The 56,503-nt window shown below is 72.1% G+C and carries 52 protein-coding genes and 1 tRNA gene (1 of these 53 running past the window's edge); 15 read left to right on the top strand and 38 right to left on the bottom strand.

Going from position 1 to position 56,503, the window contains the following annotated elements; all coding sequences use genetic code 11:
* On the top strand, positions 1–1,123 hold the 3' portion of the coding sequence (locus D7231_RS05405) for an ABC transporter ATP-binding protein (RefSeq protein ID WP_120753759.1). 62 nt of this gene lie to the left of the window's left edge; only the last 1,123 of its 1,185 coding nucleotides appear in the window; the start codon falls outside the window, past its left edge; its stop codon occupies positions 1,121–1,123.
* Positions 1,120–2,049 (top strand): ABC transporter permease, encoded by a 930-nt coding sequence (locus D7231_RS05400; RefSeq protein ID WP_120753758.1) that lies wholly within the window; start codon positions 1,120–1,122, stop codon positions 2,047–2,049. Before D7231_RS05405 ends, D7231_RS05400 begins: the two co-directional genes overlap by 4 nt.
* A gap of 204 nt (positions 2,050–2,253) precedes the next feature.
* Here D7231_RS05400 and D7231_RS05395 read toward each other — a convergent pair whose 3' ends face one another.
* Complete coding sequence (locus tag D7231_RS05395; protein WP_120753757.1) at positions 2,254–2,586, bottom strand: ATP/GTP-binding protein; 333 nt, start codon at positions 2,584–2,586, stop codon at positions 2,254–2,256.
* A gap of 205 nt (positions 2,587–2,791) precedes the next feature.
* On the opposite strand from D7231_RS05395, the gene D7231_RS05390 reads away from it, so the two are divergent.
* A complete protein-coding gene (locus D7231_RS05390) occupies positions 2,792–3,817 on the top strand; it encodes an LLM class flavin-dependent oxidoreductase (protein ID WP_120753756.1) in 1,026 nt (341 codons plus the stop codon).
* A 110-nt stretch (positions 3,818–3,927) separates the two neighbouring features.
* Here the strand turns inward: D7231_RS05390 and D7231_RS05385 are convergent, their stop codons facing one another.
* Positions 3,928–4,320 carry an SCO5389 family protein gene (locus D7231_RS05385; RefSeq protein WP_120753755.1) on the bottom strand — a complete coding sequence of 131 codons (393 nt, stop codon included), beginning with the start codon at positions 4,318–4,320 and terminating at the stop codon, positions 3,928–3,930.
* Between the two features lie 209 nt (positions 4,321–4,529).
* Here D7231_RS05385 and nucS point away from each other — a divergent pair, with 209 nt between their 5' ends.
* The gene (nucS, locus tag D7231_RS05380; RefSeq protein ID WP_194960568.1) at positions 4,530–5,192 is read left to right on the top strand and encodes an endonuclease NucS; all 663 of its coding nucleotides are present in this window, start codon (positions 4,530–4,532) and stop codon (positions 5,190–5,192) included.
* Positions 5,193–5,316: 124 nt separating this feature from the next.
* Here the strand turns inward: nucS and D7231_RS05375 are convergent, their stop codons facing one another.
* From D7231_RS05375 to D7231_RS05365, 3 genes are all read right to left on the bottom strand, one after another.
* On the bottom strand, positions 5,317–8,043 hold the full coding sequence (locus D7231_RS05375) for a P-loop NTPase family protein (RefSeq protein ID WP_120753753.1): 2,727 nt from the start codon (positions 8,041–8,043) through the stop codon (positions 5,317–5,319).
* A gap of 213 nt (positions 8,044–8,256) precedes the next feature.
* A complete protein-coding gene (locus D7231_RS05370) occupies positions 8,257–8,568 on the bottom strand; it encodes an STAS domain-containing protein (RefSeq protein ID WP_030368012.1) in 312 nt (103 codons plus the stop codon).
* A 182-nt stretch (positions 8,569–8,750) separates the two neighbouring features.
* Positions 8,751–9,599, bottom strand: a complete 849-nt coding sequence (locus D7231_RS05365) for a 3-hydroxyacyl-CoA dehydrogenase family protein (protein ID WP_120753752.1) — start codon at positions 9,597–9,599, stop codon at positions 8,751–8,753.
* A 250-nt stretch (positions 9,600–9,849) separates the two neighbouring features.
* Here D7231_RS05365 and D7231_RS05360 point away from each other — a divergent pair, with 250 nt between their 5' ends.
* Entirely contained in the window at positions 9,850–10,422 is a 573-nt protein-coding gene (locus D7231_RS05360; protein ID WP_120753751.1) for a cob(I)yrinic acid a,c-diamide adenosyltransferase, read from the top strand.
* A gap of 120 nt (positions 10,423–10,542) precedes the next feature.
* On the opposite strand, the gene D7231_RS05355 is transcribed toward D7231_RS05360, so the two are convergent.
* On the bottom strand, positions 10,543–11,079 hold the full coding sequence (locus D7231_RS05355; protein ID WP_120753750.1) for a hypothetical protein: 537 nt from the start codon (positions 11,077–11,079) through the stop codon (positions 10,543–10,545).
* 159 nt (positions 11,080–11,238) lie between these two features.
* On the opposite strand from D7231_RS05355, the gene D7231_RS05350 reads away from it, so the two are divergent.
* From D7231_RS05350 to D7231_RS05340, 3 genes are all read left to right on the top strand, one after another.
* Positions 11,239–12,435 (top strand): sensor histidine kinase, encoded by a 1,197-nt coding sequence (locus tag D7231_RS05350; protein ID WP_120753749.1) that lies wholly within the window; start codon positions 11,239–11,241, stop codon positions 12,433–12,435.
* Positions 12,432–13,121 (top strand): response regulator, encoded by a 690-nt coding sequence (locus D7231_RS05345; RefSeq protein ID WP_120753748.1) that lies wholly within the window; start codon positions 12,432–12,434, stop codon positions 13,119–13,121. The genes D7231_RS05350 and D7231_RS05345 overlap by 4 nt, the downstream gene beginning before the upstream one ends.
* Before the next feature lie 129 nt (positions 13,122–13,250).
* On the top strand, positions 13,251–15,521 hold the full coding sequence (locus tag D7231_RS05340; RefSeq protein WP_324196842.1) for a glycoside hydrolase family 18 chitinase: 2,271 nt from the start codon (positions 13,251–13,253) through the stop codon (positions 15,519–15,521).
* Positions 15,522–15,595: 74 nt separating this feature from the next.
* On the opposite strand, the gene D7231_RS05335 is transcribed toward D7231_RS05340, so the two are convergent.
* From D7231_RS05335 to D7231_RS05215, 25 genes are all read right to left on the bottom strand, one after another.
* Positions 15,596–16,042, bottom strand: a complete 447-nt coding sequence (locus tag D7231_RS05335; protein ID WP_120753746.1) for a DUF2550 domain-containing protein — start codon at positions 16,040–16,042, stop codon at positions 15,596–15,598.
* A 117-nt stretch (positions 16,043–16,159) separates the two neighbouring features.
* Positions 16,160–16,531: a F0F1 ATP synthase subunit epsilon gene (locus tag D7231_RS05330; RefSeq protein WP_120753745.1), complete on the bottom strand. Its 372-nt coding sequence runs from the start codon at positions 16,529–16,531 to the stop codon at positions 16,160–16,162.
* Between the two features lie 114 nt (positions 16,532–16,645).
* On the bottom strand, positions 16,646–18,088 hold the full coding sequence (gene atpD / locus D7231_RS05325; protein ID WP_120753744.1) for a F0F1 ATP synthase subunit beta: 1,443 nt from the start codon (positions 18,086–18,088) through the stop codon (positions 16,646–16,648).
* Positions 18,088–19,020, bottom strand: a complete 933-nt coding sequence (locus D7231_RS05320; protein ID WP_120753743.1) for a F0F1 ATP synthase subunit gamma — start codon at positions 19,018–19,020, stop codon at positions 18,088–18,090. The genes atpD and D7231_RS05320 overlap by 1 nt, the downstream gene beginning before the upstream one ends.
* Positions 19,021–19,022: 2 nt before the next feature.
* Positions 19,023–20,597, bottom strand: a complete 1,575-nt coding sequence (atpA, locus tag D7231_RS05315; RefSeq protein ID WP_120753742.1) for a F0F1 ATP synthase subunit alpha — start codon at positions 20,595–20,597, stop codon at positions 19,023–19,025.
* Positions 20,598–20,734: 137 nt separating this feature from the next.
* Positions 20,735–21,550 (bottom strand): F0F1 ATP synthase subunit delta, encoded by an 816-nt coding sequence (locus D7231_RS05310; RefSeq protein WP_120753741.1) that lies wholly within the window; start codon positions 21,548–21,550, stop codon positions 20,735–20,737.
* A complete protein-coding gene (locus D7231_RS05305; RefSeq protein WP_106679179.1) occupies positions 21,547–22,116 on the bottom strand; it encodes a F0F1 ATP synthase subunit B in 570 nt (189 codons plus the stop codon). The genes D7231_RS05310 and D7231_RS05305 overlap by 4 nt, the downstream gene beginning before the upstream one ends.
* Positions 22,117–22,157: 41 nt before the next feature.
* Positions 22,158–22,409: an ATP synthase F0 subunit C gene (gene atpE, locus D7231_RS05300; RefSeq protein WP_030367998.1), complete on the bottom strand. Its 252-nt coding sequence runs from the start codon at positions 22,407–22,409 to the stop codon at positions 22,158–22,160.
* Between the two features lie 76 nt (positions 22,410–22,485).
* Positions 22,486–23,280: a F0F1 ATP synthase subunit A gene (gene atpB, locus D7231_RS05295; RefSeq protein ID WP_120753740.1), complete on the bottom strand. Its 795-nt coding sequence runs from the start codon at positions 23,278–23,280 to the stop codon at positions 22,486–22,488.
* 273 nt (positions 23,281–23,553) lie between these two features.
* Complete coding sequence (locus D7231_RS05290; RefSeq protein ID WP_120753739.1) at positions 23,554–23,991, bottom strand: Cg1360 family ATP-synthase-associated protein; 438 nt, start codon at positions 23,989–23,991, stop codon at positions 23,554–23,556.
* 254 nt (positions 23,992–24,245) lie between these two features.
* Positions 24,246–25,592, bottom strand: coding sequence for an MraY family glycosyltransferase (locus D7231_RS05285; protein WP_241999580.1), 1,347 nt, complete (start codon positions 25,590–25,592; stop codon positions 24,246–24,248).
* Positions 25,593–25,703: 111 nt separating this feature from the next.
* Complete coding sequence (locus D7231_RS05280; RefSeq protein WP_120753737.1) at positions 25,704–26,978, bottom strand: serine hydroxymethyltransferase; 1,275 nt, start codon at positions 26,976–26,978, stop codon at positions 25,704–25,706.
* 161 nt (positions 26,979–27,139) lie between these two features.
* Positions 27,140–27,799, bottom strand: coding sequence for an arsenate reductase/protein-tyrosine-phosphatase family protein (locus D7231_RS05275; protein ID WP_120753736.1), 660 nt, complete (start codon positions 27,797–27,799; stop codon positions 27,140–27,142).
* Entirely contained in the window at positions 27,796–28,443 is a 648-nt protein-coding gene (locus D7231_RS05270) for an L-threonylcarbamoyladenylate synthase (protein ID WP_120753735.1), read from the bottom strand. Before D7231_RS05270 ends, D7231_RS05275 begins: the two co-directional genes overlap by 4 nt.
* A gap of 61 nt (positions 28,444–28,504) precedes the next feature.
* The gene (prmC, locus tag D7231_RS05265) at positions 28,505–29,350 is read right to left on the bottom strand and encodes a peptide chain release factor N(5)-glutamine methyltransferase (protein WP_120753734.1); all 846 of its coding nucleotides are present in this window, start codon (positions 29,348–29,350) and stop codon (positions 28,505–28,507) included.
* A gap of 96 nt (positions 29,351–29,446) precedes the next feature.
* Positions 29,447–30,526, bottom strand: a complete 1,080-nt coding sequence (gene prfA / locus D7231_RS05260; RefSeq protein ID WP_120753733.1) for a peptide chain release factor 1 — start codon at positions 30,524–30,526, stop codon at positions 29,447–29,449.
* Positions 30,527–30,632: 106 nt separating this feature from the next.
* Entirely contained in the window at positions 30,633–30,854 is a 222-nt protein-coding gene (gene rpmE / locus D7231_RS05255; protein WP_106679164.1) for a 50S ribosomal protein L31, read from the bottom strand.
* 178 nt (positions 30,855–31,032) lie between these two features.
* On the bottom strand, positions 31,033–32,151 hold the full coding sequence (locus D7231_RS05250) for an LCP family protein (protein ID WP_120753732.1): 1,119 nt from the start codon (positions 32,149–32,151) through the stop codon (positions 31,033–31,035).
* 372 nt (positions 32,152–32,523) lie between these two features.
* Positions 32,524–34,566 (bottom strand): transcription termination factor Rho, encoded by a 2,043-nt coding sequence (gene rho, locus D7231_RS05245; protein ID WP_120753731.1) that lies wholly within the window; start codon positions 34,564–34,566, stop codon positions 32,524–32,526.
* Positions 34,567–34,991: 425 nt separating this feature from the next.
* Positions 34,992–35,906, bottom strand: coding sequence for a homoserine kinase (thrB, locus tag D7231_RS05240; RefSeq protein ID WP_058046281.1), 915 nt, complete (start codon positions 35,904–35,906; stop codon positions 34,992–34,994).
* Between the two features lie 306 nt (positions 35,907–36,212).
* The gene (gene thrC, locus D7231_RS05235; protein WP_120753730.1) at positions 36,213–37,280 is read right to left on the bottom strand and encodes a threonine synthase; all 1,068 of its coding nucleotides are present in this window, start codon (positions 37,278–37,280) and stop codon (positions 36,213–36,215) included.
* 8 nt (positions 37,281–37,288) lie between these two features.
* Positions 37,289–38,581 carry a homoserine dehydrogenase gene (locus D7231_RS05230; RefSeq protein WP_120753729.1) on the bottom strand — a complete coding sequence of 431 codons (1,293 nt, stop codon included), beginning with the start codon at positions 38,579–38,581 and terminating at the stop codon, positions 37,289–37,291.
* Positions 38,582–38,762: 181 nt separating this feature from the next.
* The gene (gene lysA / locus D7231_RS05225; protein ID WP_120753728.1) at positions 38,763–40,154 is read right to left on the bottom strand and encodes a diaminopimelate decarboxylase; all 1,392 of its coding nucleotides are present in this window, start codon (positions 40,152–40,154) and stop codon (positions 38,763–38,765) included.
* Positions 40,155–40,168: 14 nt separating this feature from the next.
* The gene (gene nrtL / locus D7231_RS05220) at positions 40,169–41,008 is read right to left on the bottom strand and encodes an ArgS-related anticodon-binding protein NrtL (protein WP_120753727.1); all 840 of its coding nucleotides are present in this window, start codon (positions 41,006–41,008) and stop codon (positions 40,169–40,171) included.
* Between the two features lie 63 nt (positions 41,009–41,071).
* Positions 41,072–41,605: a response regulator gene (locus D7231_RS05215; RefSeq protein ID WP_120753726.1), complete on the bottom strand. Its 534-nt coding sequence runs from the start codon at positions 41,603–41,605 to the stop codon at positions 41,072–41,074.
* 121 nt (positions 41,606–41,726) lie between these two features.
* On the opposite strand from D7231_RS05215, the gene D7231_RS05210 reads away from it, so the two are divergent.
* From D7231_RS05210 to D7231_RS05200, 3 genes are all read left to right on the top strand, one after another.
* Positions 41,727–41,798, top strand: a tRNA-Arg gene (locus D7231_RS05210).
* 724 nt (positions 41,799–42,522) lie between these two features.
* Positions 42,523–43,488, top strand: coding sequence for a hypothetical protein (locus D7231_RS05205; protein WP_241999579.1), 966 nt, complete (start codon positions 42,523–42,525; stop codon positions 43,486–43,488).
* 68 nt (positions 43,489–43,556) lie between these two features.
* The gene (locus tag D7231_RS05200; protein WP_120753725.1) at positions 43,557–45,122 is read left to right on the top strand and encodes an amino acid permease; all 1,566 of its coding nucleotides are present in this window, start codon (positions 43,557–43,559) and stop codon (positions 45,120–45,122) included.
* Positions 45,123–45,147: 25 nt separating this feature from the next.
* Here the strand turns inward: D7231_RS05200 and D7231_RS05195 are convergent, their stop codons facing one another.
* Entirely contained in the window at positions 45,148–45,993 is an 846-nt protein-coding gene (locus D7231_RS05195; RefSeq protein WP_241999578.1) for a polysaccharide deacetylase family protein, read from the bottom strand.
* A 113-nt stretch (positions 45,994–46,106) separates the two neighbouring features.
* Positions 46,107–47,309 (bottom strand): ferritin-like domain-containing protein, encoded by a 1,203-nt coding sequence (locus D7231_RS05190; RefSeq protein WP_120753724.1) that lies wholly within the window; start codon positions 47,307–47,309, stop codon positions 46,107–46,109.
* A gap of 197 nt (positions 47,310–47,506) precedes the next feature.
* On the opposite strand from D7231_RS05190, the gene D7231_RS05185 reads away from it, so the two are divergent.
* The 4 genes from D7231_RS05185 (at position 47,507) to D7231_RS05170 (ending at position 50,937) form a co-directional block, all read left to right on the top strand.
* On the top strand, positions 47,507–48,439 hold the full coding sequence (locus D7231_RS05185) for an AurF N-oxygenase family protein (RefSeq protein WP_120753723.1): 933 nt from the start codon (positions 47,507–47,509) through the stop codon (positions 48,437–48,439).
* Positions 48,440–48,471: 32 nt separating this feature from the next.
* Entirely contained in the window at positions 48,472–49,257 is a 786-nt protein-coding gene (locus D7231_RS05180; protein WP_120753722.1) for a TetR/AcrR family transcriptional regulator, read from the top strand.
* A 14-nt stretch (positions 49,258–49,271) separates the two neighbouring features.
* Positions 49,272–49,559, top strand: a complete 288-nt coding sequence (locus tag D7231_RS05175) for a hypothetical protein (RefSeq protein WP_241999577.1) — start codon at positions 49,272–49,274, stop codon at positions 49,557–49,559.
* 214 nt (positions 49,560–49,773) lie between these two features.
* Positions 49,774–50,937 carry a C40 family peptidase gene (locus tag D7231_RS05170; protein WP_241999576.1) on the top strand — a complete coding sequence of 388 codons (1,164 nt, stop codon included), beginning with the start codon at positions 49,774–49,776 and terminating at the stop codon, positions 50,935–50,937.
* A 10-nt stretch (positions 50,938–50,947) separates the two neighbouring features.
* On the opposite strand, the gene D7231_RS05165 is transcribed toward D7231_RS05170, so the two are convergent.
* From D7231_RS05165 to D7231_RS05145, 5 genes are read right to left on the bottom strand one after another with little or no spacing between them, the layout of a single operon-like run.
* A complete protein-coding gene (locus D7231_RS05165; RefSeq protein ID WP_120753720.1) occupies positions 50,948–52,213 on the bottom strand; it encodes a styrene monooxygenase/indole monooxygenase family protein in 1,266 nt (421 codons plus the stop codon).
* A gap of 10 nt (positions 52,214–52,223) precedes the next feature.
* On the bottom strand, positions 52,224–52,904 hold the full coding sequence (locus D7231_RS05160) for a GTP-binding protein (protein WP_120753719.1): 681 nt from the start codon (positions 52,902–52,904) through the stop codon (positions 52,224–52,226).
* On the bottom strand, positions 52,885–53,274 hold the full coding sequence (locus D7231_RS05155; protein ID WP_120753718.1) for a DUF742 domain-containing protein: 390 nt from the start codon (positions 53,272–53,274) through the stop codon (positions 52,885–52,887). Before D7231_RS05155 ends, D7231_RS05160 begins: the two co-directional genes overlap by 20 nt.
* Entirely contained in the window at positions 53,271–53,780 is a 510-nt protein-coding gene (locus D7231_RS05150; RefSeq protein WP_120753717.1) for a roadblock/LC7 domain-containing protein, read from the bottom strand. Before D7231_RS05150 ends, D7231_RS05155 begins: the two co-directional genes overlap by 4 nt.
* A complete protein-coding gene (locus tag D7231_RS05145) occupies positions 53,777–56,371 on the bottom strand; it encodes a sensor histidine kinase (RefSeq protein WP_120753716.1) in 2,595 nt (864 codons plus the stop codon). Before D7231_RS05145 ends, D7231_RS05150 begins: the two co-directional genes overlap by 4 nt.
* Between the last annotated feature and the right edge of the window lie 132 nt (positions 56,372–56,503).

The following is a 56,503-nucleotide window of genomic DNA, read 5'->3' as shown; positions in this document are numbered from 1 at the left end:
GTTCCAGGTGCGGCCGGGGGCCGTCACCGGCTTCCTGGGTCCGAACGGATCCGGCAAGTCGACGACGATGCGCATGATCCTGGGCCTCGACCAGCCCACGGCCGGGCACGTGACCATCGACGGCCACCCCTTCCGCAACCTGCCCAACGCCCCGCGCAAGGTCGGCGCCCTCCTGGACGCGAAGGCCGTGCACGGCGGCCGCAGCGCCCGGATGCACCTGCTCTCGCTCGCCCAGCTCGGCGGCATCCCCGCCCGCCGGGTGGACGAGGTCCTCGGCGTCGTCGGCCTCCAGGACGTCGCGAGGCGCCGCTCCAAGGGCTTCTCGCTGGGCATGGGCCAGCGCCTCGGCATCGCCGCCGCGCTGCTGGGCGACCCCCAGGTGCTGCTCTTCGACGAGCCGGTCAACGGCCTCGACCCCGAGGGCATCCTCTGGGTCCGCAATCTGATGAAGCAGCTCGCGGCCGAGGGCCGCACCGTCTTCGTCTCCTCGCACCTGATGAGCGAGATGGCCCTGACCGCCGACCACCTGATCGTGATCGGCCGCGGCCAGCTCATGGCCGACATGAGCGTCAAGGACTTCATCTCCGCGAACTCCGCGGACTTCGCGCGCGTGCGCACCCCGGAGACCGAGCCGGAGAGCCGCGAGAAGCTCACGGCCGCGCTCGTCGAGGCCGGCGGCCAGGTGCTGGCCGAGCCGGACGGCGGGCTGCGCGTCACCGGCCTGCCGCTCCCCCGGATCAGCGACCTCGCCCACGGCGCGGACGTCCGGCTGTGGGAGCTCTCGCCGCACCAGGCCTCCCTGGAGGAGGCGTACATGCGGATGACGCAGGGCGCGGTCGACTACCGCTCGACGGCCGACCAGGTCGCGGCCCTCGCCCCGCCGCCCCCGGGCCACGGCTACGGCCACCCCGGCGCCGGCGCCCCGCAGGGCTGGGCCCCGCCGCAAGGCAACCCCGGCAACCCGTACCCCGTCCTGCCGGGCGAGCAGCCCAACCCGTACGCGCAGCCGCAGGCCGCCGCCCCGCGGCCGCCCCAGGCGGCTCCGCAGCCCCCGGCGGCCGCGCCCGCCCCCGCCTCCGCCCCTGCCGACCTCACCAAGCGCGACAGCGAGGACGCCCGATGACCACCCCCCAGCCCCAGGCGGCCCACCCGGCGGCTCCGCAGACCGCCCCGCAGGCCCCGCCGCACGCCGCCCCCGGCTACTGGCCCGGCACCGCGCCCGCGGGCGGCCCCGCCGGCCCCGTCGGCTACGTGTCGCCGATCCCGGTGCGCAAGGCGACGCTCATGGACGCCGTCTCGGCCGAGTGGACCAAGATCCGCTCGGTGCGCTCGACGATCTGGACGCTGAGCGTCATGGTGGCGATCATCGTCGGCATCGGCCTGCTCATCGCGGCGGGCGTCGACGCCAGCGGCAGCAAGATGACCGGCTCGACGGCCCTGGCCGGCGGCTTCTTCAGCGTGATGCTCGGCATGATCTGCGTGCTCACCCTCGGCGTGCTGACGATCTCCTCCGAGTACGGCACGGGCATGATCCGTACGACGCTGACCGCCTGCCCCGACCGCGTCCGGGTGCTGACGGCCAAGGCGATCGTCTTCTTCGCCCTCACGTTCGCGATCACCCTGGTGTCCACGGCGCTGGTGGCGATGTTCGACGTCGCGATGCTGGAGGACCAGGCCGAGTTCGCCGCCTCCGGCGGCGAGTGGCTCAAGGTCACGGTCGGCACGAGCCTGTTCGTCGGCCTGCTCGGCATCATCTCGCTCGCGGTCGGCACCCTGCTGCGGCACTCCGCCGGTGCGATCACGGTCATGCTGGGCCTGGTGCTGGCGCCGCTCGTGGTGGCGATGTTCATGTACACGGAGAGCCTGTCGAGCGTCCGCAAGGCGCTGTTCGAGTACTCGATCCCCATGCTGCTGTCGGTCTTCTACGGCGCCTCCGGCGAGAGTTCGGCGACCAGCCTCAGCGGCTGGGACCCGCTGTGGGTCATCGCGATCGCCGCGGCGGTCGCCCTCGGCGGCGCGTACGCGTCGCTGCTCAAGCGCGACGCGTAATGCCCTTCCGGCGGATCACGACGACGTGCCGGTCCTGGTGACCTCGCGTTCCGCCGGACTCCCGCCGCTGTGGCAACTCGCCGTTGCGGCGGGCAGGGTCTCCCGCCGCCCCGGGGGCACCTCCCAGCGGTAGCCGGGGGAGATCAACCACGGCGTGGCGGACCGGCGGTGCCGGACCCTGAGCGGCCGGGAGTCCGCAACTCCTCAATACCGCGGTGCGTTACGGGACCGCTGGAGCCTCGCGCTCCGGCGGTCCCGTGCGTTCCAGCAGGACTTGTGCCAGTGCCGCCGGTCGTCGACGCCGGCCCCGTACTGCGGCCAGGCCACCAAGTGCGGTACGCCCGGCGGGATCTCCTGATCGCAGCCGGGGCAGCGGTAGTGCTTCGTGGCCGCTCCGCCGCCGATCGTGCGGACCGCCCACTCCTCCCCCTGCCAGTCCTCCGTGCGCTCCAGGCCGTAGCGGTCGCCGCCCTCTCCGCGGGGAGCGTCGGACTGCTTGTCTGCGCCGCCTCGCGGGCGGTTTCGGCGCGGAGACACGGGGCACCTCGGATGGTCTGGGGAGCTACGGGCCGTGACCAGGTTACGCGCCAGAGTCACCGCGGCGGGCAGGCGTCCCTCCGGCCCCTCACCGGACGCTCTCCCGATCATCATGAAAACTTAACGCGGAGCCGTGCCCATGGCACGTGTCGGCCGTTAATTCCGGTGGGGGATGCCGCGTCGGTCGCTAGGAGGAGCAAGAGCGATGCGCGTTGGAGCATTCGTCCTGTCCGCCCAGTTCCCGGGCCAGGGGCACACCGAGGCCCTGCACCGGGCGGTGCGGACGGCGGTGGTCGCCGAAGAGGCGGGGCTGGATGCGGTCTGGTTCGCCGAGCACCACTTCGTGCCGTACGGCGTCTGCCCGTCGGCGGTCACGCTCGCGGCGCTGGCCCTCGGCCGCACCCGCCGGATCCGGGTGGGCACCGCCGTCAGCGTGCTGCCCACGGTCCATCCGGTGGCCCTCGGTGAGCAGGCGGCCATGCTGCACCTCGCCTCCGAGGGCCGGTTCACCCTCGGGGTGGGCCGCGGCGGCCCGTGGGTGGACCTGGAGGTCTTCAACTCCGGTGTGGCGGCGTACGAGGAGGGGTTCCCCGAGTCCCTGGGCCTGCTGATGCGGTGGCTGCGCGAGCCCCGCGTGGGCGCCGAGGGCCCCCGGTTCAGCTTCCGCGAAGTGCCGGTCGTCCCCCGCCCCGACGATCTGGAGGATCGTTCCGGCCCGCCCGTCGTCGTGGCCTGCACCTCGCCGTCCAGCGTCCGCCTCGCGGCCGCGCAGGGGCTGCCCATGCTGCTGGGCATGCACAGCGGGGACGCGGAGAAGACGGAGATGGTCGCCCTGTGGCGCAAGTGCTCGCTGGAGGCGGGGCGTTCGCCCGAGGAGGTCGCCGCGGCCGGTCACGTCTCGGCCGGGGTGGTGCAGGTCGGGGACCGGCACCAGGAGGCCGCGGAGACGCTGACGAAGGCCATGCCGGGCTGGCTGCACCAGGGGCTCTCCGCCCATGTGACGGTCGACGGGCGGGCCCGCCCGATGCGCGATCCCGTGGAGTACACGCGGCTGCTGTGCGAGCTCCATCCCGTGGGCCCGCCACGGCTGTGCGCCGACCGCCTGGCCGCCACCGCGGAGCGCACGGGCATCACGCGCTTCGCCCTGCTGAGCGAGGGCTCCGGGGACCTCGCCGCCACCGAGGAGAACCTCCGCAGGCTCGGCAGCGAGGTGCTGCCGCTGCTCGCCTGATCCCGTAGGCCCTCCTGCCGGCCCTCCCGCCGGCCTCCCGTTCCCGGGGCTGCTGCCGCTCCCGCACCGCACTCGACACCTCCCGCATGCGGAGCGGCAGCACGACCGCCTCAGCAGTCCCGGAGCTCCGGGGACTGGTTCAGCAGCTGGCCCCGGACCGACGTGAACCGGGCGAGGCGTTCGTCCGCCTCCGGGGCGAGCGGGAAGACCGCCACCCGGTGGCAGTTCTGGAAGGCCAGCCGCACTCCGAAGTGCCGCTCCAGCGCACCGCGGATGGCATCACTGGCCAGCGCCCGCAGCAGCTGGCCGCGGGCCTGCTCGTCCGGCGGAGGCGTCTGGTTGTCGGCGAACTCGCCACCGTCGATCCTGAGCCGGGCCACCAGGGAGCCGATCATCTCCCACGCGTACGGCAGGGAGGTCCGGACGCAGTCGACGAATTCCGCTTCATCGACCTCGCCTCGCTCGGCCTGTTCAAGGAGGGCCGGTGAGACGTCGAGCGACATGGGTTCTCCTCTCGCGACCCCGCGAGCGGGGTCTCACGGATGGGCGAGCGGACGACGACGCCCCGTGCCCGTACGACGACCGCCCGCTTCAACGGTAATTCGGCCACTGCGGGCGCACCAGGAGAACGCACCGACAACCAGCCAACGCCGAAGGGGCCCATCAGGGGCGAATCGCGTCAGGGGGCAGGAGTCGAGTAGCGTTGCCCACCATGCGTCTCGTCATCGCCCGTTGCTCCGTGGACTACGCGGGCCGGCTCACCGCCCACCTCCCCTCCGCCCCGCGGCTGATCCTCGTCAAGGCGGACGGCAGCGTCTCGATCCATGCGGACGACCGCGCCTACAAACCGCTCAACTGGATGTCCCCGCCGTGCACCCTCAAGGAGGGCGACGGAAGCGTGTGGACCGTGGTCAACAAGGCGGGCGAGAAGCTGATCATCACGATGGAGGAAGTGCTGCACGACTCCTCCCACGAGCTCGGCGTGGACCCCGGCCTCATCAAGGACGGCGTGGAAGCGCACCTCCAGGAGCTCCTCGCGGACCGCATCGAGACGCTCGGCGAGGGCTACACCCTGATCCGCCGCGAGTACCCCACGGCCATCGGCCCGGTGGACATCCTGTGCCGCGACGCCGACGGCGCGACCGTCGCCGTGGAGATCAAGCGACGTGGCGAGATCGACGGTGTGGAGCAGCTCACACGCTACCTGGAGCTCCTCAACCGCGACCCGCACCTGGCGCCCGTGCGCGGTGTCTTCGCGGCCCAGGAGATCAAGCCGCAGGCCCGCGTGCTGGCCACGGACCGCGGCATCGGCTGCGTCGTCCTGGACTACGACGCGATGCGCGGCATCGAGGACGACAAGCTGCGGCTGTTCTGACCGCTTCGCGGACTTCGCCGACCTCTCCGATTTCTACGAATTCTCCGACCACCGCGCGGGACGAACGCCGAACGCCGGACGGGCTGTGTCAGCCGTCCGGCGTTCGCGTTTTCCGCGAGAGGGCTCACGCCCCCGTAGAGGAGGGGCTTCCGCTGCCGCCGCCGTCGGCCGGCTTGCTGCCCGACGGGCCGCTCGCGGCGGACTGGCTGCTGCCGCCGCCCGAGGCGGGGCCGCTCGCGGAGTTCGACCCGCCGCCGGAGGGCTGGGACGGCGGCGCGGAGGGCGTGGGCGGCGTCGTCGGGGGCTTCGACGAGGGCTGACCGCTGCCGCCGCTGGCACCGCCGCTCGGCGACGCCGAGTGCGAGGGCTTGCCGCTCGGCGAGTGCGAGGGGCTGGGCGACGTGCCGCCCGAGGACGGCGGGCCGGACGGCTCGCCGCTCCCGCTCGGGGCACCGCTCGGCGACGTGCTGCCGGAGGCGCCCGGCGAGGCGGAGCCGGAGCTGCCCGCACCGGGCGAACCGCCCGGCTTGCCGGGCTTGCCCGGCACCTGGGCGTGCCCCGCCTCGCCCGGGCCCGGCTGGTCGGCGGTGAGGCCGTTGTCGCCGTCCTGCTGCGAGGCGGACTGCCCGGGCTTCACCCGTTCGGGCGACTTCCCGTCCTGGCCGCCGGAGGTGATCCCCAGGGTGACGACCGTGCCGAGGACGGCGGCGAGCAGGGCGCCCGCACCGGCCGCGACGAGGTTGCGGCGGGCGCCGCCCATCATCATCTGCCGGGCCCAGGGCTGCCGCCCGGGGCCGCGCCGCCCGGCCTCGCGGTCGGCCGCCAGGCGGGCGATGACCGTGGTCGCGACCTGGTCCGGGTCGGCGCCGGGCGCCGCCGGGGACGCCGTCGCGGGCACGGACGGCGGCACCGCGGACTGCTCGCTGCGGGCGGCCGGGATCTCCTCACCCGCGGGCGTGCGCCCGGCGGTCCCGCCGGGGGGCCGGGGCACGGCCGGCGGCGCCACGGGCGGCACGGCGCCGGGGCGGCCGGCACCGGGCCGGGGCGCGGCGGCGGACGGGCCTCCCGCGGGGCTTCCCGCCGGGGCGGCCGGGGTGAAACCGGAGCGGTCGGCGACCAGCGCGAGCGCCCGGCGGCCCGCTATGGCGCCGCGCTTGTCGGCCATGACCCCGCGCATGCCGACGGACGCCTCCAGCTCGGCGCGGGCCCGCTGGAGATTGCCGGTGCAGAGCGCGAGGACGCCCAACTCGTGATGGAAGTAGGCCTCTTCGCCGACCTCTCCGGCGCGCCGGGCGGCCTCCTGGCCGTAGCGCAGGACGCGCTCCCAGGCACTCCAGTGCAGGGCGGCGGCGAAGGCGGGCGCGGCGGTGCGGGCGAGGAGGACGGCGGCGGCGCGGTGGCCGGGGTTCCCCTCGGCGGCCAGGGCGGCGAGGGCGGCGAGGATCGCGTCGGCCTCGGCGGCGGCCCGCTCGGGGGTGACGGAGGGGTGGCCGGTCCACCAGGCGTAGTGCTGGGCGGCGGCGTGGGCGCGGTCGGCGGCGCCGCTGCCGTAGCCCTCGTCGGTGAGCTGGGCGGCGACGCCCGTGGCGAGGCGGTAATGCCCGGCGACGGTGGTGATCAGGCCGCCGGCGAGGAGCTCGCCGACGGCCACGTCGGCGTGGGCGTCGCCCGCGAGGGCCGGCAGGTGGGCCTGGTGCGGGACCTCGCCGCCGAGAGCGACGGCGAAGCGCAGGGTCTCGCGGGCGGCCTCGCCGAGCCGGGAGGCGAGCGGGACGGCCGGGCGGGAGGCCTCGGCGAGGGAGGGCAGCGGCGTGCCCGTCTCGGCGCCGGACTCGGCCTCGGCGGCGGCGATGTAGGGCCGCTCGGCGACGACGCCGAACTCGTCGGCGGCGGAGTCCGCGGCCGGGGCCTCGCCCGGCCGGCCGTCGCCGCCCGGAGCGCCCAGCCGCAGCAGCGCGCCGGCCTGGACGAAGCGCAGCGGCAGGCCCTCGGACTCGAACCACAGGTCCGCCGCCCAGCCCGCCTCCTCGTCGGTGAGGGGCCGGTCGACGCACAGCTCCAGGAGCTCCAGGCAGGCGGTGCGGTCGAGGCCGCCGAGGAAGACCTCCTCGACGTGCGAGTCGGCGGAGGGCGCGGCGATGCCGGGGGTGGCGGAGAAGAGGAAGGCGCACTCGGGGGTGGCGTCGAGGAGCTCGTCCAGGGCGGCGCCGCCGAATTCGAGGTCGTCCAGGACGACGACGGCGCCGATCTCGCGGACGAAGCCGAGCAGCGCGGGCCGGTCGGGGCGGTGCTGGGGCGCGTGGTGGACGGCGGCGAACAGGTCGTACAGGACGTCGGTGACGGTGCGGTGGTAGCCGGTGAGGCGGACGACGCCGTCGGGGGCGAGGTCCGCGCAGTCGGCGGCGACGGCGTCCAGCAGGGCGCTGCGGCCGGAGCCGGCGGGGCCGGTCAGCCGGACGGAGCGGCCGCGCGAGAGCAGCCGGGTGAGCCGCTCGCGCTCCTCCTGGCGGTGCAGCAGGGGCAGTTCGGGGCCGGCCCGGCGGGCGGGCGGCGGGGGCGCGGCGGCGCGGAGCAGCTCGGCGCGCTCGTCGGGGGTGTGCCGGCCGGGGGGCGGGGGCACGTCGGCGGGCAGGCAGGGCTCGATCTCGCTGCCGTCGACGGGGTTGACGGTGACGGCGTAGTCACCGGCGACGAGGCGGACGACGCGGGCGAGGCCGGGGGCTCCTTGCGAAGCATCTCCGGTGGATGCGGCGGCTCCGGCGTCGGCGCCGGGCAGGGAGCCCGGGCCGCGTCCGTCCGCGGACTCGTGCGCGTCCTCGCCGAAGGCCTCGGGTCGGTTCGTCGGGTCCATGGTGAAAGCCCCCCAAATGCGTGGCGTGCCGTCTGCCCTCCCGGCCTGCCCCACTCCTTCAACCCTCGGCCGGGGCGTGCCGGCCGGCGCTTCATCGGTGCCCGCCGTGGGCTCTGTTATGCGGCCCTTTAGCGGCGGGAAAACCGAACCTCAGACCTGCGCACAGTATCCACGAAGCGACGGGGGTCCCACCGCCCGGGGCACGTCACAGTCTCATGACGCGGCGCCGATACCGCCTTCGATGGCCAGAATGCGGTGCAGCCGGGTGGCGACGAGGAGGCGCTGCATCCGGTCGGGCACGCCGCGCAGGACGAGGCGGCGGCCGGTGCGGCCGGCCCGGCGGTGGGCGCCCATGATGACCCCGAGGCCGGTGGCGTCCCACGAATCCAGCTCGGTGAGGTCGAGCACGAGGTCGCCGCGGCCCGAGTCGAGGGCGGAGTGCAGGACCGTACGGGCGTCCGCCGCGCTGCGGACGTCGAGGCGTCCGCCGACGACCAGTTCGGCGTGGTCGCCCCTGATGTGCATGTGCGCTCCCGGAGTGATGTCCGATGGTGCGTGATGACGGTGTCGTCCTGCGGCTCTTGTGGCACTTGCGGTTCTCAAGGACTGACTGGCTCTCACACGACAAGGTTGCCGTTCATGGGCGAACCGATACCTAATTCACCCGGGTGGGTGAACTAGATATCGGCTACCCGGTCGGCGCGGGTTCAGTGCTGGTAAAAGCCCTGGCCGCTCTTGCGGCCGAGGTCGCCCGCGTCGACCATGCGGCGCATGACCTCCGGCGGCGCGAACTTCTCGTCCTGGCACTCGGTGTAGATGTTCTCCGTGGCGTGCTTGAGGATGTCGATGCCGGTGAGGTCGGCGGTGGCCAGGGGGCCCATCGCGTGGCCGAAGCCCAGCTTGCAGGCGATGTCGATGTCCTCGGCGGTGGCCACGCCCGACTCGTACAGCTTCGCGGCCTCGACGACGAGGGCGGAGATCAGGCGGGTGGTGACGAAGCCGGCGACGTCGCGGTTGACGACGATGCAGGTCTTGCCGATGCCCTCGGCGAACTCCCGGGCCTTGGCCAGCGTCTCGTCGCTGGTCTTGTAGCCGCGGACCAGCTCGCACAGCTGCATCATCGGCACCGGCGAGAAGAAGTGCGCGCCGACGACGCGCTCGGGGCGCTGCGTGGCCGCGGCGATCTTGGTGATCGGAATGGCGGAGGTGTTCGAGGCGAGGACCGTCTCCTCCTTCACCAGGCCGTCCAGGGTGCGGAAGATGTCCCGCTTGGTGTCGATGTCCTCGAAGACGGCCTCGACCACGATGTCCGCGTCGGCGGCCGCGTCCAGGTCCGTGGTGGTGGTGATCCGGGCCAGGGCCTGCTCGGCCGCGGCGGCCTCCAGCTTGCCCTTGGAGACGAATTTGTCGTACGAAGCCTTGATGCCGTCCGTGCCCCGCCGCAGCGCCGCGTCGGTGACGTCGCGCAGCACGACGTCCCACCCGGCCTGGGCGGACACCTGCGCGATCCCGGATCCCATCAGTCCGGCCCCGATGACGGCGAGCTTCTTGGCCACGGCTGTCCCCTTACTCCCTGTGCTCAGATCTGTTCTGTACGCACTCTCTCGGCCGGACCTTAGCGCCCGCCGCGGCGCGGTTGGGCGGTAAGAGATGCGCGTCACGTCCCCCATGACGGACATCACACCGGGGCGCCCACTGGCCCGTCCCCACAGTGCAGTTGAGCCCCATGAGCCCCGGGCGTCACAGGGGTGGGCCGGTTGCGCGTCGGCCTCGGCGGGGCGGCGAGCAGTGGTTACGCTCGTACCCATGGTCAACCTGACGCGCATTTACACCCGCACCGGTGACACCGGCACGACGGCCCTCGGCGACATGAGCCGCACCGTGAAGACCGACACCCGGATCGCGGCCTACGCCGACGCCAACGAGGCCAATGCCGCGATCGGCGTGGCCATCGCGCTCGGGCAGCTGCCCGCGGAGATCGTCCGGGTCCTCGTCCGCATCCAGAACGACCTCTTCGACGTGGGCGCCGACCTGGCCACGCCGGTGGCCGAGAACCCCAAGTACCCGCCGCTGCGCGTCGAGCAGTCCTACATCGACAAGCTGGAGGCGGACTGCGACCACTTCCTGGAGGACCTGGAGAAGCTGCGCAGCTTCATCCTCCCCGGGGGGACGCCGGGGGCGGCGCTGCTGCACCAGGCCTGCACGGTCGTCCGCCGCGCGGAGCGGTCCACCTGGGCGGCGATGGAGCTCCACGCGGACATCATGAACCCCCTGACGGCGACGTACCTCAACCGCCTCTCGGACCTGCTGTTCATTCTCGCGAGGGCGGCGAACAAGGAGGTCGGGGACGTGCTCTGGGTCCCCGGCGAGAACCGCTGACGCACCGCGCACCACGGCCCGGCTGGGGGTCCGGGGGTTATCCCCCGGGAAAATGCAGCATCCTCGCGAGGGCGGCGAACAAGGAGGTCGTGCTCTGGGTCCCCGGCGAGAACCGCTGAGTCAGTTCTTCGCCTGCTTCGGCCAGATCGTGTAGCTCGTCGCGATGACCAGGTTGATGCCGGCCACGAGCAGCATCTTCGTCTGCCAGGCCCGCAGCGAGCTGATGTCGCCCCCGTCACCGACGTACCAGACCGCCGCCTGCAACAGGCCGAGGGCGACCGCGCAGGACAGGATCCAGCGGGCGGCGGCCTTCCACTCGTGGACGGTGCGGGCCGTGCCGTACTTCGGCGGTTTGACCGGCGGCGGGCCGCCCGCGAAGCGGTGGGCGAAGCGCGCGTCGACCCACTTGATGGTGGCGTGGCCGAGTCCGACGGAGTAGCCGATGTAGACGGCGGCCAGGCCGTGCTTCCAGTCGGCCTGTGCGCCGTTCTTCAGGTCGATCGCGGTGGCGATCAGCAGGACGAGCTCCAGTACGGGCTCCAGCAGCAGCACGGCGATCCCCGCGCGGGGCATCTTGGCCAGGTACCGCAGGCTCAGTCCGCCCGCCAGCAGCACCCAGAAGCCCACCTCGCAGATGACGATCAGCGTGACGATCACGGTTCTCTCCCTTGCCTCCCCTCCAGGCTCCCTGCCGTGACCAGCGGATTCGTCGTCGCGTACGACGATTCGGGACTGCATCCTTCGATGTAGTGCGCACTCCGCCGCACCCTCCTCCGGCCCGTCCCCGCGCCCCCGGCCGCATGCTGTGATGTACGCATGCCCCTCCGCCTGCCCGCCCGTCCCGACCGCGACGCCGTCCTCATCGCGGCCACGGGCCTGGCGGGCGGCCTGGTGCTGTGGTTCCTCGGCCTGCACAACAGCCCACCGCTGGCCGCCCTGCCCGGCTGGCTGTCGCTGGTCGCGCTGGGCATCATGTGCGGCGCCGAGCTGCTGCGGCGCAGCGCCCCGCTGACGGCCCTCGCCGTCGGCACGCTCACGCTCGCCCTCGACCTCTGCACGGGCTCGCTCGTCGCGACGATCGCCATGTACACGGACGTCGTCTACGCGGCGGTGCTCTACGGCCGCCCGTCCGTCGCCCGGCGCATCCCCCGCATCGCCGAGGTGCTGTCCGTGCTGGGGACGCTGCTGGCCGTGGCGGTGCTCCGCAAGCCGGAGGCGCTGCTGATCGGCTTCGGCTTCGGGGTGCTGATCGCGGCGCCGGCGTGGACCGGCGCGAGCGTCCGCCGGCACCGCGACGCCGCCCGCGCGGCCCGGCTGGAGGCCGAGCGGACCGCGCTGCTGGCGGAGATGGACCGCCGCGAGGCCGTGGTCGCCGAGCGCGCCCGCATGGCGCGGGAGCTGCACGACATGGTCGCGGGCCACTTGTCGGCGATCGCGATCCACTCCACCGCGGCGCTGTCGATCGGGGAGCCGAGGGCCTCGGAGGAGGCGCTCACCGTGATCCGGGAGAACAGCGTGCAGGGCCTCGCCGAGATGCGCCGGCTCATCGGGCTGCTGCGGCAGGAGAGCGGCGCGGAGGAGCCCGCGGCGGCCCCGCGGCTCGACGGCGTGGACGCCCTGCTCGCGCACGCCCGCAAGGCCGTCCGCGACGACCGGTTCCGCTTCACCCTGGACGACGCCCGGGGGCTGGTCCCCCTGCCCGCGCCGATCGAGCTCGCCGCGTACCGCATCGTCCAGGAGTCGCTCACCAACGCGGTCAAGCACGCGGCCCCGGGCCCGGTGACGGTGCGTCTGGCGCGCGAGGGCAGGGGGCGCCTGGCGGTGGAGGTGAGCAGCGCGTTCGGCGACGGGCCGGGGCCGCGCGCGCCCGGCTCGGGGGCGGGGCTGGTCGGCATGGGCGAGCGGGTGGCCCTGCTGGACGGGGAGTTCGAGGCGGGCCCGGCGGCCGGCCCGGACGGCAAACAATGGCAAGTGCGGGCGGTGCTGCCCGTACGGGAAGAGGAATCACCATGACCACCACACCCGCCGCGGAGGGCCGGGGCATCCGCGTCCTCGTGGCCGAGGACCAGGCGTCCGTGCGCTCCGGGCTCGTCCTCATCCTGCGCTCGGCGCCCGGCATCGAGGTCGTCGGAGAGGCCGCCGACGGCGAGGAGGCCGTCCGGCTGGCCCGCGAGCTGCGCCCGGACCTGGTGCTGATGGACGTGCAGATGCCGCGCCTGGACGGGGTGTCGGCGACGCGGCAGGTCGTCGCCGAGCGGTCGGCGGACGTGCTGGTGCTGACCACCTTCGACCTGGACGAGTACGTGTTCGGGGCGCTGCGCGCGGGCGCGGCGGGGTTCCTGCTCAAGGACAGCGACGCCGCCGGGCTCATCGCGGCCGTGCGGACCGTGGCGGGCGGCGAGGGGCTGATCTCCCCCGCGGTGACGCGCCGTCTGATCGCCGAGTTCGCGCGCCCCGGGCACGGGCAGCGGCCGGGGGCCCCGGAGCCGGCGGCTCTGGAGTCGCTGACGCGGCGCGAGCGCGAGGTGCTGGGAGCGCTGGGCGAGGGGCTGTCGAACGCGGAGATCGCGGGCCGCCTGGAGATGGCGGAGGCGACGGTGAAGACGCACGTCAGCAGGCTGCTCGGCAAGCTGGAGCTGCGCAGCAGGGTGCAGGCGGCGGTGCTGGCCCGGGAATGGGGACTGGTCCAGTCCTCTTGACCATTGGTACGGACCTTTCTACGCTCCCCGAGCAACTGTGCACCCCCCACCTGTCAGCACCTCTCGCCGAGGAGCACCCCCTTGAGCACAGGAACCTCAGGAAGCATCGGTCGCACCTTACGTAGAGCCGTGGTCGCCCTGGCCTCGCTCGCCCTCCCCGCCACCGCCCTCGTCGGCCTGGCGGCGGCTCCCGCCCACGCCGCTCCCTCCGCCACGGCAACGTTCGCCAAGACCTCCGACTGGGGGACGGGCTTCCAGGCGGAGTGGACCGTCAAGAACACGGGCACGACGGCCATCAGCGCCTGGACCGTGGAGTGGGACTTCCCCGCCGCCACCACGGTCGGCGCCTACTGGGACGCCCTGCTCACGAGCTCGGGCTCGCACTACACCGCGAAGAACCGCGAGTACAACGGCACCATCGCGCCCGGCGCGAGCGTCACCTTCGGCTTCGTCGCCTCCGGTGACGGCGCCCCGGCGGGTTGCAAGCTCGACGGCGGGCCCTGCGACGGCTCCTCCGCCGACACCCCGCCCAGCGCCCCCGGACAGCCCTCCTCCACCGGCGTCACCGCGAACAGCATCGCGCTGACCTGGGCCCCCGCCACCGACGACAAGGCCGTCAAGAACTACGACGTCTACCGCGGCGACAGCGTTGTCGGCACGGTCTCCGGCACCGCCTTCACCGACACCGGCCTCAGCCCGGACACCGACTACACCTACAAGGTCGTCGCCCGCGACTCGGCCGGCCAGACGGGCCCGGCGAGCCCGTCCGCCACGCTCCGCACGGGCAGCGGCGGCGGCACCGACAAGCCGCCGACCGCCCCGGGCACCCCGCAGGCCACCGCGGTCACCGACACCTCCGTCTCGCTGAAGTGGCCCGCCGCCACCGACGACAAGGGCATCAAGAGCTACGACGTCTACCGCGGCACGGTGAAGGCCGCCACGGTCGCCAAGCTCGCCTACACCGACACCGGCCTCACCCCCGGCACCGACTACACGTACACCGTCGTCGCCCGCGACACCGCCGACCAGACCGGAAAGGCCAGCCCGCCGCTGACCGTGCGCACGACGGGCGGCGGGCAGCCGCAGCCCGGTGCGGGCTACGCCAAGGTGGGCTACTTCGTGCAGTGGGGCATCTACGGCCGCGGCTACACCGTGAAGTCGCTGGAGAGCTCGGGCGCCGCCGCCAAGCTCACCCACATCAACTACTCCTTCTCCAATATCCACCCCACGGACCTCACCTGCCTCAATGGCGTCACGAAGGCCACCACGCCCAACCCGCAGGATCCGAGCCAAGGGGACGGCGCGGGCGACTCCTGGGCCGACTACGAGAAGGGCTTCGGCGCCGGCGAGTCCGTCGACGGCGTCGGCGACACCTGGGACCAGCCGCTGGCCGGCAACTTCAACCAGCTGAAGAAGCTCAAGGCCAAGCACCCCGACCTCAAGATCAATATGTCCATCGGCGGCTGGACGTACAGCAAGTACTTCTCCGACGTCGCGAAGACGGACGCCTCCCGGCAGAAGTTCGTGAAGTCCTGCATCGACATGTACATCAAGGGCAACCTGCCGGTGACGAACGGCCGCGGCGGCACCGGCACGGCCGCCGGGATCTTCGACGGCTTCGACATCGACTGGGAGTGGCCGGGCTCCGACGGCCACGCCGGCAACCACGTCTCGAAGGACGACAAGGCCAACAACACCCTGCTGTTCGCCGAGTTCCGCCGCCAGCTCGACGCCCTGAGCGCGACGACCGGCAAGAAGTACCTGCTCACGGCCTTCACGCCGGCCGACCCGGCGAAGATCGAGGCCGGCTGGGACATCACCACCAAGGACGGCACGCCCAGCGTCTTCGACTACATGGACTTCGCCAACGTCCAGGGCTACGACTTCCACGGCTCCGGCAGCGACAACAGCTGGGAGCCCAACCGCACGGGCCACCAGGGGAACCTCTACCAGGACGCCAAGGACCCGTACGCGACGAAGTTCAGCGTCGAGAAGACCGTGCAGACCTACCTCGACGCGGGCGTCGACCCGAAGAAGGTCGTGCTCGGGCTCGCCTTCTACGGGCGCGGCTGGCAGCAGGTCGCCGACGGCGGCGCGCACGGCGCCTGGCAGACGGCGAACGGGGCGGCGCCCGGCCAGTTCCCGGAGGAGTCGGGGACGCGCGGCTACGACAACCTGATCGCGTCCGTCGCGGGCCTCACCGTCTACCACGACGAGCAGTCGGTGGCCACGTACGGCTACACCGGCGGCAACGGGCAGTGGTGGACGTTCGACGACGCCTGGTCGATCGGCAAGAAGACGGCCTGGCTCAAGCCGAAGGGCCTGGGCGGCGTGATGATCTGGGAGATGTCCGGGGACAGCGGCACGCTGATGACGGCCGTCGACAACGGTCTCCGGTAGCCACCGTCACCAATGGCCTCAAAACGCCGGCCGGGCTGAATTCAGCCCGGCCGGCGTTTTGAGGCCACGGGAAGCTAAGCCACATTCACACGCTGACCGGGAGGCGCCGCCTCCAGCCACGCCAGGAAGCCCGTGAGGGCGTCCTCGCTCATCGCGAGCTCCAGCCGCGTCCCCTGGTGGAGACAGATCAGCACGACCGCGTCGGACAGCAGGGCCAGCTCCTCGTCGCCGAGGGGCGACCGCCGCTCCAGCACCTCGATGGACGCGCGCTCCAGCATCCGCCGCGGCCGCGGCGCGTACGAGAAGACCCGGAACCACTCGATCCGGTCACTGTTGTAGCGGGCGACGCCGTACACCCACCCCTTGCCGTCCACCGGGCCCTGCTCCGGGACGTTCCAGCGCAGACTGCAGTCGAACGTACCGCCGGAGCGCTGGATCAGGCGTCTCCGCAGCCCGAAGACGAAGAGCCCCACCAGCACCAGCAGGACGACGACGCCGCTCACGAGCAGAGCGAGGACCATCTCCACCGACCTCCTCGCATCATCTAGAGCAACGGGCTTGTATTACCTCAGCCGCGGACCGCCCTGGAATGTTCCAGTGCGGTCCGCGGCTGAGGGACGAACTCATCGGGCCGTGGGCTAGTGCCCCGCGACCGCTCGCAGCCGGACGTCGGCGCGCCGCTCGGCGGCGGCGTCCGCCGCCGACTTGGCACGCTCCAGCGCCCGCTCCGCACGCTGGATGTCGATCTCGTCGGCGAGCTCCGCGACCTCGGCGAGCAGCGAGAGCTTGTCGTCCGCGAACGAGATGAACCCGCCGTGCACCGCGGCGACGACATTGCCGTCGGCGGTCCTGATGGTCACCGGGCCGGACTCCAGCACACCGAGCAGCGGCTGGTGGCCGGGCATGACGCCGATGTCACCCGATGTGGTACGCGCGATGACCAGAGTGGCCTCGCCGGACCAGACGCTTCGGTCCGCCGCGACCAGCTCGACGTGCAGCTCAGCAGCCAACGTGGCTCCTCGGGTCTTCACCTGCCGGGCACGGCAGGTGTTGGGTCAAAGAATAGGGGACGTGGCTGCCGGGGGCGGGAGCGCCCCGCCCCCGGCAGCGGACGAGCACGGGGCTCAGGAGACGCCCAGCTCCTTGGCGTTCTTCTTCAGGTCCTCGAGACCACCGCACATGAAGAAGGCCTGCTCGGGGAAGTGGTCGTACTCACCGTCGCAGATGGCGTTGAACGCCGCGATGGACTCCTCCAGCGGGACGTCGGAGCCGTCGACACCGGTGAACTGCTTCGCCGCGTGGGTGTTCTGCGACAGGAAGCGCTCGACGCGACGGGCGCGGTGGACAACGAGCTTGTCCTCCTCGCCGAGCTCGTCGATACCGAGGATCGCGATGATGTCCTGGAGGTCCTTGTACTTCTGCAGGATGCCGCGGACCCGCATGGCGGTGTCGTAGTGGTCCTGCGCGACGTAGCGCGGGTCCAGGATGCGGGACGTCGAGTCCAGCGGGTCGACCGCCGGGTAGATGCCCTTCTCCGAGATCGGACGCGACAGCACGGTCGTGGCGTCCAGGTGGGCGAAGGTGGTCGCCGGGGCCGGGTCGGTCAGGTCGTCCGCGGGGACGTAGATCGCCTGCATCGAGGTGATCGAGTGACCACGGGTCGAGGTGATGCGCTCCTGGAGGATGCCCATCTCGTCCGCGAGGTTCGGCTGGTAGCCCACCGCGGAGGGCATGCGGCCCAGCAGGGTGGAGACCTCGGAACCGGCCTGGGTGAAGCGGAAGATGTTGTCGATGAAGAACAGCACGTCCTGCTTCTGCACATCGCGGAAGTACTCCGCCATGGTCAGACCGGCCAGGGCCACGCGCAGACGGGTGCCCGGGGGCTCGTCCATCTGGCCGAAGACCAGCGCGGTCTTGTCGAGAACGCCGGCCTCCTCCATCTCCACCATGAGGTCGTTGCCCTCACGGGTGCGCTCGCCGACGCCGGCGAAGACGGAAACGCCCTCGTGCAGCTTCGCCACACGCATGATCATTTCCTGGATCAGCACGGTCTTGCCGACACCGGCACCACCGAACAGACCGATCTTTCCACCCTTGACGTACGGGGTGAGAAGGTCGACGACCTTCAGGCCGGTCTCGAACATCTCGGTCTTGGACTCGAGCTGGTCGAAGGCCGGGGCCTTGCGGTGGATGGACCAGCGCTCGGCGTCGGCGACCGTGGACGGGTCCTCGTTGAGGACCTGGCCCAGGGTGTTGAACACCTTGCCCTTGGTCACGTCACCGACGGGGACGGTGATGCCCGTGCCGGTGTTGGTCACCGGGGCCTGGCGGACCAGACCGTCGGTGGGCTGCATGGAGATCGCGCGGACCAGGCCCTCACCCAGGTGCTGGGCGACCTCGAGGGTCAGCGTCTTGCGAGCGCCCTCCTCGGCCGGGTCGTCGACCTCGACGTGCAGAGCGTTGTAGATCTCCGGCATCGCGTCGACGGGGAACTCCACGTCGACGACGGGGCCGATGACCCGCGCGACGCGGCCCGTGGCGGCGGCCGTCTCAACAGTGGTCGTCATTAGTTGTCACTCCCCGCGGTCGCGTCGGCCAGAGCGCTGGCGCCACCGACGATCTCGCTGATTTCCTGGGTGATTTCGGCCTGGCGGGCCGCGTTGGCAAGCCGCGAGAGCGACTTGATGAGCTCTTCTGCGTTGTCGGTCGCGGACTTCATCGCACGGCGGCGGGCCGCGTGCTCGGAAGCGGCGGCCTGGAGCAGAGCGTTGTAGATCCGGGACTCCACGTACCGCGGAAGCAGTGCGTCGAGGACCCCTTCGGCCGACGGCTCGAAGTCGAACAGCGGCATGAGCCGGCCGGGCGTAGCAGTCTCAGCAGCCTCCTGCTCCACCGGGGCCTTCTCCAGGCTCAGCGGCAGCAGGCGGTTGTCGACCGGCGTCTGCGTCATCATCGAGGCGAACTCGGTGAAGACGATGTGCAGCTCGTCCACGCCGCCCTCGGCGGTGTCCAGCTGAACGGCCTCGATCAGCGGACCCGCGATGCGCTTGGCATCGGCGTAGGTCGGGCTGTCCGTGAAGCCGGTCCAGGACTCCGCCACCGGGCGCTCCCGGAAGCCGTAGTACGCGACGCCCTTGCGGCCGACGATGTACGTGACGACGTCCTTGCCCTCGGCCCGGAGGCGCTCGGTGAGCACCTCCGCCGCCTTGATGGCGTTCGAGGAGTAGCCGCCGGCCAGACCGCGGTCGCTCGTGACGAGCAGCACCGCGGCCCGGACCGGGTTCTCCGCCTCGGTGGTCAGGGCGTGCCTGGTGGTGGACCCGGTGGCAACCGCGGTCACTGCCCGGGTGAGCTCACTGGCGTACGGAGTCGATGCGGCCACCTGGCGCTGCGCCTTGACGATGCGCGAGGCGGCGATCATCTCCATCGCCTTGGTGATCTTCTTGGTCGCAGTGACGGACTTGATCCGTCGCTTGTAGACCCGGAGCTGGGCACCCATGCTCAGCCCTCGCCCAGCAGCTTGCCGTCCGAGGTCTCGAACTGCTGCTTGAAGGACGCGATCGCGTCGCCCACGGCCTGCAGCGTGTCGTCGGACATCTTGCCGCCCTCACGGATGGAGGTCATGAGGCCCTTGTGCTCGCGGTGCAGGAAGTCCAGCAGCTCGCGCTCGAAGCGGCGGATGTCCTCGACCGGGACGTCGTCCATCTTGCCGGTGGTGCCGGCCCAGATGGAGACGACCTGGTCCTCGGTGGAGTACGGGGCGTACTGCGCCTGCTTCAGCAGCTCGACCATGCGCTTACCGCGCTCCAGCGAGGCCTTGGAGGCCGCGTCCAGGTCGGAACCGAAGGCCGCGAAGGCCTCCAGCTCACGGAACTGGGCGAGGTCCACGCGAAGCCGGCCGGAGACCTGCTTCATGGCCTTGTGCTGGGCGGAGCCACCGACACGCGAGACCGAGATACCGACGTTCAGGGCCGGGCGCTGGCCGGCGTTGAACAGGTCGGACTCCAGGAAGCACTGGCCGTCGGTGATGGAGATGACGTTGGTCGGGATGAACGCCGAGACGTCGTTGGCCTTGGTCTCGACGATCGGCAGACCGGTCATCGAGCCGGCACCCATCTCGTCGGAGAGCTTGGCGCAGCGCTCCAGCAGACGCGAGTGCAGGTAGAAGACGTCACCCGGGTAGGCCTCGCGGCCCGGCGGGCGGCGCAGCAGCAGCGACACGGCGCGGTAGGCGTCGGCCTGCTTCGACAGGTCATCGAAGACGATCAGGACGTGCTTGCCCTGGTACATCCAGTGCTGACCGATGGCCGAGCCGGTGTAGGGGGCGAGGAACTTGAAGCCCGCCGGGTCGGACGCGGGGGCCGCGACGATCGTCGTGTACTCCAGCGCACCGGCCTCCTCCAGCGCCGCGCGCACGGAGGCGATGGTCGAGCCCTTCTGGCCGATGGCGACGTAGATGCAGCGGACCTGCTTCTTCGGGTCGCCGGTGCGCCAGTTGTCGCGCTGGTTGATGATCGTGTCGACGGCCAGCGCGGTCTTGCCGGTCTGGCGGTCACCGATGACCAGCTGACGCTGGCCGCGGCCGACCGGGGTCATCGCGTCGACGGCCTTGTAGCCCGTCTCCATCGGCTCGTGGACCGACTTGCGCTGCATGACCGTGGGGGCCTGCAGCTCGAGGGCGCGGCGGCCCTCGATGCCGGTGATCTCGCCGAGGCCGTCGATCGGGTTGCCCAGCGGGTCGACGACGCGGCCGAGGTAGCCCTCGCCGACCGCGACGGAGAGCACCTCACCGGTGCGCTGCACCGGCTGGCCCTCCTCGATGCCGCTGAACTCGCCGAGGACGACCGCACCGATCTCGCGCTCCTCGAGGTTGAGGGCGAGACCGAGGGTTCCGTCCTCGAACCGCAGCAGCTCGTTCGCCATGGCCGAGGGAAGGCCCTCGACCTTAGCGATGCCGTCGCCGGCAACGCTGACCGTACCGACCTCCTCGCGCGAGGCCGCGTCCGGCTTGTACGCCTGGACAAAGTTCTCCAGCGCGTCCCGGATCTCCTCCGGCCGGATCGTGAGCTCCGCCATCTGGGTTCCCTGCTCTCCTTGTTGGGCCCGAAGTATTTCTTCTCCGGAGGCCGGTTCCCGCAGCTCGCGCTGCTGGCCCCCGGAGGACACCGTCGGCCCAACTCGGGCCGTCAGTCATGCTCTTGAGTTGGTGGCTGTCAGCCGGCCATCCGCCGGTCCGCCTCGGCGAGGCGGTCCGCGATGCTGCCGTTGATGACCTCGTCGCCGATCCGCACCTGCACACCGCCGAGGATCTCGGGGTCGATGTCCAGGTTGAGGTGGACGCGGCGCCCGTACAGCTTGGCGAGCGCGTCGCCGAGCCGCTGCTTCTGGACGTCGCTCATCGGCACCGCGGACGTGACCACCGCGACCACACGGTCCCGGCGATCGGCTGCCAGCTTGGAGAGGGCATTGAGCCCCGCCTCCAGGCTACGGCCCCGCGGCTGTGCCACAAGGCGGACAACGAGTCGCTCGGTGACCGGGTTGGCCCGGCCTCCCAGCAGCTCCCGCACCAGGGCGGCCTTCGCCGAGCGGTTCGCGACCTTGTCCGTCAGCGCGGCCCGCAGCTCGGAGCTGGAGGCGACGATCCGGCCGAAGCGGAACAGCTCGTCCTCGACGTCGTCCAGGACACCGGCGCGCTCGGCGGCGATGAACTCGGCGCCGGAGGCCAGCTCCTCGATGGCGTCCACCAGGTCGCGCGAGCGCGACCAGCGGGAGCGGACCATCCCGGAGACCAGGTCGGCGCACTCGCCGCCCACCTGGCTGCCGAGCAGCCGCTGGGCCAGCTGGGACTTCGCCTCGCCGGCCTGCGCCGGGTCGGTCAGGACCCGGCGCAGCGACACCTCGCGGTCCAGCAGCGCGGTGACCGCGGCAAGGTCCTCGGCGAGCTTCGCCGCGTCCACGGACGTGTTGTCCGCCAGCGCGTCGAGGCGCTCACGTGCGGAGGCCAGCGCCTCCCGGCTCGCTCCGCTCATCGGTTCGCCTCTGCCTTCGTCGCACCGGCCGCCGCCTTGGCCTCGAGGTCGTCGAGGAAGCGGTCGATGGTCCGGCTCTGCCGGGCCGCGTCGGCGAGGGACTCGCCGACGATCCGGCCGGCCAGGTCGCCGGCGAGCTTGCCCACGTCCTGGCGGAGCGAGGCCGAAGCGGCCTTGCGGTCGGCCTCGATCTGGGCGTGGCCGGCAGCGATGATCTCCTCGCGCTGACGCTCACCCTCGGACCGCATCTCTGCGATCATCGACGCACCCTGCTCCTGCGCCTCCTGGCGCATGCGGGCGGCCTCATGGCGGGCGTCGGCGAGCTGTGCCCGGTAGTCCTCGAGCACCTGCTGCGCCTCGGCCTGGGCGGCCTCGGCCTTCTCCATGCCGCCTTCGATGGCCTCGCGGCGCTCGTCCAGAGTCTGGTTGATCTTCGGGAGGAGCTTCTTGCCGAGGAAGATGAAGACGATGGCGAAGGCGATCAGGCCGATGACGAGCTCTGGGAGCGGGGGCAGGAGCGGGTTCTCCAGCTCCCCCTCGCTCGCCAGGACTGCCAGGGGATTCACATCAATGCCTTCCGTCGAAAACAGTGGTCGTCAGGCGGTGATCAGGAGGACGGGTAGACGAACGGCATGACCAGACCGATCAGGGCGAGCGCCTCACAGAAGGCGAAGCCGAGGATCTGGTTGGCGCGGATCAGGCCGGCGGCCTCGGGCTGGCGGGCCAGGGCCTGGGTGCCGTTACCGAAGACGATGCCGACGCCGACGCCGGGGCCGATCGCGGCCAGGCCGTAGCCGATCGAGCCCAGGTTGCCCTTGATCTCGACACCAGCGGCGATGGTCTGGAGAGCAGCAGACATGCTCGTTCTTCCTTCTCTTTCACGGACCGGTGGGGGTTGGCCACCGGACGACTGTTGGTCTGGGGAGCGGGGGTGCTCAGTGGTGCTCTGCGAGCGCGCCCTGGACGTAGTTGGTGGCCAGCAGCACGAACACGTACGCCTGGACGGCCTGGATGAAGAGCTCGAAGGCGGTCATCACGATCGTCATCACGAAGGAGACGCCCGCGTACGCGATCCCGATCCCGTTCAGCAGGTACCAGCTGGCGATGGTGAACATCAGGATCAGCAGGTGGCCGGCGAACATGTTGGCGAAGAGCCGCACCGCGTGGGTGAAGGGGCGGATGATCACGTTCGAGAAGAACTCGAGGGTCACCGCGAGCGGGAGGATCGGGCCCAGCGACTTGTCATAGCCCGTGATGTTCTTCAGGCCGCCGACGAAACCGTGCTTCTTGAACGTCAGGAACATCCACAGGACGTAGACGATCAGTGCGAGCGCCGCCGGGAAGGCGATGATCGACGTCACCGGGAACTGGGCGACCGGAATGATCGACCAGAGGTTCATGATCCAGACGAAGAAGAACAGCGAGACCATGAAGGGGACGTACTTCTCGCCCTCCTTCTTGCCGAGCGAGTCGTAGACGATGCCGCGGCGCACGAAGTCGTAACCCGCCTCACCGACCATCTGCAGCTTGCCGGGGACCACCTTGGCCCGGCCGAACGCCGCCCAGAAGAAGCCGATGACGATGACCGTGGTCAGCACGGCCAGCAGCATGGGCTTGTTGAACTCGATCCCACCGACGGTGAAGAGCGGCTCGAACAGGAAGGAGTTGAGGCCTGGGGCCGGGAAGCCGCACCCGTCGAAGATGTGGCAGTTGGTCTCGAAGGCGAGCATCTCGTTAGCACTCACCGCGAGCTCCTTCAGCGTGGCGCATAGGTACGGCAACCTCGTTGTGTCGGCACGGCTCGAAGCCGCGGAACGGCACTGGACTGGTCTTGCGGATGGGGGGGCGGGTGATCGGCGCGGGGCCGGTCGCGGGCATCAGCTGCATGGACTGCCGATTCCGGCCCGGAAAACTCGGGTGTTCAGCTGCCTGCGCCCACTGTGCCTCAGATGGCACCGGACGATAGCAGGTGAGCGCCGGCACCTTTATCGCGGCCCTACCGGTCACGTCGGAGACCCGGCGGGCGCGGACTTCTTCGCCTCGGCGGATTCCGGATCGACATAAAGGATCTTGGCCTTCAGATACGCCCGGGTCTGCGCGGCGGTCCACACGAGGACCGCGCCGAGCAGCGCAAAGGCGAACGCCCGGGTGTTGAACAGCGACGTGTCCCGGAAGACCGCGAGAACGACCGCGGAGATCAGGAACTGCGTCACGTAGAGCACCAGACCCATGGCCTGGAACAGGTGCGGGAAGGACTTGGCCGTGCGCTGGAGAACGAAGAGGCCGAGGGCCATCACGCCGCCCGCCACGAGGGTGCCGACGACGGCGCCGACCGCACCCTTGCCGCCGGCGAGCACACCGCTGACGGCGGCGGCGACGAGGCCGGCCACGGCGGTCGGGACGGCGCACTGCAGGAGTGTTCGGGCGTCGTTGGACTGCATGAAGGGTTTCTCCGGCGATGAGGTCGGAAGCAACGATTCGTCGTGGACGAGCGTATCCCCGGAAATGCTCACGGCTTACGACGAAGGACCGCCGCACTACGGTCCATCGGCTCTAGCACCGGGTTTCGTGAACGGTATCACAAACTATTTGATGAGGTCTTTACCTACATCGTGTGCCGGACGTCACACGCAAGGGTCACGTCGCTGGTCAGGGCGCTGACGAGGGGTGGGTTCTCTGATAGAGAACCCGTCCTTCAGCTGTTGCTGCTGATCCTCGTGAAACGCGAGCGGTCGCCGATCGCGGTGGCTCCGTGGATACCCGCCGGGACGGGCTCGCGCTCCTCGCCGGGCTCCCCCGCTTCCGCGGCCGGCTCCCCCGGCTCCGCGGTCGCCTCCGCCGCCTCCGCCGCCTCCGCCGCCGGGGCCGGCTTGCGGCGGCGGTAGCGCGGCGGGACGAACGCCTCGGCCCAGCGCGGGGCGCGCGGCTTGAAGCGCGGCAGCAGCAGGAGGACCAGTCCCGCCGCGCTCAGCGCGACGATCAGCAGCAGGATCCAGGTGCTCGCCGAGTGCACGGAGTAGGCGACCGTGCCGAAGGCGATGAGCCCCGACCAGAAGTACATGATCAGCACCGCGCGGCTGTGCGAGTGCCCGATCTCCAGCAGCCGGTGGTGCAGGTGGCCGCGGTCCGCGGCGAACGGCGACTGGCCGTTCCAGGTGCGCCGCACGATGGCGAGCAGCAGGTCGGCCACCGGCACCGCGATCACCGTCAGCGGCAGCAGCAGCGGGATGTACACCGGCACCGTGGCGTGCACGACGGCGCGCTCCGAGCCGCCCGTGAACGTGTTGAGCACATCGGGGTCGACCTGGCCGGTGATGGAAATGGCGCCCGCGGCCAGCACCAGGCCGATGAGCATCGAGCCGGAATCACCCATAAAGATTCGTGCAGGGTGCATGTTGTGCGGGAGGAATCCCAGGCACATGCCCATCAGGATCGCGGCGAACAGCGTCGCGGGAGCGGCCGCCTCCACGTTGTGCCCGAACCAGAGCCGGTACGCGTAGAGGAAGAACGCAGCCGCGGCGATGCACACCATCCCGGAGGCCAGGCCGTCCAGGCCGTCGACGAAATTGACCGCGTTGATGGTGATGACCACGAGCGCGACGGTGAGCAGCGTGCCCTGCATGGGGGTGAGCCCGACGGTGCCCATGCCGGGCACGGGGATCCACAGGATCGTCAGGCCCTGGAGCACCATCACACCGGCGGCGATCATCTGGCCGCCCAGCTTGACCAGGGCGTCCACGCCCCACTTGTCGTCGAGCACGCCGAGGATCCAGATCAGCCCGGCGCCCGAGAGCAGCGCTCTCGGCTCGCTGTGCAGCTCGAAGACCTTGCCGAGGTTGGACAGGTGGGCGGCCACCAGCAGCCCCGCGCACAGCCCGCCGAACATCGCGATCCCGCCCAGCCGCGGCGTCGGCTCGCGGTGCACGTCGCGCGCGCGGATCTCCGGCATCGCGCCGGCCACGATCGCGAACTTCCGCACCGGTCCCGTCAGCAGATAGGTGACTGCCGCGGTGACGCACAGCGTCAGCAGGTATTCACGCACGGGCTGCCCCAGAGGTCGCGCTGGACATCACAGCCCCACACCATATTCGCGTCCGCCCCCGATCCGTGAATACAGCCCTAGACGTACGGCCACGCGCGATGGTTGCACCCGTCAGGTGTGGCCGGGATAAGGAGCGTAGACCGGGAAGCCCGCCGCGAGCCGGGCGACCTCCCCGCGCAGGCCGCCGTCCCGGCCCGCGCCCCTGAGCGCCGCCCCGATGAGCGTCCCGATCCGCGCCATCTCCGGCTCCCGCATGCCCTGCGTGGTGACCGCGGCGGTGCCCAGCCGCAGGCCGTGGGCCGCCTCGTGCGGCAGCCCGCAGACGTCCAGGACGATGCCGGCGGCCGCGAGCCTGCCGCGGGCCGTGGCGGCCTCCAGGGCGAGCCCGGAGACGTCGGCGGTGATGAGATGCGTGTCGGTGCCGCCCGTGGTCACAGAGAGGCCCTCAGCGGCCAGGGCGGCGGCAAGGGCGCGCGCGTTGGCCACCACCTGATGGGCGTACGCGACGAAGGCCGGCGCCGACGCCTCCCCGAAGGCCACCGCCTTCGCCGCGACGGTGTGCATCTGGGCGCCGCCCTGGGTGAACGGGAAGACCGCCCGGTCGACGCGGCCCGCGAGCTCCGCGCGGCAGAGGATCACCCCGCCGCGCGGGCCGCGCAGCACCTTGTGGGTGGTCGCGCACACCACGTCGGCGTACGGGACGGGGTTCGGCGCCGCTCCCCCGGCGACCAGCCCGATGGGGTGGGCGGCGTCCACGATCAGGTACGCGCCGACGTCGTCGGCGATCTCGCGGAAGGCCGCGTAGTCCGGGTGGCGCGGGTACGAGACCGAGCCGCAGACGATCGCCGCGGGCCGGTGCTCGCGGGCCAGGGCCTGCACCTGGTCGTAGTCGATGAGGCCGGTGTCGCGGCGGACGCCGTAGCCGGTGAAGGAGAACCAGCGGCCGGAGAAGTTGGCGGGCGAGCCGTGGGTGAGGTGGCCGCCGTACCGCAGGCCCATGGCCAGCACCGTGTCGCCCGGGCGGAGCAGCGCGGCGTAGGCGGCGAGCATCGCGGAGGAGCCGGAGTGGGGCTGCACATTGGCGTGCTCGGCGCCGAACAGGGCCTTCGCACGGTCGACCGCCATGCGCTCGGCCAGGTCGACCAGCTCGCAGCCGCCGTGGTGGCGGGCGCCGGGATAGCCCTCGGCGTACTTGTTGGCCAGCGGGGAGCCGAGGGCGGCGAGGACGGCGGGCGAGGTGAAGTTCTCGGCGGCGATCAGCTGGAGGCCCGTGGACTGGCGCTCCAGCTCGGCGAGCACCAGGCCCGCCAGTTCGGGGTCCTGACGGCGCAGCGCGTCGAAGTCGGGGCTCCAGTGGGTACGGGGGGCTGCTGCGGTGACCGGCATGGCGCGCTCCGGGCCTCGGGTGGTGCACGGAATTCAGAGACCGACGTTCAGGGACCGGATGCAGGGATCCGACACCACTCAGCGTAGGCCCGCCCGCGTGGCGGTGCAGGCGGCGCCGGCCGGCCGGGACCCGGCGGTGCCGCCGGGCGGGTCAGGGCCGGTCAGGGCCCGCCGGCACGCCCGGTCAGGGCCGTGAGGACCGGGTCGAGGGCCTGGTTGATCTCGTCGCCGATGGAGCGGAAGAAGGTGATCGGGGCGCCGTAGGGGTCGTGGACCTCGTCGGCCTCCGCGTTCGGCGCGAGCAGCCAGCCGCGCAGGGCGGCGGCGGCCTGCACCAGGGCGCGGGCGCGCTCGACCACGCCGCCGGCCCGCTCGGGGTCCGGAAGCGTCGCCGGGTCTATGGCGCGCACCAGCCGGGTGAACTCCTTCAGCGTGAAGGTGCGCAGCCCCGCCGAGTGGCCCATGGAGATGACCTGGGCGCGGTGGTCGCGGGTGGCGGTCAGGACCAGGTCGGCGCGGATGACGTGCTCGTCCAGCAGCTCCCGGCCGGTGAACCCGTCCGGGTCGGCGCCGAGGTCGGCGAGGACGGTGGCGGCGTGCGCCTCCATCGGGGCGCCCTCGTGACCCCAGGTGCCCGCGCTCTCCACCACCAGGCCGCCCGCGAAGGGGTCGCCGAGGCGGTCGGTGAGCGCATGGCGGGTCAGCCGCTCGGTGATGGGCGAGCGGCAGACGTTGCCGGTGCTGACGTGGAGGATGCGGAAGGTGCCGGCTTCGGCCGCCGTGCCCGGTCCCGCTATGCCACGCCCCTGCGGGGCGATCAATTCGCCACCTCGAGGTCGGGTACCACCTCGCGGAGCTGCTCGGCGCTGATCGCGCCGGCGCGCAGCAGGACGGGCACCTTGCCCGTGACGTCCACGATGGAGGACGGCACGTCGGCGGGGGTGGGGCCGCCGTCGAGGTAGACGGAGACGGAGTCGCCGAGCATCTCCTGGGCGGCGTCGCAGTCCTGCGGCGCCGGGTGGCCGGTGAGGTTGGCGCTGGAGACGGCCATCGGGCCGAACTCGGTGAGCAGCTCGATGGCGACCGGGTGCAGCGGCATCCGGACGGCGACGGTGCCGCGGGTCTCGCCCAGGTCCCAGGTCAGGGAGGGCTGGTGAGTGGCGACGAGGGTGAGCGCGCCGGGCCAGAAGGCGTCGACGAGCTCCCAGGCCTGCTCGGAGAAGTCGGTGACGAGCCCGTGCAGGGTGTTCGGGGAGCCGACGAGGACGGGCGAGGGCATGCCGCGGCCGCGGCCCTTGGCCTGGAGGAGATCGCCGACGGCCTCGCTGCTGAAGGCGTCCGCACCGATGCCGTACACGGTGTCGGTGGGCAGCACGACCAGCTCACCGCGGCGCACCGCGGCGACGGCCTCGCGCAGGCCGGTCTTGCGGTCGGTCGCGTCGCTGCAGTCGTATCGCCGTGCCATCACATCTCCTTCGCGAAGCGCTTGCTGTGCGTGCTGTACGTCGTGGGTGCCGGTGCGCCGGTCACGCGGTCGCCCTGCGGGCCGTCGCGAACCGGGGGCGCTTGTTGAGGTCGGGGTGGTCGGCCGCGTCGGCCCAGCCCTTCTCCTCGGTGAAGATCCATGGGACCTGGCCGCCCTGGGTGTCGGCGTGCTCGATGACGACGACGCCGCCCGGGCGCAGCAGCCGGTGGGCGGTGCGCTCGATGCCGCGGATGGCGTCGAGGCCGTCCTCGCCGGAGAAGAGGGCGAGCTGCGGGTCGTGGTCGCGGGCCTCGGGGGCGACGTACTCCCACTCGGTGAGCGGGATGTACGGCGGGTTGCTGATGACGAGGTCGACCTGGCCGTCGAGCTCGGGCAGCGCGGTGAGGGCGTCGCCGTGGTGCAGGGTGACGCGGGAGCCCTCGGTGTTCTTGGCGGCCCAGCCGTGCGCCGTCTCGTCGAGCTCGACGGCGTGCACGCGCGAACGCGGCACCTCCTGCGCGAGGGCGAGGGCGATGGCCCCGGAGCCGGTGCACAGGTCGACGATCAGGGGCTCGACGACGTCCATGGCGCGCACGGCGTCTATGGCCCAGCCGACGACCGACTCGGTCTCGGGGCGGGGGACGAAGACGCCGGGGCCGACCTGGAGCTCCAGGTAGCGGAAGAAGGCGCGGCCGGTGATGTGCTGGAGGGGCTCCCGGGCCTCGCGGCGGGCGACGGCCTCCCAGTAGCGGGCGTCGAAGTCGGCGTCGGCGACCTGGTGCAGTTCACCCCGCTTGACGCCGTGCACGAAGGCGGCGAGCTCCTCCGCGTCGAAGCGCGGAGAAGGTACGCCGGCGTCGGCCAGCCGCTGAGTGGCTTGCGCCACTTCGGCGAGCAGCAGATTCACAGTGGTCCTCTCGCGTCTTCGTTCGTCGTTCCCGGTCGCCGGAGGGCCCTGCGGGAGGGCCCGGCCGGCGGCGCGGACGTGCTTCTCGGTCTGCGGTCAGCCCGCGGCGGCGAGCTTGGCGGCGGAGTCGGCGTCGACGCACGCCTGGATCACCGGGTCCAGCTCGCCGTCGAGCACCTGGTCCAAGTTGTACGCCTTGAAGCCGACCCGGTGGTCCGAGATGCGGTTTTCCGGGAAGTTGTACGTACGGATCTTCTCGGAGCGGTCTACCGTGCGGACCTGGCTGCGGCGCGCGTCGGCGGCCTCGGCCTCGGCCTTCTCCTGGGCCGCGGCGAGCAGCCGCGAGCGCAGGATGCGCAGGGCCTGCTCCTTGTTCTGGAGCTGGCTCTTCTCGTTCTGGCAGGAGGCGACGACGCCGGTCGGCAGGTGGGTGATGCGGACCGCGGAGTCCGTGGTGTTCACGGACTGGCCGCCGGGGCCGGAGGAGCGGTAGACGTCGATGCGCAGGTCGTTCATGTTGATCTCGACGTCGACCTCCTCGGCCTCGGGCGTGACGAGCACGCCGGCGGCGGAGGTGTGGATGCGGCCCTGGGACTCGGTGGCCGGCACGCGCTGGACGCGGTGCACGCCGCCCTCGTACTTCAGCCGGGCCCACACGCCCTGGCCGGGCTCGGTGGCGCCCTGGCCGCCCTTGGTCTTCACCGCGACCTGGACGTCCTTGTAGCCGCCGAGCTCGGACTCGGTGGTGTCGATGATCTCGGTCTTCCAGCCGACGCGCTCGGCGTAGCGCAGGTACATCCGCAGGAGGTCGCCGGCGAACAGCGCGGACTCGTCGCCGCCCGCACCCGCCTTGATCTCCAGGATGACGTCCTTGTCGTCGCTCGGGTCGCGCGGGACGAGGAGCAGGCGGAGCTTCTCGGTGAGCTCCTCGCGCTGCTTCTCCAGGTCCTTGACCTCGGCGGCGAAGTCGGGGTCGGCGGCGGCGAACTCGCGAGCGGTCTCGATGTCGTCCCCGGCCTGCTTCCAGGAGCGGTAGGTCCCGACGATCGGCGTCAGCTCGGCGTAGCGCTTGTTGAGCTTGCGGGCATTGGCCTGATCCGCGTGCACGGCGGGGTCGGCGAGCCGCTTCTCGAGGTCGGCGTGCTCGCCGAGCAGTTCCTCGACTGCCTCGAACATGGGGTTTCCCTAGCTGCTGGAAGTGACGGGCCTGCTGGACGACAAAGCGCCGGTCCGGTCGCCCTCGCATACGTGAGGGCGACCGAGGACCGGCGCCTGCGGGTCGCTACTTCTTGGCAGCGGCGGCCTTGCCGAAGCGGGCCTCGAAGCGGGCCACGCGGCCACCGGTGTCGAGGATCTTCTGCTTGCCCGTGTAGAACGGGTGGCACTCGGAGCACACGTCGGCACGGATGGTGCCGTCGGCGACGGTGCTACGCGTGGTGAACGAGGCGCCACAGGTGCAGCTGACCTGGGTCTCGACGTACTCCGGGTGGATGTCGCGCTTCAAGGGGTTCTCCTAGGTTCGGGAGGGCTCCGGGTCGTAGAGGCGGGATTGCCTTACGTGAACCGGGGCCGACGGACCAGTCTGCCAGTACTGGCCGCATCCCCCAAAACGGGAGGTCGCGGCCGGTTATTCCCGGGGGTTTCCGGTCCTGGTCAGAGCCGGTCGTACGGGGCGGCCTGGATCATTTGACCACGTCGTCGGCGCCGGTCTTGGTGCCCGCACCGTCCTTGAGCGCATCCTCCGGGATGGGCTTGTCGGCCCGGAGCGCGTCCCAGATCTTGCTGCTCGCCTCGGTGATCGGGATGACCCGGTTGTGGTCGGCGGGGTCGTCGCCCACGGGCAGGGTCACCATGTGCATGTCGCCCGAGCCGATGCCCTTGAGGCCGTTGGCGAAGGAGTACAGCTTGTCGACGGAGGCCAGCTCGCGGTCGGTGGTGAGCGCCTTGGTGGCGGTGTCGGCGATCCCGTAGAGCTTGGTGGGGCTGGTGAACAGGCCGATCTGCTTGACCTGGTCCAGCAGGGCCTTGATGAAGGCCTGCTGGAGCTTGATCCGGCCGAGGTCGCTGCCGTCGCCGACGCCGTGCCGGGTGCGCACGAGGCCGAGGGACTGCTCGCCGTTGAGGGTGTGAGTGCCCGGCTCCAGGTTGAGGTGGCTCCACTTGTCCTTGATGGGCTTGGTCGTGGTGACCTCGACGCCGCCGAGCTTGTCGATCAGCTTCTGGAAGCCGGCGAAGTCGACCTCCATGTAGTGGTCCATCCGGATGTTGGTCATCGCCTCGACGGTCGCGACCGCGCAGGCCGCGCCGCCCACCGTGTACGCCTCGTTGAACTGGGCGCTCTTCACGGCCGGGCTGGTCTTGCCGCCGGAGGTGCGGCAGGCGGGGCGCGGGACGATGGTGTCCCGCGGGATGCTCACGACGCTGGCCTTCTTGTGACCCGCGTAGACGTGGACGATCATCGCGGTGTCGGAGCGGGAGCTGCCCTCGTCACGGCCGTAGGCACTGTTGGCGCCGGCCCGGGAGTCGGAGCCGAGGACGAGGATGTCCTGCGAGCCGTTGTCGATGTTCTCCGGCCGGTTCTTGCCCAGGGCGGCGTTGATGTCGACGCTGCTGAGGTTGCCGTTGAACTTGTAGTAGAGGATCCCCGCTCCGGCGCCGCCCGCGAGGACCACGCCGGTGGCCGTCCAGGCGGCTATTCGCCAGCCCCTGCGGCGGGGAGCGGGCTTGCGGCGGCGGCCGCGCTTCCCCCCGGCACGGCGGCGGTGCGAACCCGCGGACGTGCCCCTGTTCTCCTCGGCCATGCGCTCCTCAGTCCTCTGCTGTCCCCGGTATCGATCCGGCTCGTCCCCCCTGCGCTGATTGACGGGGAAGTCTGCGACAGGGTTGCACAGCGGTTTCTGAGGACTGTCTTAGAAAAACTCCGGCCACCGGCCCGGCCGGCGATCTCCCCCACCCCTTGCCACCTGCGAATTCAGACATTTGAGGGGCATTGATTCCGGCCATGCGGGAGCCGGGCGGTTGTGGTACATGTCTCAGAATGTCACGAGAAGATCACGGCACGGGCGGCCGGGCCGGAGACCCTGGACGACGGAGGGGACGGCGGAAGGGGCGAAACGGCGGAGGCCCCCCGTCACCGAGGTGACGAGGGGCCTCCTGGAGCCACTGGACGCGGATCAGTCGTTGCCGTTGCCCGAGGAGGGCGTGGTCTTCGCGATCTGCATCAGGAACTCGGCGTTCGACTTGGTCTGCTTCATCTTGTCGAGAAGCAGCTCGATGGCCTGCTGCGAGTCGAGCGCGTGCAGCACCCGGCGCAGCTTCCAGACGATCGCCAGTTCGTCGGCACCCAGGAGGATCTCCTCCTTGCGGGTACCGGACGGGTCGACGTCGACCGCAGGGAAGATGCGCTTGTCGGCGAGCTTCCGGTCGAGCTTGAGCTCCATGTTGCCGGTGCCCTTGAACTCCTCGAAGATCACCTCGTCCATGCGCGAGCCGGTCTCGACCAGCGCGGTGGCCAGGATGGTCAGCGAGCCGCCGTCCTCGATGTTGCGCGCGGCACCGAAGAACTTCTTCGGCGGGTAGAGCGCGGTGGAGTCGACACCACCGGACAGGATGCGGCCCGAGGCCGGGGCGGCCAGGTTGTAGGCGCGGCCCAGACGGGTGATCGAGTCCAGCAGGACGACCACGTCGTGGCCCAGCTCCACCAGGCGCTTGGCGCGCTCGATGGCGAGCTCGGCGACGGTGGTGTGGTCCTCGGCCGGGCGGTCGAAGGTCGAGGAGATGACCTCGCCCTTGACCGACCGCTGCATGTCGGTGACCTCTTCCGGACGCTCGTCGACCAGGACGACCATCAGGTGGCACTCGGGGTTGTTGGTGGTGATCGCGTTGGCGATCGCCTGCATGATCATGGTCTTGCCGGTCTTCGGCGGGGCCACGATCAGACCACGCTGGCCCTTGCCGATGGGGGCGACCAGGTCGATGATCCGGGTCGTCAGCACGCCCGGGTCCGTCTCCAACCGCAGGCGGTCCTGCGGGTAGAGCGGGGTGAGCTTGTTGAACTCCGGGCGGCCGCGGCCGGATTCGGCCGACATGCCGTTGGCCGAGTCAAGGCGGACAAGGGCGTTGAACTTCTCGCGGCGCTCGCCGTCCTTCGGCTGCCGGACGGCGCCGGTGACGTGGTCACCCTTGCGCAGGCCGTTCTTACGGACCTGGGCGAGGGAGACGTAGACGTCGTTCGGACCCGGGAGGTAGCCGGACGTCCGGATGAAGGCGTAGTTGTCGAGGATGTCCAGGATGCCCGCGACGGGGATCAGGACGTCGTCGTCGGAGACCTGCGGCTCGTTGCCGAAGCCCTCGTCGCGGCCACGGCGGCCACGGCGGTCGCGGTAGCGGCCGCGACGGCCGCGACGGCCGCCCTCGAAGTCGTCCTCGTCCTGCGGGCCGGCCTGGGCGCCCTGGGGCGCGCCACGGCCGTCGCGCTGCTGACGGTCGCCCTTCTGGGCGTCGTCGCGCTGGCCGCGCTCACGGCGGTCGCGCTGGCCGCGCTCGCCGCGGTCACCACGCTCGCCGCGGTCGCCGCGCTCACGGCGGTCGCCCTTCTGGCCGCGCTCGGCGCGGTCCTGGCGGTCGCCCTTGGCCTTGCCCTCGGCGGAGTCCAGCGCGGCCTCGGCCTTGGCCTCGGTGCGCTCCTCGGCGCGGACGGCCTTCTCGGCCGGCTGGGCCTCGGCGGCGTCGGGGCTGCCGGCGGGCGCGGTGGCCCGGCGGCGGCGGCGCTCGCCGGCCGGCTGCTCGTCGCTGCTGGGCTGGCCCGGGATCTCGATCTGCTGCTGGGCAGCCTTCTCGGCGGGCTTGGCCTCGGCCTTCTCGGCCGCCTCACCCGTACGGGCCTTGGAGGTGGCGCGGCGCTTGGGCTTGGTCTCGGCGTCCGCGGCGGCCGCGGTCTCGGCCTTGGCGGGCGCGGCGGAGCCGCCCGCCTGCCTCTCCTTGATGACCTCGATCAGCTGGCCTTTGCGCATGCGCGCGGTGCCCTTGATGCCGAGGCTCGAGGCGAGCTGCTGGAGCTCGGCCAGGACCATGGCGTCGAGGCCGGTGCCCGAACGGCGCCGCTTGGGGGCGGTGGCAGCACCGGTGGCAGGCGCGGCGGGAGCGTCCGTGGCGGGCGCGGAGGCATTGCCGGCGGCTCCGGCGTTCACGCCCATCAGATCGGTGGTGTCGCTCACGAAGGGGTCCTTCCCTGGAGCGGGCGTCGGCCTGTCTGGCTCGGCGACCGGTTGTGCTGTCCGGCTACGGTCTGGCGGTTTGCGGACCGGGCCGGGGCGGTGGTCCGCCGGTACGGCTGGTACGGCGGAAGAATCAGTTCATTGGTCCGGCGTGAAGAATGAGGTGAAGACATGGAGTATCGGCTTCACTCATGTCACCCACGCCGATTCCGGAGCGTGCTCGAAGCTGCTCAGGCAGGCTGCTCAGGCAGTTTGGGAGGCTCCCGGAAGAAAAGCGGCCCCTGATCGGGACACAGAGCACCGAGCCGATGTGGCTTCGAGTGCAGACTTGAGGTTAACACTACCGGATCCCACAAACATTCCCCCTCTCCAAGACCGGCAACCGCTATTTTTCGCGGAGCCGGGTTCCGCCCGGATTTCCGCTGTCAGGCGAGCGGCAGCACGCTCGTCCCCCCGGCGTCGAGAGCCAGCCGGTTGGCCGCCCACCCCTCGCCCGCCAGTCGTGCGACCTTGTCGGCCGCACCGCTTTCGACCAGCGCGAGGACCGTGGGTCCCGCGCCGGAGATGACCGCGGGGACGCCGTCCGCGCGCAGTCGGTTGACCAGGGCCACGCTCTCCGGCATCGCCGGGGCGCGGTACTCCTGGTGGAGCCGGTCCTCGGTGGCCGCCAGCAGCAGTCCGGGGCGCCTGGTGAGCGCCTCGACCAGCAGGGCGGCGCGGCCGGCGTTGGCCGCCGCGTCCACATGGGGGACGCTGCGCGGCAGGAGCCCGCGGGCGGTCTCGGTGAGCACCGGCCGGGACGGCACGAAGACCACCGGAACGATGGAATCCGCAGGGTCCATCCGAATGGCCCGCGCCACTCCGGCGTCCATCCACGCCAGGGTGAATCCGCCCATCAGGCACGCGGCGACGTTGTCGGGGTGTCCCTCGATCTCGGTGGCCAGCTCGAGCAGCGCCGCGTCGTCGAGCTTTTCGGCCCCGCCTATGGTCACGGCGCGGGCCGCGACTATCCCCGCGCAGATGGCCGCCGAGGAGGAGCCGAGGCCGCGCCCGTGCGGGATGCGGTTGGCACAGACGACCTCCAGGCCGCGCGGCTGGCCGCCGAGCAGGTCGAAGGCGGTGCGCAGGGCGCGGACGAGGAGATGGCTCTCGTCGCGCGGGAGGGTGTCGGCGCCCTCTCCGGCGATGTCGATGTGCAGCCCGGATTCGGCCACCCGGACCACGACGTCGTCGTAGAGCCCCAGCGCGAGGCCCAAGGCGTCGAAGCCGGGGCCGAGGTTTGCGCTGGTGGCAGGGGTGCGCACGCGGACAGCGGCGGCGCGGAACGCGGGACCGGCCATCGCTCGATGACTCTCCTTGGTCTGGCCTTGGTGGGGCGTGCAACGTCCGCAAGGGCCGCGACGGCGATGCCGTGGGTCACGGCACGGTCTGCGACGGGGCGGAGTGAGTACAGCCTATCGAAGGAAGGTTCTGCGGCGACATAGGGCGCACGGGAGGCGCACGATGCGTGTCGCCTGCGGCGGGCTCGGGGAACTGCACGCCGCCGGTTCGCCGCCGTACGGGCTGATTCAGCCTGTCCAGGCAAGGAATCAGCCCGTCCGGCGTTTGAGGACCGGGGTCCGGGGCGGAGCCCCGGGACGGTGCGGTCAGGCGAGCCCGAGCTGCCGCGCGGCCGCGACAGCGTCCACCGGAACGGTGATCGGCTGAGGCGCACCCGCAACCGCCCAGTCGGGGTCCTTGAGACCGTTACCGGTGACCGTACAGACGATCCGCTGACCGCGGTCGACCAGACCGAGCTCCGCCGCCTTCAGCAGCCCCGCAACGCTCGCGGCCGACGCCGGCTCGACGAAGACGCCCTCCTGCGAGGCCAACAGCCGGTACGCGGCGAGGATCTGTCGGTCGGTCACCTCGTCGATGAGACCGCCCGATTCGTCCCGCGCCTCCTCGGCGAACCGCCACGAGGCGGGGTTGCCGATGCGGATCGCGGTGGCGATGGTGTGCGGGTCCTTCACGACCTCGCCGCGCACGATCGGCGCCGAACCGGAGGCCTGGAAGCCCCACATCCGGGGGGTGCGGGAGGCGATCCCGTCGGCGGCGTACTCTCGGTAACCGCGCCAGTAGGCGGTGATGTTGCCGGCGTTACCGACGGGGAGGACGTGGATGTCGGGGGCGTCGCCGAGCGCGTCGACGATCTCGAAGGCGGCGGTCTTCTGGCCTTCGATGCGCACCGGGTTGACCGAGTTGACCAGCGCCACGGGGTACTGCTCGGACAGGCCGCGGGCCAGCGTCAGGCAGTCGTCGAAGTTGCCGTCGACCTGGAGGATGCGGGCGCCGTGGACCAGGGCCTGGCCCATCTTGCCCAGCGCGATCTTGCCCTGCGGGACCAGGACGGCGCAGACCATGCCGGCGCGTACGGCGTAGGCCGCGGCCGAGGCGGAGGTGTTGCCGGTGGAGGCGCAGATGACGGCCTTCGCGCCCTCCTCCTTCGCCCGGGTGATGGCCATGGTCATGCCGCGGTCCTTGAAGGAACCGGTGGGGTTGGCGCCCTCGACCTTGAGGTGGACCTCACAGCCCGTGCGCTCGGAGAGCACCTGGGCGGGGACGAGCGGCGTGCCGCCCTCCCGGAGGGTCACCACCGGGGTCTCGGCGGTGACCGGCAGCCGGTCGCGGTACTCCTCGATGATGCCGCGCCACTGGTGGGTTTGGTTGCTCATTGCTTTCGTTACTCTCCTTCAACCCGCATGATGCTCGCGACACCGCGGACCGTGTCCAGCTTGCGCAGCGCTTCGACCGTCGCCGACAGGGCGGCGTCGGCGGCCCGGTGGGTGACGACGACGAGGGACGCCTCGCCGTCCTTGCCCTGCTGGCGGACCGTGTCGATGGACACGCCGTGCTCGGCGAAGACGGTGGCCACCTGGGCCAGCACGCCGGGCTTGTCGGCCACGTCGAGGCTGATGTGGTAGCGCGTGACCACGTCGCCCATCGTGCTCACCGGCAGCCGCGTATAGGCGGACTCGCCGGGCCCGGTGGTGCCGGCGACCTTGTTCCGGCAGACGGCGACGAGGTCGCCGAGGACCGCGGAGGCGGTCGGCGAGCCGCCGGCGCCGGGGCCGTAGAACATCAGCTGCCCGGCCGCGTCGGCCTCGATGAAGACCGCGTTGTACGCCTCGCGCACGGAGGCCAGCGGATGGGTCAGCGGGATCATCGCCGGGTGGACGCGGGCGGTCACCGACCGGCCGTCGGCGGCCCGCTCGCAGATGGCCAGCAGCTTGATGGTGCAGCCCATCTGCTTTGCGGAAGCGAAGTCCGCGGCGGTGACCTCCGTCATGCCCTCGCGATAGACGTCGTCGAGCCGGACGCGGGTGTGGAAGGCGATCCCGGCGAGGATCGCGGCCTTCGCGGCGGCGTCGAAGCCCTCGACGTCGGCGGTCGGGTCCGCCTCCGCGTACCCCAGGGCCGTGGCCTCGTCCAGCGCCTCGGAATAGCCCGCGCCGCTGGAGTCCATCTTGTCGAGGATGAAGTTGGTGGTGCCGTTGACGATGCCGAGCACCCGGTTGACCTTGTCGCCCGCGAGCGACTCGCGCAGCGGCCGGACCAGCGGAATGGCGCCGGCCACGGCGGCCTCGTAGTAGAGGTCCACGCCGTGCTTCTCGGCGGCGGCGTGCAGGGCGGCGCCGTCCTGGGCGAGCAGGGCCTTGTTCGCCGAGACGACGCTCGCGCCGTGCTCGAAGGCGGTGGTGATCAGCGTGCGGGCCGGCTCGATGCCGCCGATGACCTCGACGACCACGTCGATGTCGTCGCGTTTGACGAGCGCGGTGGCATCGGTGGTGATCAGCTCAGCCGGCACCCCCTCGCGCACCCGGTCGGGACGGCGCACGGCGATGCCGACGAGCTCGACGGGCGCTCCGATGCGCTGCGTGAGGTCGTCCGCGTGCGTCGTCATGATGCGCGTCACCTCAGAGCCGACCACTCCACAGCCCAGCAGCGCCACCTTCAGCGGACGCGTACGCATCATCCGACCTCGTTTCTCATACATCTTGGTTTGTGCACCAGTCTCACTCACTGGACGGAGGATTCCCTCCGCTGTCCAGTATCCGAGACCTTTGTTTCCGTCAGCGTTGCGTCGGTATTGCGCCACTGCGGAATTACGGTGCTTCGTTGTGTCTGCTGTTGTTGCTTACTCGTTGTTGCTTACTTCAGCCGACGTCGAGACGGAGAAGGTCTTCTTCCGTCTCGCGCCGGACGATCACACGGGCCGCGCCGTCGGCCACCGCCACGACCGGCGGCCGCAGCGCGTGGTTGTAGTTGCTGGCCATCGAGCGGCAGTAGGCGCCGGTGGCCGGCACCGCGAGCAGGTCGCCCGGGGCCAGGTCGGCGGGGAGGAAGGCGTCACGGACGACGATGTCACCGGATTCGCAGTGCTTGCCGACGACGCGCGACAGCATCGGGGCGGCCGCCGACGTCCGCGAGACCAGCGCGACGCTGTACTCGGCGTCGTAGAGCGCGGTGCGGATGTTGTCCGACATGCCGCCGTCGACGCTGACGTACGTGCGCAGGCCCGGCAGCTCCTTGACCGTGCCCACCTCGTAGAGCGTGAGGGCCGTGGGGCCGACGATGGCGCGCCCCGGCTCGACGGAGATGCGCGGCACGGCGAGCCCGGCGGCGGCGCACTCGCGGCTGACGATCTCGCGCAGAGCCGTGGCGATCTCCTGCGGCTCGCGCGGGTCGTCGTCGGAGGTGTAGGCGATGCCGAGGCCGCCGCCGAGGTCGATCTCGGGGAGCTCGACGCCGTGCTCGTCGCGGATCTCGGCGAGCAGCCCGACGACCCGGTGGGCCGCGACCTCGAAACCGGAGGTGTCGAAGATCTGCGAGCCGATGTGGGAGTGGATGCCGATGAGTTCGAGCCCGTCGAGCTTGAGCGCGCGCCGCACCGCCTCGGCGGCCTGGCCGCCGGCCAGCGCGAGCCCGAACTTCTGGTCCTCGTGGGCGGTGGCGATGAACTCGTGGGTGTGCGCCTCGACGCCGACCGTGATCCGGATCTGCACGCGCTGCCGCTTGCCGAGCCGCTCGGCGATGTGCGCGACGCGCACGATCTCCTGGAAGGAGTCGAGGACGATCCGCCCGACGCCGGCCTCGACGGCGCGGGTGATCTCCTCGGTGCTCTTGTTGTTGCCGTGCAGGGCGATGCGCTCGGCGGGCATGCCGGCGGCGAGCGCGGTGGCGAGCTCGCCGGCGGAGCAGACGTCGAGGTTGAGCCCCTCCTCGTGCAGCCAGCGCACGACGGCCCGCGAGAGGAACGCCTTGCCCGCGTAGAAGACGTCCGCGTCGGGGCCGAAGGCGTCGCGCCAGGCGCGGCAGCGCTCGCGGAAGTCGGTCTCGTCGAGGAAGTAGCCGGGGGTGCCGAACTCCTCGGCGAGGCGGGTGACGGGGATGCCGCCGACGGTCACGACGCCGTACTCGTCGCGCGCGACGGTGCGCGACCACACCTTCGGGTCGAGGGCGTTGAGGTCGGCGGGCGGTGCGGTGTAGTGGCCCTCGGGCAGCACGTCGGCGTAGCGGGGCCCGGCGGGGTGGGCGGAACGGCTCATGGTCTCTGATCCCCTCAGAGGTGTGCGGGTGCGGTGATGCCGAGCTGGTGGAGGCCGTCGGCCAGCACGTTGCCCGTGGCCTCGGCGAGGGCCAGGCGGGCGCGGTGGACGGCCGAGGGTTTCTCGTCACCGCGGGGCAGCACGGAGCACTCCGTCTGCCACGTCAGGAAGGCGCCGGCGGTGCGGTCGAGGTGCCGGGCCAGGCGCTCGGGGTCACGGGCGGCCGTGACGCGGGGGTGGTCGGCGAGGGCGGCGAGGAGCGGGGCGGCGGCCTCGTGCCCGTACTCGGCCGGCTCGGCCGCTTCGGAGTGGAACCCCAGGTCACGGGCGTTACGCAGCAGCCCCTGCGTACGGGCATGGGCGTAGCGCACCCGGAAGAGGGGATTGCTGTCGCGCTGGACGAGGAACCCGGCGCGGCCCGCGCCGGCGGGCCACAGGAGGCTCCAGCGGGCGGCGTCGGAGCCGAGGCGGGCGAGGAGGGCGGGGAGCTCGTGGTCGGGATCGGGCAGGGGCAGCGGCTCGGCGGCGGGCCGCGCGCCCAGCGCGTCCCGTACGAGCCGGACGTACGAGATCCCGTCCAGGGTGATGTTGAGGAAGCCGGGCCCGGCGATCTCGACCCGGGCGATCCCCGGCTCCGCGGCCAGCCGCTTCCGCAGCACTTCGGCGACCTCGCGGGCGGGCCGGCCCGTCTCCTGGGCCACGCGCAGGGCGACATTGGTGGCGAAGTCCCCGCAGCCGGGACGGGGCGGGACCCGCACGGTGACCCGCGTGGGCACGGCGGCGGGCAGCTCGTCGGCCTCGACGGCGCACTGCACGGTGTGCAGCACGGTGCGGGAGAGATCGGCCGGGGTCACGGGGCCAAGCCTAGGGGAGAGGGGTGGGGCCGGGGCGAATGGGTTTCGCCCACCGGGACGGCGCTACTCCCCCCGGCTGAGGGACTCCACCCCGCAGACGGGCTGCACGGACTGGATCCCTCCCGTGTCCCCGGGGGCCGAGGCCCCCGGCAACCCCTCGCTCCTCTCCCCCTTGTGGCGCCGCAAGAGCCTGCGGACCAGCCGGACCATCTCGGCCGGCTCGAACGGCTTCGCCAGGAACGCGTCGACCCCGGCGGAACGGCCGCCCTCGACCTCCAGCTGGGTGCACGCGCTGATGATCGCGATCGGTATGTCGCACGTCCGGGCGTCGGAACGCAGCCGGGCAGCGGTGTTCAGCCCGTCCAGCCGGGGCATGACGACATCCAGCGTCACCACGTCAGGACGCACGCGGTGCACGATCTCCAGACACTCGGCACCATCGGCCGCGGTCACGACCTCGAAGCCTTCGAGCTCGAGGTTGACCCTGATCAACTGCCGGATGACCTTGTTGTCGTCGACGACAAGGACCCGGCCGGACAAGCCAGGCACACCCCGAGAGTAAGCGCGCCCCCCACGCTGCGTCCGGGTTTTCCCCACTTCCACCCCGTGCGGGCGAGCACCCCCCACCCACCCCGCCCCAACCCCGCCGAACGACGTTGCGGATCACCCTCCGGAAGCTGGTAATGTTCTACCCGTCACCGCACGAAGCGGCCGACACGCCCCCGTAGCTCAGGGGATAGAGCAACGGCCTCCGGAGCCGTGTGCGCAGGTTCGAATCCTGCCGGGGGCACTTCGCAGTGAGCGGTCAGACTTGACCGGTGACCTGCTGAAGTGCCGAGCATGAAGCCCCGAACTCAGTCCCGCTGAGTCCGGGGCTTTGTCGTTGTCCGCCGCTGATCGCGAGTGAGTGGCGAGTGAGATTTCAGGCGACGGTCACAGCCTGTTGCCCGCCTCGGAGCCCGAGGCCCACCCCATGGTCTCCTCGCTGTCGTCTATGCAGCCGGCACAGTTCCGGTCCGCAGGGTCCATCCCCGCGGGCACGGGGAGCAGGTTTGTGACCTGTGCATCTTTCCACGATCGCCCTGTTTTTTGACTACTTTCCAGGATTCCGGCAAAGCTTGCATCCAGCTCATACACGAATGAAGCGCAACGCAATTGGCGCCCTGTGCTCCGCCGATCTCCGGCCGCCAGCATGGGTCGCACCCAGGCCCAAACCCCGCCCCGTGCGTGAGTAGTGAGTGAGTTTCCCATCCGCCATGGCCCTTCGCCTGGTATCCGCGGGTGCGGAGAGCTGGGGGATCAGTCTGCTGGTCTGTGGGAGTGCTACGTGCGAAGCCCCGGGCTCAGTCATGCCGGCGCTGCCGGGGCCGGCGCTTTTGTTGTTGTGGGCATGATGTGGGGGTGCCCGGGGTAGGGTGCGTTCCCCTAGGGGCAGGAGTGATCCCGGAGGGTCGGGTCCTGTCAAGTTTTGTCGCAACACGCCTACTTGACGGTTATTCAGGGAAGCGGGGCGGATGAGATTTCGGCGGGGGGCCGGGCAGGGGCTGGAGCTGCATCAGGCCCGGGATGATCTGCCGTTGCGGGCCGTGCTGGACGACGCCGCCATGGGGCGGTGGGAGGGGCCCCGGGATCTGATCGGGGCCACCGGGGCGGACTGGGACCGGCGGATCTTCCGATTACAGGTGCTGGCGCGGGCCGGGGCGGGGTTGCGGTTCGCCGATACGTGGGCGCGGGCCGAGCCGGGGTCGGGGGATGCGCTGGCGCTGCTCGCGCACGTGCAGGCGGTGCGGTCGGTGATCAGCGGGGCCGGGGCGGGGCGGGCCGAGATGGAGCGGGCCTGGTCGACCTGTCTGGCGGCCGCCGAGGCCGTGCCGGCCGACCCCTCGCCGTGGGTGGTGATGCTCGCGCTGATCCGGGTCCACGCGCCGGGCCGGAACGTGCTGGAGCAGGTGTGGGGCGAAATCGTGCGGCGGGACCCGTACAACCGCGAAGCCCACCACGAGCTGCTCACCTATCTCTTCGCCCGCAACCACGGCTCGGGGGCGGAGATGTTCCACTGGGCGCAGGAGCGGGCCGACACCGCGCCCCGGGGGCTGCCGCTCGCCGTGCTGCCGCTCGTCGCGCTCGCCGAGTCGCACCGGCACCGGATGGAGACCGACGCGGCCAGCTACGGCCTGAGCGTCCACCCCTGGATCGACTGCCCCCACATCGACCCGGTGCTCGACGGCTGGTGGCGGCACCGCGGGACGCGGCGCCACGCCCAGTTCACCGACGACGCCAACTACCTCGCCCACGCCCTGGCCTTCGCGGGGCGGCACGCCGAGGCCCACGAGGTGTTCGAGGCCATCGGGCCGTACGCCTCCGAGGTGCCCTGGTCGTACTGCGGAGAAGCGCGGGGGCTCTTCCTGCGGCACCGGAAGTGGGCCCTCCGGGCCGTTCGGGAGGGGCGGGTTCCGCGGCACCGGGCTCCTCGGGTCTGATCACCAGCAACTCTGACCACCAGCAACACGCACATTCCCTGACCGTTCCCCACGAGAAAGAGAATCGCGTGCCACTCGATCTTCCCGGCGGGCCCGGCGGCCCGGGCGGCTCCGGCGTCTCCGACGAGGAGCGCCTGCGCCAGCTCGGCTACACCCAGGTCCTCGCCCGCCACATGTCCGGCTTCGCCAACTTCGCCGTCTCGTTCACGATCATCTCCGTGCTCTCCGGCTGCATGACGCTGTACGGCTTCGGCATGAAGACGGGCGGCCCGGCCATGCTCACCTGGGGCTGGATCGGCGTCGGGGCGATGTCGCTGTTCGTGGGGCTGGCGATGGCGGAGGTGTGCTCCTCGTACCCGACCTCGGCCGGCCTGTACTTCTGGGCGCACCGGATGGCGCCGGAGCGCTCGCGCGCGGCGTGGGCGTGGTTCACGGGCTGGTTCAACGTGCTCGGGCAGGTCGCGGCGACCGCCGGCATCGACTTCGGCGCGGCCTCCTTCCTCAACGCCTACCTCGACCTCCAGTTCGGCTTCGCGGCGACGCCCGGCCACACGATCGCGCTGTTCGGCGCGGTACTCCTGCTGCACGCCGTCCTGAACACCTTCGGCGTGCGACTCGTGGCGTTCCTGAACTCCGTGAGCGTGTGGTGGCACCTGCTGGGCGTCCTGGTCATCGTCGGCGTGCTGGCCCTCGTCCCCGGCCGGCACCAGTCGACGTCGTTCGTCTTCACGCACTTCGTCAACGACACCGGCTGGACCTCCGGCCTCTACGTGGGCCTGCTCTCGCTCCTCGTCGCGCAGTACACCTTCACCGGCTTCGACGCCTCCGCCCACATGACGGAGGAGACGAACGACGCGGCGGTCGCGGGGCCGCGCGGCATCGTCCGGTCGATCTGGGTGTCCTGGATCGCCGGCTTCGTCCTCCTGGCCGGCCTGACCTACGCGATCCAGGACTGGGACGGCACGACCGCCACCGCCACGGGCGTCCCGCCCGCGCAGATCTTCCTGGACGCGCTCGGCCCATCCGGCGGGAAGCTGCTCCTGCTCGTCGTGATCGCCGCGCAGCTGTTCTGCGGCATGGCCTCCGTGACCGCCAACTCGCGGATGATCTACGCGTTCTCGCGGGACGGCGCCCTGCCCTTCTCCCGCGTCTGGCACCGGATCAACCCGCAGACGCGCACCCCCACCAACGCCGTCTGGCTGGCCGCCGCGGGCGCGTTCGCCCTGGGCCTGCCGTACCTCGTCAACTCCACGGCCTACGCGGCGGTGACCTCGATCGCCACCATCGGCCTGTACCTCGCCTACGCCGCGCCGACCCTGCTGCGGCTGCGCAAGGGGGACGACTTCGAGCGCGGGCCCTGGCACCTGGGCCGCTGGTCGAAGCCGGTCGGCGTCGTGGCCATCGGCTGGGTCGCCGTGATCACCGTACTGTTCATGCTGCCGCAGACGAGCCCCGTCACCGCCGACACGTTCAACTACGCCCCCGTCGCCGTCGCCGCCGTCCTGGGGTTCGCCGGTGTCTGGTGGCTCGCCTCGGCCCGCACGTGGTTCCTCCGGCCGGACCACCCCCGCAACGCCACCCCCCTTCAGGATCCTGCCCATGCGTCCCGGGCTTCCGATCTCTTTCGCTGGTAGGGGCGGAAACAGACGAGAGCGCGCTTCAGATCTTCGGGTAGCTGAACGTGTATCCCTGCTCCTTGAACCACGGCAGCAGCCTCTCCAGCGCCGCCACCGTCTGCCCGCGGTTGCCGCCACCGTCGTGGAAGAGCACCGTCGGGCCCTCCTTCATGCCCTTCTTCACCGTCTCGACGATGCGGTCGGCGCCGGGGTTCTGCCAGTCGCGGGTGTCGACGTTCCAGCCGAGCGGCCGCATGCCGTGCGACGCGGCGACCTCTCGGCTGTACGGGGTGAACGCTCCGCCCGGCGCCCGGTAGTAGCTCACCCGGGCGCCCTCCCCCGCCGCGTTCTCGATCATCTTCTGGGCGTCGAGGACCTGCCCTTCCTGGTAGGACTCGGCGCGCTTGTCCATGGCGGTGTTGTGGTCGACGGAGTGGTCGCACAGCCGGTGGCCGGCCGCGGTGACCTTCTTCACGAGGTCGGGGTACTCCTGGGCCCGCGACCCGATGATGCAGAACGTCGCCTTCGCGTCGTACTTCGCGAGCAGGGCGAGGACCTTCACCGTCCAGCCGGGGTCGGGCCCGTCGTCGATGGTCAGGTTGACCGTTTTTCCCGGGTCCTCGCTCTCGTGCGTGATCTCGGCCGACACCCGGGCGGGCGGCCCCGCCGAGGCCGGGGCCGAGGGCCCCGCCCCGGGAGACCCCGGAGACCTCCCCTTGTCCCCGTCGGCGGAACTGCCGCCGCTGCCCGCACTGTTGCTCGGGCCCGCACTCGACCCCGAGCCCTCCGTGGCCATGGCCACGCATCCGGATATCGTGGCGTAGAGCGCCACGGCCGAAGCCGTCGCGATGACGAGACGTCGATTCCTCCGAGCGGCCGGTCGTGCCATGAGCGTCCCCTCCCTCGGTGTGCACCCGAAGACGTCCATACCGAAAGGAAGGTTCCCAAGAGGGTTCGAAGAAGGACATCAACCCTCAAGGCTTGCAAGTCCCTTGCGGAGACTCACACTTCCTGCGGTCCGGCAGCCGCTCCGGGAGCCTCACCCGTCCCGGAAGCCCCTCCCCCGCCGGCCACGCCGGCAGCCTCCCCCGCACCCGCAGCGATCGCCTCCGCGACCTCGCCCTTCCTCGCGGCCTCCTCCGCCGCGAAGCGCTGCGCGTCCAGCTTCTCGGCGACCTCCTCGTCCTGCGCCATCAGCAGGTCCAGGCTCGCGTCTCCCAGCTCCAGCACGCCCATGTCGACGTACGCGCGCTGCAGCCGCTCGCCCCACAGCCCGATGTCCTTGACGCACGGCACGATGCGCGAGAACAGCAACTTGCGGAAGATCCGCACGTATTCGGAGTCTTCGCTCAGCCGTATCGCCTCGTCGTAGGGGATGCCGAAGTCGGTGAGCACCACCTCGCCCCGGAGCCGGTCGCGCATCAGGTAGCAGCCCTCGATGACGAACTCCTCGCGCTCGCGCAGCTCGGCGCGCGACAGCTGCCGGTAGTAGTCGCGCAGCGCCATGCGGCCGAAGGCGACGTGCCGGGCCTCGTCCTGCATGACGTAGGCGAGGATCTGCTTCGGCAGCGGCTTGTCCGTGACGTCGCGCAGCATGCCGAAGGCGGCGAGGGCCAGGCCCTCGATGAGCACCTGCATACCGAGGTACGGCATGTCCCAGCGGGAGTCGCGCAGGGTGTCGCCCAGCAGCGACTGGAGATTGTCGTCGATAGGGTAGAGCAGGCCGACCTTCTCGCGGAGGAAGCGGCCGTAGAGCTCGGCGTGGCGGGCCTCGTCCATCACCTGGGTGGCGGAGTAGAACTTGGCGTCCAGGTCCGGCACGGACTCCACGATGCGGGCCGCGCAGACCATCGCGCCCTGCTCGCCGTGGAGGAACTGGCTGAACTGCCAGGCCGCGTACATGTGCCGCAGCTCGCCCTTGTCCTTCTCGCCCATCCGGTCCCAGTACGGGGTGCCGAAGAGCGGGCTGGACTCTTCGGGCTCGCCGATCGGGTCGTACGGGTCGACGGGCAGGGACCAGTCGATGCGCTTCTGCGCATCCCACTGCTTGTCCTTGCCCTTCTGGTAGAGCGCGAGCAGCCGGTCCCGGCCCGAGCCGTCCTCGCGGCCCTCGCCGTACTCCCAGCTGAAGCGGGCCGCGCCCGTCGCCGGCACCGTCCATCCCTGGTCGCCCGGGTCATGTGCGTAGAGGTTGCGCGTCGCCATCGGCGTCTCCCGTCCCCTGCCGGTACCACCGGGCCGGTACCACCGGTCCCATTGGCAGGCTCACACGCCGGTTACCGCCGGGTCAATGATCCTTCACCAACTCACCCGAAAGGACGCCCGGAGCGACTCCCGCAAGGACTCCCGAAAGGACTACCGGAAGGATTGACGCGCTTACTGACAGGCAGTCTCATAAGGATGTGACCCCAAGTAACCCTGTAGTCAGCCAGCTTCGGGACGCCCTCGGTCCGCTCAAGGACCGCGAACAGGTCGCCCTCCGCCTGCTGGAGTCCTCCGCCAGACACTCCTTCGACCCGGACACGGAACTCGACTGGGACGCGCCCCTGGTGGACGGCAAGTGGTTCTGGCCGCCCGAGCTGCTCTCCCTCTACGGCACCCCCCTGTGGCGCACGATGTCCGAGGAGCAGCGCATCGAGCTCTCCCGGCACGAGGCCGCCTCGCTCGCCTCGCTCGGCATCTGGTTCGAGCTCATCCTGATGCAGCTGCTGGTCCGGCACGTCTACGACAAGCCCGCCACCAGCGCGCACGTCCGCTACGCGCTCACCGAGATCGCCGACGAGTGCCGGCACTCGAAGATGTTCGCCCGGCTGATCGAGCGCGGCAGCACCCCCGCGTACCCCGTGTCCCCGCTGCACCACAACCTCGCGCGCGTCCTCAAGACCGTCTCCACCACGCCCGGTTCGTTCGCCTGCACGCTGCTGGGCGAGGAGATCCTCGACTACATGCAGCGCCTCACGTTCCCCGACGAGCGGGTGCAGCCGCTGGTGCGCGGCGTGACCCGCATCCACGTGGTGGAGGAGGCGCGCCACGTCCGGTACGCGCGCGAGGAGCTGCGCCGCCAGATGGCCGGCTGCCCGCGCTGGGAGGCGTCCCTGACCCGGCTCAGCTGCGGCGAGGCGGCCCGGGTCTTCTCCGTCGCCTTCGTCAACCCGGCCGTCTACACGAACGTGGGCCTGGACCGGCGCGAGGCCGTCGCCCAGGTCCGGGCGAGCGGGCACCGGCGCGAGGTGATGCAGGCGGGCGCCGAGCGGCTCACCGGCTTCCTGGGCGACATCGGCGTGCTGCGGGGCGCGGGCCGCCGCCTGTGGCGCAGCTCCGGCCTGCTGGCCTGAAGCGCGACCGCCTGCCCGTTACGCTGCCCTGCATGAACGGCAGCGGAACCGCCCCGGCAGCACCGACTCCGTCCGCCCGCCCCGCGTACCGCAGACTCAGCGTCGAGGAACGCCGCACCCAGCTGATCGCCGCCGCCCTCGTCCTCTTCGCGCACCATGCGCCGGAGGACGTCTCCCTGGACGACGTGGCGGCGGCCGCCAAGGTGTCGAGGCCGCTCGTGTACCGCTACTTCCCCGGTGGCAAGCCCCAGCTGTACGAGACGGCGCTGCGCAGCGCCGCCGACGACCTGGAGCTGTGCTTCGCCGAGCCGCAGACCGGCCCCCTCACGGGCCGCTTGGCCGCCGCCCTGGACCGCTACCTGGCGTTCGTGGACGAGCACGACGCCGGGTTCAGCGCGCTGCTCCAGGGCGGCAGCGTCGCCGAGACCTCCCGTACGGGCGCGATCGTGGACGGGGTGCGGCGGGCGGCCGCCGCGCAGATCCTCAAGCACCTCCAGGTGCCGGAGCCCGGACCCCGGCTGCGCATGATGGTCCGGACGTGGATCACGGCCGTGGAGGCGGCGTCCCTGATCTGGCTCGACGAGGACAAGCAGCCCCCGGTGCACGAGCTGCGCGACTGGCTGGTCGACCACTTCGTGGCGCTCCTGGCGGCCACGTCGGCGAGCGACCCGCAGACGGCCGGGGCGACCCGCGCCGCGCTGGCCCTGGAGGGCGCGGACGGGCCGGTGGGGCGCCTGGCCCGCCAGGTCCTTCCGGTGGTGTCGGAGGCGGCGCACCTGATCCCCTCCCCTACGTCCGCGGACGGGGCGCGCGTCTGACGGAGACTGGGGGCGTGAGAAGCGAAAATACGCCCTTCGAGGGCGGCCCCCTGGACGGACGCGTACTGCCGGTACTGCTGGGGCACACCGGGCATCCGCCGAAGGTCTACGAGGTTCCGGTGCCGGACGAGCACGGCGGGAAGCCGACGGTCCTCGTCTACCACCGGGTCCAGGCGGGCACGACGCGCCGCCTGGGGCTGCACAAGGGCTGGAAGTACGTGTACGACCCGGAGGGCCGCAGGCCGGAGCGCGGCCTGAAGTGGCCGTGGACGAAGCCGCCGCGCCCGGGAGCCGGAGCCTGAACCACGAAACGCACCGGCCGGGGTCGCCGCAAGGGCGCCCCACAGCCGCATCCGGGGCACGCGGGTGCCCCCGCGCCGCCGGTCGGGTGACGGCCCGGCAACCATGGGGTGAGCGGGTTAGGCGGAATCGCCCACAGCACTCCCATAAATAGGACCACACGTGGCACGATCCTCCCTGGGCAAAACGATCACGCCCCACACCGGAGGTGAGCTCGTGTCAGGACGGTTCGTGCGTTCTGTCTGCACGGCGGCGCTGATGGCCGGCGCCACGTCGCTCGCACTGCCCCTGCCCCCGGCGGCGGCCGCCCCCGCGGCCCCGCCCGACCAGCCGTCCGCCCCCTCCGCCCCGTCCGTCCACACCCTGCTCACCCGGCTCCAGACGCTCTACCGCAAGGCCGAGGAGGCCACGGAGACGTTCAACGCGACCGAGGAGAAGCTCAAGAAGCAGCACCAGCGGGTGGACGCGCTCAACGAGGAGCTCGCGACGGCCCGCGTCGCCCTCACCGGCAGCCGGGACGCCGCCGGGCGGCTCGCCCGCGAGCAGTACCAGGGCACGAGCGGCACCCTCGCCCCGTACGTCTCCGTCCTCCTCAGCCCCGACCCGCAGCAGGCGCTCGACCGGGGCCACCAGATCCAGCGGGCCGCGGGCCAGCGGGCGGCCACGGTCGGCCGCCTCACGAAGGACGCGAAGCGCGCCTCCGACGTGGCCTTCAAGGCGCGCGAGGCCCTCAACGAGCAGCAGGTGCTGGCCGCGAAGCAGAAGCAGCAGCGCGACAAGGTCAGGAAGAGCCTCGGTGACGTCGAGAAGATGCTCGCGTCGCTGACCGGCAAGCAGCTCGCCGACATCCAGCGGCTGGAGCAGAAGAACATCGGGGAGGCCCAGCGCGCGCTGCTCTCCTCGGGGCGGCTGAGCGGCTCGACCAGACCGTCCGCCGCGGGCCGCAAGGCCATCGCCTACGCGTTCGAGCAGTTCGGCAAGCCGTACGTGTGGGGCGCGGCCGGGCCGGACGCCTTCGACTGCTCGGGGCTCACCTCGCAGGCCTGGGCCCACGCGGGCGACACCATCCCGCGCACGAGCCAGGAGCAGTGGCGGACCCTGCCGCGGGTGGCGCTCGACGAGCTGCGCCCGGGCGACCTCGTGGTCTACTTCGAGGACGCCACACACGTGGCGCTCTACATCGGCAACGGCCTGGTGATGCAGGCGCCGCGGCCCGGCGGCAGCGTGAAGGTCTCGCCGATCGCCGCCAACCCGCTGCTCGGGGCGGTCCGCCCGGACGCGGGCGAGGCGCCGCTGCGGTCGTACGAGCTGCCGCCGCTGCCGGAGGGCGCCTCGAACGGCTCGGACGCGGGGTACGGGTCGGCGACGGCACCCTCGTAGGGCCGCCCCGTCAGCCGCCCTCCCCCGCTTCGCCGAGCGCCGCCACGCACGCCGCCGCGTCCTGCGCGTCGTAGAAGTAGTCGGCGAAGTCCTCCGGGTCGTCGTAGCCGCCGGCGATGCGGTCGGCGAGGGACTGGTGGCGGCCCGCCGCGTCCAGGAGCTCCCGCACGTGCGCGGGCTGGCGCGGGGCGAGCATCGCGTTGGTCCAGGCGGTGGTGTGCCGGGCCGAGACCCAGTGGCCGGCGAACGCCGCCCGCATCCACGCCTCGTCGAAGGGCCGCTCGCCGTGCCGGACGATCGCGGCGAGGTAGGCGGCGGCGCACTTGGCCGCGGAGTTGGCGCCCTGCCCGGTCACGGGGTCGTCGGCGACGACCGCGTCGGCGACGCCGAGGACGAGCCCGCCGGAGGGCAGCCGGCCGACGGGGTCGCGCACGGCCGGGGTGTAGCGGCCGGCCAGGGTGGCCTGGGCGTCGGTGAGCTCGACGCGGGTCGCCCGGGCGTACTCCCAGGGCGCGTAGTGCTCCATCAGCTCCAGGGTCCGCGCCAGGTGCTCGCCGGGGCCGGGCTGGTCCTGGAAGGCGTCCAGGGGCCCGTCCGGGACGGCCTCCCAGAACAGGACGTCGGCGCGGCCGGAGACGGTGAGGGTCGGCAGCACGAACAGCTCCCCCGCGCCGGGCACGAAATTGCAGCGCACCGCCTCGGTGTCCGGGTGCTCGGGGCGCGGGCCGAGCCCGTGCACGTAGGAGACGGCCAGGGCGCGCTGCGGGACCGCGTACGGGGAGCCGGCGGGGTCGCGGTCGAAGAGCTCCGCGAGCTCGCCCTTGCCGGTGGCGACGAGCACCAGGTCGTAGTGGGCCGCGAGGGCGTCCAGGTCGGAGACCGCGGCGGCGTGGACGGCCAGGCGGCCGCCGCGCTCGGCGAAGGTGTCCAGCCAGCCGGACATCTTCAGCCGCTGGTCCACGGACTGGGCGCAGCCGCCGAGCCGGCCGAGCCAGTCCACGGCGCGCCGGTGCGGGCCGCCGGCGGGCCCCGGCTCGGCGACGGAGACGCCGACGCCCTCGATGCGCGGCGCGTCGGCCGCCCAGAAGCCGAGGCCGAGCGCGTGCTCGTGGCCGAGGGCCGTGGGGAACATGCATTGGGTGGACATCACCCGGCCGGAACGTATCTCTTCGGACGTGCGGTTGGACATCAGCGTCACGTCGTAGCCGTGGAACTGGAGGCCGAGGGCCAGCTGGAGGCCGGACTGGCCGGCCCCGGCGATGAGGATCCGTCGCACGGGTCGCTCCTCACTCGGGCAGGGTGTCGAGCGCCCGGCCGACGAGGGCCAGCAGGGTGTCGACGACCGTGATCCGCTTCCGGGCGTCCATGGTCACCACCGGGACGGGCGGCGGCAGCGCGAGCGCCTCGCGGACGGCCTCGGGGGCGTGGTGGTCGGCGCCCTCGAAGTGGTTGACCGCCACGACGTAGGGCAGGCCGGCGGTCTCGAAGTAGTCGAGGGCGGGGAAGGACTCCGCGAGGCGCCGGGTGTCGGCCAGCACGACGGCGCCGATGGCGCCGCGCACGAGGTCGTCCCACATGAACCAGAATCGTTTCTGGCCGGGGGTGCCGAAGAGGTAGAGGACGAGGTCGGCGTCGAGGGTGAGCCGCCCGAAGTCCATGGCGACGGTGGTCGTGCGCTTGGCGGGGGTCGCGGTGGCGTCGTCGACGTCCCGCGCGGCGGCGGTCATCAGGGCCTCGGTGCGCAGCGGCGTGATCTCCGAGACGGAGCCGACGAAGGTGGTCTTGCCGACGCCGAAGCCGCCCGCCACGACGATCTTCGTGGCGAGGGGGGCGCGGGTGCGGTCGCTCTGCCAGGGGCGCGGCGCGTCGTCGGCGGCGACGGCACCGAGCGTGACCGCGCGGGGCGCGGAACCGCACGGTGCCGGGTGCCGGGGTTCCGGGTCTTCTTCACAGTCGGCGGAGCGCACCTTGCACCCTTTCCAGCAGCGCGCGGTCGGGCCGGCCGGTGCCGTGGGCGGTGTCGAAGACGCGGACCCTGCCCTGCTCGGCCAGTTCGAGGAGGAGGACCCGTACGGCGCCGAGCGGCATGCGCAGCAGCGCGGCGATCTCGGCGACCGACCGCAGCCGGTGGCACAGGTCCACGATGGCGCGGCCCTCGGGCGGGATCCGCGGGTGGGGGCCGGCCGCCCCCGGGCCGCGGCCGGGGGCGGTGCCGTCCGCGTCGAGGGCCGCCACGAAGGTCTCGACGAGCAGCAGCCGGCACCGGCGGGGGCGCCCGCCGGTGAGGGAGTACGGGCGGACGCGCGCCGGCTTGCCGCAGGCGGCGGGGGCGGTCATCCGACCGCCTCCACCGACTGCCGGAGCTCCCTGCGGAGTTCGGGGGTGAGGACGTGTCCGGCCCGGCCGACGAAGAGCGCCATGTGGTACGCGACGACGCTCATGTCGCAGTCGGGCTCGGCGTGGACGCCCAGCAGCGAGCCGTCGCTGATGGTCATCACGAACAGGCTGCCCTCGTCCATGGCGACCATGGTCTGCTTGACGAAGCCGCCGTCCATGAGGCACGCGGCGCCGGTCGTCAGGCTGCCCAGGCCGGCGACGATGGTGGCGAGGTCGGCGGTGGAGCCGCGCGGCCCTTCCGGTCTCTCGCCGCGGTGCACCAGGCGGGGGTCGGAGGAGAGCAGGAGCAGGCCGTCGGAGGAGACGACGGCGACGGACCGCACGCCGGGCACCTCCTCGACGAGGTTGGTCAGCAGCCAGTGCAGGTTGCGGGCTTCGTGGCTCAGCCCGTACGCGGCGGGGCCGGCGGGGGATACGGGGGTCGCCCCCCGGGGGAATGCAGTCAACCGCGTGCCTCCTCGGGGGTGCCGCCGTCGGCCGGCGGGCCCGCTTGGTTCCGTTGGGTGTCGCGTCCGGCCAGCTCGGCCCGGGCGTCGCGGCGTCCGTCGGCGGCGCCGCGCTGGAAGCCGGCGAGCTTGCGGCGCAGCGCTTCGGCGTCGACGCCCTGGCGCACGCGCTGGGGGGCGGGCCGCTGGGCCACGGCTTTGGGGGTGCGCTTGGGCAGCGCGGTGCCGTTGGGCAGGCCGGCGCCGGGGGCCGCGCCGTCGGCGGGCGCGGGCGGGCGGGCGTGGCGTCCCGTGGAAAGGGGGGCCGCGGGGGCGGGAGGGGCCGGGGGCGCGGCCGCCTCCGTGAAGGCGGTGAGCTGCATCGTCGCGTCGGTCTCGGCGGGGCCCGGGACGGGCGCGGGCGGCGGGTCGGCCGGGTGGACGGGCGGCGGCACCTGGGCGTGGGCGGGGCGGGCCGCGTGGGCTCCGGGCGCCCGGTGCGTGTGCTGGGGGCGGCCGCGCAGCGTGTGGGAGTTGGCCTCGGCGATGGAGCCGGGGAGGTGGACCCGGGGGGCGGCCGCGGCGCCGGGGACGGGCGGGGTGCCGTCGAGGCCGGTGACGGCGGGCGGGCCGGCGGGCAGCAGGCCCACGGGCAGGACGACGACGGCGGCGACTCCGCCGGTGGCCTGCTCGCGCAGCTGGACGCGGATGCCGTGCCGGGCGGCGAGCCGGGCGACGACGTGCAGGCCGAGGCCGAGCGGCTGCTGCCCCGTGCGCCCGGAGCGGCCCGCGGCGCCGGCGCGGCCGGTGTGGTCGGGAACGGCGGGCGGGGGCCCCGCCGGGGCGGGGTCGGCGAGCAGGGCGTTGGCCTCGGCGAGCCGCTCGGGGTCCATGCCGATGCCCTCGTCCTGGACGCAGAGCACGATCTCGCCGCCCTCCAGGTGCCATGCGGAGACCTGGACCTGGGCGTCGGGCGGGGAGAACACCGTGGCGTTCTCCAGCAGTTCGGCGACGAGGTGGCTGACGTCCTCGGAGGCGAAGCCGGCGAGGCGGGCGTGCGGCGGCAGGGACTGGATGCGCACGCGCTGGTAGCGCTCGATCTCGCCGGAGGCCGCCCGCAGGACGTCGAGGAGCGGCACGGGCCCGGCGCGGCCGGTGCCGCTCTCGGCTCCGGCGAGCACCAGCAGGTTCTCGCTGTTGCGGCGCATCCGGGTGGCGAGGTGGTCGAGTTTGAAGAGGGTGTCGAGGCGCTCCGGGTCGGCCTCGTGGGCCTCCATGCCCTCGATGACGGCCAGTTGGCGCTCGACGAGGCCGAGGGTGCGCAGCGACAGGCCGACGAGGATGCCGACCTCGCGGGCTTCGCCGCCGGGGTGCTCGGCGGGGAGGGCGGCGAGGCGCTCGGTGAGGCGCTGCTGTTCGGCGCGCAGGGAGTCGCGTTCGTCAGCGGCGTCCTGGCGGGCGGCGATGAGGCGGGTGCGCTCGCCTTCGAGGGCGGCGATGCGGCCCTGCTGGCGGCGGAACTTGCCCTGGAGGTGGTTGACGGCCCGGGCGGTCTCGGCGAATTCGTCGTCGCGGCCCTTGAAGGCGACGGGCTCCTCGGTGACCGGGTCGGCGCTCACGCGGCGGGTGCCGAGCCGTACGGAGGCGAGCGGGCGGGTGACCGAGCGGGCGGACCAGATGCCGGTGAACAGGACGGTGAACAGGCACAGGGCGGCGGCCATGACGCGCCGCTCCAGCTCCGTCATGGCCTCGTGGCGCAGCGCCTCCAGGCGGGGGGCCTCGGCCTCGGCGAGGGTGTCCTCGACGCCGCGCATGCGCTGGAGGCGGGTGGTGAGGGCGGTGCGGACGGGCTCGGCGGGCCGGGTGGCGAGCTCGCCGGAGGACGGGGTGCGGGTGAGCTTGTCGAGGAGGCTCTGGGCCTCGGTGACTTCGGGGCCGGTGACGGCCTCGGCGTAGGCGTCGCGGGCGGCGGGGGGCGCGAGGCGGGTGAAGTCGGCCAGGGCGTCCTGCGTACGGGCGTCGGCGCGCTGGGCCGCCGCGGCCAGCTCGGGCTTGCGGCCCTGGGCGGCCAGGGCGCCCAGGAGCAGGCCGCGGCTCGCGGAGGCCGCTTCGGTGGCGCGGGCGAGGGACGGCAGGGCGGCGGAGTCGCCGCGGGTGCGCCGGTCGAGGGTGTCGGCGAGGCCGCGGAGGGCCCGCACGGCGGGCGTGTAGGCGTTGTAGGCGGCGAGGGCGTCGCCCTTGCCGGAGTAGGCCTCGCGGCGGGTGTGCGGGAGGGCGTCGAGGAGCTCGCGCACGGGCGCCGGGGCGCCGGGCCGGAACTCCTCGATCTGCCGGTCCACGGCGACCCGTTGGCGGTCGGAGAGGCCGGCGCCGGTGGAGTCGGCGCGGCCCCCCGCCACGTACTGGACCATGGCGTCGCGCTCGTCGGCCAGCGAGTGCGCGAGGGCGAGGGCCGAGGCGTCGGCGCTCGCCAGGGCGGCCAGGCGGCGCGCCTCGGTGAGGTCCCGCCACGCCTCGCGGACGCCGAAGGTGCTCGCGCCGAGCACGGCGAGGGTGATGACCGCGACGGAGACGGTCAGTCGGTTACGTACGCGGGCGGTGCGCTCCGGCACCGCCGTGGCCCGCGGCTTCCGTCCGCCGCCGCCCCCAAGCCGCTTCTTCCGCACCGGTGCTCACAATCTTCTCTCGTCCCACCCCTGGTACTGATTTGACCCTTTCAGCACCTCTGAGTGCCGGGGGTGCCC

This window comes from Streptomyces klenkii (assembly GCF_003626645.1).
GTDB classification, from domain to species: Bacteria; Actinomycetota; Actinomycetes; order Streptomycetales; family Streptomycetaceae; genus Streptomyces; species Streptomyces klenkii.
This window is presented reverse-complemented; position numbering and strand designations above follow the sequence as displayed.

Bases quoted from the DNA above. Each gene is read 5' to 3' on its own strand.
- D7231_RS05400 (WP_120753758.1), top strand. From the start codon at position 1,120: ATGACCACCCCCCAGCCCCAGGCGGCCCACCCGGCGGCTCCGCAGACC.
- D7231_RS05390 (WP_120753756.1), top strand. From the start codon at position 2,792: ATGCGCGTTGGAGCATTCGTCCTGTCCGCCCAGTTCCCGGGCCAGGGG.
- D7231_RS05385 (WP_120753755.1), bottom strand. From the start codon at position 4,320: ATGTCGCTCGACGTCTCACCGGCCCTCCTTGAACAGGCCGAGCGAGGC.
- nucS (WP_194960568.1), top strand. From the start codon at position 4,530: ATGCGTCTCGTCATCGCCCGTTGCTCCGTGGACTACGCGGGCCGGCTC.
- D7231_RS05375 (WP_120753753.1), bottom strand. From the start codon at position 8,043: ATGGACCCGACGAACCGACCCGAGGCCTTCGGCGAGGACGCGCACGAG.
- D7231_RS05370 (WP_030368012.1), bottom strand. From the start codon at position 8,568: ATGCACATCAGGGGCGACCACGCCGAACTGGTCGTCGGCGGACGCCTC.
- D7231_RS05360 (WP_120753751.1), top strand. From the start codon at position 9,850: ATGGTCAACCTGACGCGCATTTACACCCGCACCGGTGACACCGGCACG.
- D7231_RS05350 (WP_120753749.1), top strand. From the start codon at position 11,239: ATGCCCCTCCGCCTGCCCGCCCGTCCCGACCGCGACGCCGTCCTCATC.
- D7231_RS05345 (WP_120753748.1), top strand. From the start codon at position 12,432: ATGACCACCACACCCGCCGCGGAGGGCCGGGGCATCCGCGTCCTCGTG.
- D7231_RS05335 (WP_120753746.1), bottom strand. From the start codon at position 16,042: ATGGTCCTCGCTCTGCTCGTGAGCGGCGTCGTCGTCCTGCTGGTGCTG.
- atpD (WP_120753744.1), bottom strand. From the start codon at position 18,088: ATGACGACCACTGTTGAGACGGCCGCCGCCACGGGCCGCGTCGCGCGG.
- D7231_RS05320 (WP_120753743.1), bottom strand. From the start codon at position 19,020: ATGGGTGCCCAGCTCCGGGTCTACAAGCGACGGATCAAGTCCGTCACT.
- atpA (WP_120753742.1), bottom strand. From the start codon at position 20,597: ATGGCGGAGCTCACGATCCGGCCGGAGGAGATCCGGGACGCGCTGGAG.
- D7231_RS05310 (WP_120753741.1), bottom strand. From the start codon at position 21,550: ATGAGCGGAGCGAGCCGGGAGGCGCTGGCCTCCGCACGTGAGCGCCTC.
- atpE (WP_030367998.1), bottom strand. From the start codon at position 22,409: ATGTCTGCTGCTCTCCAGACCATCGCCGCTGGTGTCGAGATCAAGGGC.
- atpB (WP_120753740.1), bottom strand. From the start codon at position 23,280: ATGCTCGCCTTCGAGACCAACTGCCACATCTTCGACGGGTGCGGCTTC.
- D7231_RS05290 (WP_120753739.1), bottom strand. From the start codon at position 23,991: ATGCAGTCCAACGACGCCCGAACACTCCTGCAGTGCGCCGTCCCGACC.
- D7231_RS05280 (WP_120753737.1), bottom strand. From the start codon at position 26,978: ATGCCGGTCACCGCAGCAGCCCCCCGTACCCACTGGAGCCCCGACTTC.
- D7231_RS05270 (WP_120753735.1), bottom strand. From the start codon at position 28,443: ATGGCACGGCGATACGACTGCAGCGACGCGACCGACCGCAAGACCGGC.
- prfA (WP_120753733.1), bottom strand. From the start codon at position 30,526: ATGTTCGAGGCAGTCGAGGAACTGCTCGGCGAGCACGCCGACCTCGAG.
- D7231_RS05250 (WP_120753732.1), bottom strand. From the start codon at position 32,151: ATGGCCGAGGAGAACAGGGGCACGTCCGCGGGTTCGCACCGCCGCCGT.
- thrB (WP_058046281.1), bottom strand. From the start codon at position 35,906: ATGGCCGGTCCCGCGTTCCGCGCCGCCGCTGTCCGCGTGCGCACCCCT.
- thrC (WP_120753730.1), bottom strand. From the start codon at position 37,280: ATGAGCAACCAAACCCACCAGTGGCGCGGCATCATCGAGGAGTACCGC.
- D7231_RS05230 (WP_120753729.1), bottom strand. From the start codon at position 38,581: ATGATGCGTACGCGTCCGCTGAAGGTGGCGCTGCTGGGCTGTGGAGTG.
- lysA (WP_120753728.1), bottom strand. From the start codon at position 40,154: ATGAGCCGTTCCGCCCACCCCGCCGGGCCCCGCTACGCCGACGTGCTG.
- D7231_RS05205 (WP_241999579.1), top strand. From the start codon at position 42,523: ATGAGATTTCGGCGGGGGGCCGGGCAGGGGCTGGAGCTGCATCAGGCC.
- D7231_RS05195 (WP_241999578.1), bottom strand. From the start codon at position 45,993: ATGGCACGACCGGCCGCTCGGAGGAATCGACGTCTCGTCATCGCGACG.
- D7231_RS05190 (WP_120753724.1), bottom strand. From the start codon at position 47,309: ATGGCGACGCGCAACCTCTACGCACATGACCCGGGCGACCAGGGATGG.
- D7231_RS05180 (WP_120753722.1), top strand. From the start codon at position 48,472: ATGAACGGCAGCGGAACCGCCCCGGCAGCACCGACTCCGTCCGCCCGC.
- D7231_RS05155 (WP_120753718.1), bottom strand. From the start codon at position 53,274: ATGACCGCCCCCGCCGCCTGCGGCAAGCCGGCGCGCGTCCGCCCGTAC.